Annotated in this window: 43 protein-coding genes and 1 tRNA gene (1 of these 44 cut by a window edge); 11 read left to right on the plus strand and 33 right to left on the minus strand. The window is 62.1% G+C overall.

Going from position 1 to position 57,671, the window contains the following annotated elements; genetic code table 11:
- The 18 genes from CD932_RS23890 to CD932_RS23975 all read right to left on the minus strand — a co-directional run.
- The coding region (locus tag CD932_RS23890) for a lipopolysaccharide biosynthesis protein (protein WP_094445406.1) at nucleotides 1-1,252 on the minus strand (1,252 nt) is incomplete at its 3' end.
- Nucleotides 1,253-1,298: 46 nt separating this feature from the next.
- Nucleotides 1,299-1,985, minus strand: coding sequence for an exosortase-associated protein EpsI, B-type (gene epsI, locus CD932_RS23895; RefSeq protein WP_094445835.1), 687 nt, complete (start codon nucleotides 1,983-1,985; stop codon nucleotides 1,299-1,301).
- The gene (gene xrtB / locus CD932_RS23900; protein ID WP_217907359.1) at nucleotides 1,982-2,890 is read right to left on the minus strand and encodes an exosortase B; all 909 of its coding nucleotides are present in this window, start codon (nucleotides 2,888-2,890) and stop codon (nucleotides 1,982-1,984) included. The genes epsI and xrtB overlap by 4 nt, the downstream gene beginning before the upstream one ends.
- The gene (gene epsG / locus CD932_RS23905) at nucleotides 2,890-3,765 is read right to left on the minus strand and encodes a chain length determinant protein tyrosine kinase EpsG (protein ID WP_094445836.1); all 876 of its coding nucleotides are present in this window, start codon (nucleotides 3,763-3,765) and stop codon (nucleotides 2,890-2,892) included. Before epsG ends, xrtB begins: the two co-directional genes overlap by 1 nt.
- A 13-nt stretch (nucleotides 3,766-3,778) precedes the next feature.
- Nucleotides 3,779-5,185 (minus strand): chain length determinant protein EpsF, encoded by a 1,407-nt coding sequence (epsF, locus tag CD932_RS23910; protein ID WP_094445408.1) that lies wholly within the window; start codon nucleotides 5,183-5,185, stop codon nucleotides 3,779-3,781.
- Between the two features lie 42 nt (nucleotides 5,186-5,227).
- Complete coding sequence (gene epsE, locus CD932_RS23915; protein WP_094445409.1) at nucleotides 5,228-6,016, minus strand: polysaccharide export protein EpsE; 789 nt, start codon at nucleotides 6,014-6,016, stop codon at nucleotides 5,228-5,230.
- A gap of 64 nt (nucleotides 6,017-6,080) precedes the next feature.
- A complete protein-coding gene (locus CD932_RS23920; RefSeq protein WP_254926748.1) occupies nucleotides 6,081-7,052 on the minus strand; it encodes an EpsD family peptidyl-prolyl cis-trans isomerase in 972 nt (323 codons plus the stop codon).
- A gap of 347 nt (nucleotides 7,053-7,399) precedes the next feature.
- A complete protein-coding gene (locus CD932_RS23925) occupies nucleotides 7,400-8,782 on the minus strand; it encodes an undecaprenyl-phosphate glucose phosphotransferase (RefSeq protein ID WP_094445838.1) in 1,383 nt (460 codons plus the stop codon).
- A 9-nt stretch (nucleotides 8,783-8,791) separates the two neighbouring features.
- A complete protein-coding gene (gene epsL, locus CD932_RS23930) occupies nucleotides 8,792-10,030 on the minus strand; it encodes an XrtB/PEP-CTERM-associated polysaccharide biosynthesis outer membrane protein EpsL (protein ID WP_094445410.1) in 1,239 nt (412 codons plus the stop codon).
- A gap of 482 nt (nucleotides 10,031-10,512) precedes the next feature.
- Nucleotides 10,513-12,402: an ATP-binding cassette domain-containing protein gene (locus CD932_RS23935; RefSeq protein ID WP_094445411.1), complete on the minus strand. Its 1,890-nt coding sequence runs from the start codon at nucleotides 12,400-12,402 to the stop codon at nucleotides 10,513-10,515.
- Nucleotides 12,403-12,571: 169 nt separating this feature from the next.
- Nucleotides 12,572-12,646: transfer RNA gene (locus CD932_RS23940), tRNA-Arg, on the minus strand.
- Between the two features lie 248 nt (nucleotides 12,647-12,894).
- The gene (locus CD932_RS23945) at nucleotides 12,895-14,472 is read right to left on the minus strand and encodes an acyl-CoA synthetase (protein WP_094445412.1); all 1,578 of its coding nucleotides are present in this window, start codon (nucleotides 14,470-14,472) and stop codon (nucleotides 12,895-12,897) included.
- A gap of 22 nt (nucleotides 14,473-14,494) precedes the next feature.
- The gene (locus CD932_RS23950) at nucleotides 14,495-16,660 is read right to left on the minus strand and encodes a 3-hydroxyacyl-CoA dehydrogenase NAD-binding domain-containing protein (protein WP_094445413.1); all 2,166 of its coding nucleotides are present in this window, start codon (nucleotides 16,658-16,660) and stop codon (nucleotides 14,495-14,497) included.
- Nucleotides 16,661-16,694: 34 nt separating this feature from the next.
- Nucleotides 16,695-17,903, minus strand: coding sequence for an acetyl-CoA C-acetyltransferase (locus CD932_RS23955; protein WP_094445414.1), 1,209 nt, complete (start codon nucleotides 17,901-17,903; stop codon nucleotides 16,695-16,697).
- Nucleotides 17,904-18,127: 224 nt separating this feature from the next.
- Nucleotides 18,128-19,264, minus strand: coding sequence for an acyl-CoA dehydrogenase family protein (locus CD932_RS23960; RefSeq protein WP_094445415.1), 1,137 nt, complete (start codon nucleotides 19,262-19,264; stop codon nucleotides 18,128-18,130).
- 104 nt (nucleotides 19,265-19,368) lie between these two features.
- Nucleotides 19,369-20,160, minus strand: coding sequence for an enoyl-CoA hydratase-related protein (locus tag CD932_RS23965; RefSeq protein WP_217907360.1), 792 nt, complete (start codon nucleotides 20,158-20,160; stop codon nucleotides 19,369-19,371).
- The gene (locus CD932_RS23970) at nucleotides 20,157-20,846 is read right to left on the minus strand and encodes a nitroreductase (protein ID WP_094445840.1); all 690 of its coding nucleotides are present in this window, start codon (nucleotides 20,844-20,846) and stop codon (nucleotides 20,157-20,159) included. The genes CD932_RS23965 and CD932_RS23970 overlap by 4 nt, the downstream gene beginning before the upstream one ends.
- Nucleotides 20,847-20,916: 70 nt before the next feature.
- A complete protein-coding gene (locus tag CD932_RS23975; protein WP_254926749.1) occupies nucleotides 20,917-22,017 on the minus strand; it encodes an NADPH:quinone oxidoreductase family protein in 1,101 nt (366 codons plus the stop codon).
- Between the two features lie 117 nt (nucleotides 22,018-22,134).
- Here CD932_RS23975 and CD932_RS23980 point away from each other — a divergent pair, with 117 nt between their 5' ends.
- The 3 genes from CD932_RS23980 (at nucleotide 22,135) to CD932_RS23990 (ending at nucleotide 27,636) form a co-directional block, all read left to right on the plus strand.
- On the plus strand, nucleotides 22,135-24,852 hold the full coding sequence (locus CD932_RS23980; RefSeq protein ID WP_094445416.1) for a LuxR C-terminal-related transcriptional regulator: 2,718 nt from the start codon (nucleotides 22,135-22,137) through the stop codon (nucleotides 24,850-24,852).
- Between the two features lie 259 nt (nucleotides 24,853-25,111).
- Nucleotides 25,112-26,665, plus strand: coding sequence for an AMP-binding protein (locus CD932_RS23985; RefSeq protein WP_094445417.1), 1,554 nt, complete (start codon nucleotides 25,112-25,114; stop codon nucleotides 26,663-26,665).
- Nucleotides 26,662-27,636: a nitronate monooxygenase family protein gene (locus CD932_RS23990; RefSeq protein ID WP_094445418.1), complete on the plus strand. Its 975-nt coding sequence runs from the start codon at nucleotides 26,662-26,664 to the stop codon at nucleotides 27,634-27,636. The genes CD932_RS23985 and CD932_RS23990 overlap by 4 nt, the downstream gene beginning before the upstream one ends.
- Before the next feature lie 58 nt (nucleotides 27,637-27,694).
- Here the strand turns inward: CD932_RS23990 and CD932_RS23995 are convergent, their stop codons facing one another.
- The gene (locus CD932_RS23995) at nucleotides 27,695-29,725 is read right to left on the minus strand and encodes an FAD-dependent oxidoreductase (protein WP_094445419.1); all 2,031 of its coding nucleotides are present in this window, start codon (nucleotides 29,723-29,725) and stop codon (nucleotides 27,695-27,697) included.
- A 356-nt stretch (nucleotides 29,726-30,081) separates the two neighbouring features.
- Between CD932_RS23995 and CD932_RS29705 the strand changes: the two genes are divergently transcribed.
- Both CD932_RS29705 and CD932_RS24005 read left to right on the plus strand, forming a co-directional pair.
- A complete protein-coding gene (locus CD932_RS29705) occupies nucleotides 30,082-31,746 on the plus strand; it encodes a methyl-accepting chemotaxis protein (RefSeq protein WP_303396102.1) in 1,665 nt (554 codons plus the stop codon).
- Between the two features lie 49 nt (nucleotides 31,747-31,795).
- Complete coding sequence (locus CD932_RS24005; protein WP_094445420.1) at nucleotides 31,796-32,527, plus strand: NAD(P)H-dependent oxidoreductase; 732 nt, start codon at nucleotides 31,796-31,798, stop codon at nucleotides 32,525-32,527.
- 86 nt (nucleotides 32,528-32,613) lie between these two features.
- Here CD932_RS24005 and CD932_RS24010 read toward each other — a convergent pair whose 3' ends face one another.
- The 3 genes from CD932_RS24010 to CD932_RS24020 all read right to left on the minus strand — a co-directional run bounded on the left by CD932_RS24010 (nucleotide 32,614) and on the right by CD932_RS24020 (nucleotide 35,439).
- Entirely contained in the window at nucleotides 32,614-33,543 is a 930-nt protein-coding gene (locus tag CD932_RS24010) for an electron transfer flavoprotein subunit alpha/FixB family protein (protein WP_094445421.1), read from the minus strand.
- 241 nt (nucleotides 33,544-33,784) lie between these two features.
- The gene (locus CD932_RS24015) at nucleotides 33,785-34,534 is read right to left on the minus strand and encodes an electron transfer flavoprotein subunit beta/FixA family protein (protein WP_094445422.1); all 750 of its coding nucleotides are present in this window, start codon (nucleotides 34,532-34,534) and stop codon (nucleotides 33,785-33,787) included.
- 314 nt (nucleotides 34,535-34,848) lie between these two features.
- Nucleotides 34,849-35,439 (minus strand): TetR/AcrR family transcriptional regulator, encoded by a 591-nt coding sequence (locus CD932_RS24020; protein WP_094445423.1) that lies wholly within the window; start codon nucleotides 35,437-35,439, stop codon nucleotides 34,849-34,851.
- A gap of 285 nt (nucleotides 35,440-35,724) precedes the next feature.
- On the opposite strand from CD932_RS24020, the gene CD932_RS24025 reads away from it, so the two are divergent.
- From CD932_RS24025 to CD932_RS24050, 6 genes are all read left to right on the plus strand, one after another.
- Nucleotides 35,725-37,011, plus strand: a complete 1,287-nt coding sequence (locus CD932_RS24025; protein WP_254926750.1) for a cytochrome P450 — start codon at nucleotides 35,725-35,727, stop codon at nucleotides 37,009-37,011.
- The gene (gene bioF / locus CD932_RS24030) at nucleotides 37,004-38,173 is read left to right on the plus strand and encodes an 8-amino-7-oxononanoate synthase (protein WP_094445424.1); all 1,170 of its coding nucleotides are present in this window, start codon (nucleotides 37,004-37,006) and stop codon (nucleotides 38,171-38,173) included. The genes CD932_RS24025 and bioF overlap by 8 nt, the downstream gene beginning before the upstream one ends.
- A 245-nt stretch (nucleotides 38,174-38,418) precedes the next feature.
- Nucleotides 38,419-39,624 carry an acetyl-CoA C-acetyltransferase gene (locus tag CD932_RS24035; protein ID WP_094445425.1) on the plus strand — a complete coding sequence of 402 codons (1,206 nt, stop codon included), beginning with the start codon at nucleotides 38,419-38,421 and terminating at the stop codon, nucleotides 39,622-39,624.
- A 50-nt stretch (nucleotides 39,625-39,674) separates the two neighbouring features.
- Complete coding sequence (locus CD932_RS24040) at nucleotides 39,675-41,810, plus strand: 3-hydroxyacyl-CoA dehydrogenase NAD-binding domain-containing protein (RefSeq protein WP_094445426.1); 2,136 nt, start codon at nucleotides 39,675-39,677, stop codon at nucleotides 41,808-41,810.
- 22 nt (nucleotides 41,811-41,832) lie between these two features.
- Nucleotides 41,833-42,999 (plus strand): CaiB/BaiF CoA-transferase family protein, encoded by a 1,167-nt coding sequence (locus CD932_RS24045; RefSeq protein ID WP_094445427.1) that lies wholly within the window; start codon nucleotides 41,833-41,835, stop codon nucleotides 42,997-42,999.
- Nucleotides 43,000-43,069: 70 nt separating this feature from the next.
- On the plus strand, nucleotides 43,070-43,648 hold the full coding sequence (locus CD932_RS24050; RefSeq protein ID WP_176461121.1) for a DUF2889 domain-containing protein: 579 nt from the start codon (nucleotides 43,070-43,072) through the stop codon (nucleotides 43,646-43,648).
- Between the two features lie 41 nt (nucleotides 43,649-43,689).
- On the opposite strand, the gene CD932_RS24055 is transcribed toward CD932_RS24050, so the two are convergent.
- The 11 genes from CD932_RS24055 to CD932_RS24105 form a co-directional block, all read right to left on the minus strand.
- The gene (locus CD932_RS24055) at nucleotides 43,690-44,373 is read right to left on the minus strand and encodes a transglutaminase domain-containing protein (RefSeq protein ID WP_094445429.1); all 684 of its coding nucleotides are present in this window, start codon (nucleotides 44,371-44,373) and stop codon (nucleotides 43,690-43,692) included.
- Nucleotides 44,374-44,384: 11 nt separating this feature from the next.
- Entirely contained in the window at nucleotides 44,385-45,467 is a 1,083-nt protein-coding gene (bioB, locus tag CD932_RS24060; RefSeq protein WP_094445430.1) for a biotin synthase BioB, read from the minus strand.
- Nucleotides 45,468-45,692: 225 nt separating this feature from the next.
- A complete protein-coding gene (locus CD932_RS24065; RefSeq protein WP_176461122.1) occupies nucleotides 45,693-46,472 on the minus strand; it encodes an enoyl-CoA hydratase in 780 nt (259 codons plus the stop codon).
- Nucleotides 46,473-46,552: 80 nt separating this feature from the next.
- Nucleotides 46,553-47,713 carry an acyl-CoA dehydrogenase family protein gene (locus CD932_RS24070; RefSeq protein WP_094445432.1) on the minus strand — a complete coding sequence of 387 codons (1,161 nt, stop codon included), beginning with the start codon at nucleotides 47,711-47,713 and terminating at the stop codon, nucleotides 46,553-46,555.
- 104 nt (nucleotides 47,714-47,817) lie between these two features.
- Entirely contained in the window at nucleotides 47,818-50,265 is a 2,448-nt protein-coding gene (locus CD932_RS24075; protein ID WP_254926751.1) for an RND family transporter, read from the minus strand.
- Nucleotides 50,266-50,322: 57 nt separating this feature from the next.
- The gene (locus CD932_RS24080; protein ID WP_217907361.1) at nucleotides 50,323-51,489 is read right to left on the minus strand and encodes a YCF48-related protein; all 1,167 of its coding nucleotides are present in this window, start codon (nucleotides 51,487-51,489) and stop codon (nucleotides 50,323-50,325) included.
- A gap of 179 nt (nucleotides 51,490-51,668) precedes the next feature.
- Nucleotides 51,669-52,442, minus strand: a complete 774-nt coding sequence (locus CD932_RS24085) for an enoyl-CoA hydratase/isomerase family protein (RefSeq protein WP_094445435.1) — start codon at nucleotides 52,440-52,442, stop codon at nucleotides 51,669-51,671.
- A 77-nt stretch (nucleotides 52,443-52,519) separates the two neighbouring features.
- A complete protein-coding gene (locus tag CD932_RS24090; RefSeq protein ID WP_369679850.1) occupies nucleotides 52,520-54,067 on the minus strand; it encodes a class I adenylate-forming enzyme family protein in 1,548 nt (515 codons plus the stop codon).
- A 165-nt stretch (nucleotides 54,068-54,232) separates the two neighbouring features.
- The gene (locus tag CD932_RS24095) at nucleotides 54,233-55,585 is read right to left on the minus strand and encodes a DUF1329 domain-containing protein (RefSeq protein WP_094445436.1); all 1,353 of its coding nucleotides are present in this window, start codon (nucleotides 55,583-55,585) and stop codon (nucleotides 54,233-54,235) included.
- Nucleotides 55,586-55,604: 19 nt separating this feature from the next.
- Complete coding sequence (locus CD932_RS24100; protein WP_094445437.1) at nucleotides 55,605-57,347, minus strand: DUF1302 domain-containing protein; 1,743 nt, start codon at nucleotides 57,345-57,347, stop codon at nucleotides 55,605-55,607.
- Between the two features lie 281 nt (nucleotides 57,348-57,628).
- Nucleotides 57,629-57,671: the 3' portion of a long-chain fatty acid--CoA ligase gene (locus CD932_RS24105; RefSeq protein ID WP_094445438.1), read on the minus strand. 1,517 nt of this gene lie beyond the right edge of the window; 43 of the gene's 1,560 nt are visible here — the last part of the coding sequence; the start codon falls outside the window, past its right edge — the gene reads right to left on this strand; it ends in the stop codon at nucleotides 57,629-57,631.

Below are 57,671 nucleotides of genomic sequence, written 5' to 3' on the forward strand. Positions count from 1 at the left end.
CGGCCAGCGGCGCCAGCTCGCGCCGGCCCACCCGCAGGCGCCGGCAGGCGGCCGTGCCCACCACCAGCGCGCGCGCCAGCAAGGTACAAGCGGCGATCAGCGCCACCGTGGCCGCGCCCTGCCGCGCAAACAACAACAGCATGGCGCCGGCCAGCACAATCAAGGGCAGCTGCAGCAGGCTTTCCAGATGCTTGCCGCCGGTATTCCACAGGATAGGCGTCGACATGCCCCAGCTGATATAGGCCGGCATGGCCAGCGCCAGGATCGCCAGCACGATGCCGGACTCTTGCCAGACCTTGCCGTACAGCACGCCGATCAGGGCCGGCGCCGTGACCGCCAGCAGCACGAACAGCGGCGCGATGACGATCCAGATCGTCGCCAGCACCGACAGATACATGTCGCGCAGGCGCGGCAAGTCGTCCTGCAGCTTGGCGCCGGTGGCGAGAAACGCCGGCTGCAAGGCGCTCAGGAACAATCCGTTGGGCGTATTGGCCAGGTTGTAGCCGACCGCATACACGCCGACCGCGTGGGCGGCCAGGAAACGACCGAGGAAGACCCGGTCCAGATTGTTCAGGAACCAGTTGCACAGATTGGTCACGAACACCGTCAGGCCCACATGGGTGGAGCGGCGCGCGCCCTCGTACCACAGCAGCGGACGCAGCGAAAAGCGCGTGCGCGCATAGGTCAGCAGCAACGCCGTGGCGGCCTGGCCCAGCCAGGCCGCCACCAGGGTCCACACGCCGGCCCCGGCATACGCCATCGACAGGCCGATCAGCAGGTAGCCGACGATGTAACTGCTCAATTGGATGATGTTGAGGGAGCGGAAATCGAGCTGGCGGCGCAGCAGGCCGCTGCCGGTAGCGGTCAGCGCATTGAGCACGCAGGTCAGGCTCATCCAGGCGATCACGGGCCCGATGCGCGGCTCCCTGAAGTAGACGGCCACCCACGGCCCGACAAGGTACAGCAGCAGCATGGCCGCCAGCCCCGTCAGCGCCTGCCAGGTGACGGTAAAGCGCACGTCTTCCTCGCTCAGGGTCTGGTTTTGCACCAGCCCCCAGGAAAAGCCGAAATCGGCAAGAAAATTGCTGAACGTCATGACGAGCAAGCCCATCGCGAACAGGCCGTAGCTTTCCGGACCCAGCAGGCGCGCCAGCAGCACTTGCGTGACCAGTTGCAGGCCAAACATGAGGGCCGTGCCCATCGCCGCCCATTTGACGGCGCTGACGCTTTTTTGATTGATATCGCTGCCCATGATTCTCACTGTCTGCCCCGGGCGCGCGCGGCGCACCCTGGGCGCCTCAACCCGGCGGCGTGCCAATCAGGCGGCTGCGCTGTGCTTGCGGCATGCTGCCCAGCAGGCTGTTGACGAAGTTGGCCTGCAACTGATACGCGTGCGGCAAGTCGGTATCGATATTGGAAACACGAAACAGCATGGCGTCGGCGATGGTGCCCGTCAGCCCGTAGCGCAATTGCTCGAGCCGCTGCTGCAGGCCGACCTTGCTGATCTTGTTGCCAACCGTAATCCAGTACGTGATCGGTTCGCTGCGGTTGCCCGTCACCGCCAGCAGGCGCTTGACCGGCAACGGGCCATACGGCGTGGCAAGCGCGCCGTATTCGTCGCGCTCGACCTGGAAGCCTTGCGCCGCGTAACACACTTCCGGCTTGTGCACGCTCATGTTGTCGCTCTGGTCGCCGCCATAGGCGATCGACAGCATCACCCGTTCGCCGCGCGGATTGACATACGTGCGTGACAAAGTCTGGTTGTAGATCTTGTTCAGCCGCGACTGGGTTTCCGGATCGACCTGCAAGGGCACCATGGTGGTGTCGAGACGCCACTCGCCAAACGCCTGCGGTATCGCCGTTTCCAGCGAAAAGACGGGGCGCTGGTCCGACATTTTCACACTGGGCGCCACGGCGCGGCTGAGGACGGCTGCTGCCAGCAGCAAGGCGCCCAGCAGCAGGTTCATGCGTAACGAGGCATTCATGGCGATACTCCCGCAGCCGGCGCGCGCGGCGCGGCGCGCTTCCTGACGATCCATTGCAGCAAGGAATCAACGGCGAGGATCAACAGCAGGGCGCTGATGAACAGCACCATGCCGGCAAAGCCATGCAGGAAGCCCTGGCCGGCGGCGTCGCCGACGTGATAGGTGATCAGCGTCAGCACCATCACGCGGATGACGTTGGCGGTAAACGAAATCGGCACGATCAGCAGCGCCAGCACGATATTGCGAAACGGCGAGGTATGGCGCACCAGGTTCAGGTAAAACAGGCCCAGCGCCTCAAGCGTCAGCAGGGTCTGCAGGCCGGCGCAGGCGTCGGCCACCAGCAACTGGTACTGGCCGATCTGCAGGATCACGCCGGTGCGCGCGATCGGATAGCCGGCCAGGAAAAGGATGTGTTCGGTGACATAGGAGACGGCCATCTTCATCGGCATGGTCAGGGTGGTCACCAGCGGCAGCGGCAGCGGCACCATGAACAGCATGAAAAAGAAGGGGAACCACAGCACGCGGGCAGCGGCGCCGCCGCGCTTGCTCAGCAGCAGCGCCAGACCGGTGCCGATCAGGGCCAGCAGTTCCAGCGACAGGATCTGCTGCGAACGGCCCAGCACATACAGCAGCAAGAAGGCCACCAGCAGCGGCCAGCCGGCGCGGCTGCCGGACGCGCCTTCGCTCCCGGCCAGCATCTCGGGCCACTTGCGGTAGATCAGCCACAGCGACAGCGCCAGGATGATCGGGCCATGGGCCTGCTCTTCGGTGGACCAGATGCCGCGAAACAGGCCGAGCAGACTGGGTAACAGCATGGCCAGAAAGCCGGCCGCCAGCGGCAGCCAGTCGGGCAGCCGCTGGCGGCTGGCGCGGGCCGGCGGCATGGCGTGACCGGGGGCAACCATCAAAAATCGACCATCACGGAACCGACCACCTGGGCGCCGCTTTGCGTCATCTGCTCGGACATGGCGGCCACTTCGGCCATCGGCGTCTTGTTCTTGCGCGCCACCAGCAGCACGCCGCCGGCGCGCGCGGCCACCGCGATGGCGTCGGAACCGGTGGCGTAAGCCGGCACGTCGTAGAGCACCGCGTCATAGCGGCTTTCGAGCTGCTTGTTGAGCGTGACAAAGGAGCTACGGCTGAGCAACTCCTGAGGATTCGGCGGCAAGGTGCCCGCCGCCAGCACCGACAGGGCGACAAACGATTCCACCTTGGCGATGATGTCGAGCTCGGCACGCCCGGCCAGTACGTCCGACAGGCCCTGGCGCGTTTTCAGGTCGAAGATTTCATGCTGGCGCGGCTTGCGCAGGTTGGCGTCGACCAGCAATGTATGCTCGCCCAACTGGGAAAACACCACCGCCAGGTTGGCCGCGAACAGGCTGGCGCCGTCGCCCGGCTCCATGCCCAGCACCACCAGCGACTTGCTGCCGCGGGCAAACCAGCGCAGCATCAGCTGGCTGCGCACGGCGCGCAGGGTTTCCACTTGTGAACTGAACGGCTGGTAGGCGGCCACCAGTTCGGCCGGATACTTGCCGGCGCCCGGCTGCAGGTAGGGATAGTCGAACTGGCGCGCCAGCACCTGCTGGATATCCGCTTCCGTGATCAGACCCAGGCGCTGCGCCGCTTCGCCGAAACGGATGCCCAGTTCCTTTTGCATGCGCAGCACGCGCTCGGCATTTTCCGGCGTGATCTTGCCTGATTCGAGCAGCAGGCCGCCGATACTGGAGCCGGCGCCGCTGCTCTGGGGCGTACTGTTCAATACATGTGCACTTGATGTCATCTCGGTTTCCATCTCAATTGAGGCGCAGGCGGCGCGGCAGCATGCCACGCAAGCCCCGCATGCGGTGCCGCTTCGGTTTCCAGTCGATCACACCGAAGACGGGAATCTGCAACACGTCACTCAAGTCCTGGTCCGAACGGATGCGGCGGTCCAGCAGTTCGGCCAGCATGGCCAGGCCGCAGCCGAGCATGATGCCGAGGAAAATCGACAGCAGCACATTGCGCGGGATATTCGGGCTGTCCGGCTGGATCGGCGCGACGGCGGGATTGAGCATGGCGATATCGGACTGCTCGGCCTGGCCTTCGATGCGCGTCTGCGACAGGCGCTGCGAGGTCACGTCGAAGGCGCGCTGGGCGCTTTCCACATCCTTGCTCATCACGCCCATTTCATCGCGCGTGCGGTTCAGTTCCAGCACCTTGGCCTTTTGCGCGGCCAGGGCGGCGCGGATCGACGCTTCGCGCTGCTGCAGGATTTGCGCATTGTTGCCCACGCTCTGGGAGGTGGCGCGGGTCTGTTCGGCCAGGTCGCGGCGCAGCTTGTCCACTTCGGCCTTGGCGCTCTGGTATTGCGGGTGATTGCGGTCCAGGCGCTGGCCCAGTTCGGCCAGCTTGCCTTCGGCATTGCCCAGGCCCAGCTTGAGGCTCTGGATCAGCGGATTCGAGGCCACGTCGGGCGATTCGGAGGTGTTGCTGCCCGACGCCATGCGCTGGCGCGAGGTCGCTTCTATCGCCTGCGACTGGGCCACGACCAGCTGCGCCGACAAGTCGTTCAGACGGTTCGATTCGACGTCGAGACGGTTGTCGAGGCTGACGATGCCATTGTCCTGCTGGTATTTCGACAAGCGGCTTTGCGCCTGTTCGACGTTGTCGCGCAGCAACTTGGTCTGGTCGTCGAAATAGGTGGTCGCCTTGCGCATCGGATCGACCTTCAGCTGGATGCTGACCTTCTGGTATTGCTCGGCAAACGCATTCGACACGGCCGCCACGAATTGCGGATCGGCGCCCTTGAAGCTGATGTCGACCACGCTGCTTTCACGCGAGGGCATCACCTCGAGCTTTCTCAGCAGCAAATCGGCCAGCCAGTCGCGCACCGTGCCCCTGCCTTTTGCCGCCTCATTGAACTGGGCAATGACGGCCGGGCTGCGCGCCAGTTCGAGCTGGTCGACCACGCGCAAGGCCACGTTCTTGCTGCCGATAATGTCCACCTGGGTGGCCATGTAGCCCGGCAGCAGCTGCCCGGGCAAGGTCACGCCGGTCAGCGGATCGATACCCTTGTAGTTCATCAGCAAGGTGCTGGTGGCCTTGTAGGTCTTGGGCAAGACCAGGCTGACACCGAGCGCCAGCGCGACGGTGATCAACAGGGTCAGCAGTACAATTTTCTTGCGTGCCCGCAGGATCAGCAACAGTTGGGAGAGATTCATTTCAATGCTTTCAATACGGGCAAATACGGCGCAAAGGCGCGCTTAAAACAGGCTTTCCTGGACATACACGACATCGTCGACCAGCAGCAGATCGTCGTGCCTGGCCTCGATCACTTCGACCTGGCCGGCCGCATTGCGGCGCTTGATGCGCACGCCGCGTTCGGTGCCGCGCTGGGTCAGGCCGCCGCCGGCGGCCAGCGCCTGCAGCACCGTCATGTTGCGTTCCAGGCGAAAGGCGCCCGGACGCTGGACTTCGCCGTAGATATAGAAGCGCGGCGCGCGTTCGACGTAGATGATATCGTTGCCCGTCACGTCGACATCGCCCTTCAGGTCGCCACTGCGCACGATGTCGAGGATATCGATCACTTCACGCGAGGGCTTGCCTGCGCGCTTGCGGATCAGGCTGACCTGGTCGGCGCCTTCCGGATTCATGCCGCCGGCCATGGCCAGCATGTCCATCACGGTACGCTTGCCTTCCAGCGGATAGCGGCCGGGGCGGTTGACCTGACCCAGTACCGAAGCCTGCTGGCTTTGCAGGCTGGTGACGATGATGTTGACCTGTGCCTTGCGCAGGTAGCCACCGCTCTCCAACAGGCCGCCGAGTTTCTTTTCCGCCGCCGACGCCGACAGGCCGCCGACATCGACCGCGCCCACCAGAGGAAAGGTAATCTGGCCCGCCTCGCTCACGCGCGTCTCCAGGCCCAGGTCAGGGTTGCCGTAGACGGAGATTTTCAGGACATCGCCCGCACCGAGCGGCACATCGGCGGCCGATGCAAAACTTGCGGCCAGTGCCAGGAAGGCCGCCATCATCCAGTGTGCGAGTTGTTTCATGATTGCTGATACCCATTGGTAAGTACTGCTATTGAAGTAAGGAATGTCGAATCGCCTGGCGCGCCTATTTCAAGCCGGCCACGCCACGCTCATTGGATTCGCTGGTGCTGCCCGACGGAGCGGCCGGGACCGGGACCGGGACCGGGACCGGGGCCGGGGCCGGGGCAGCTGGCGCCGGCGCTGCCGCCGTGGCAGACGCATCCTTGTTGAAGTACTCGATCCTGGCGCTGGCGCGCAGGCGCTTCAACTCGGCGTCGGCGGCATCCTTGCTTTTCTTATTGACGAGAAATTGCTCGATTTGCGGCGCGGCCGCGTCCAGGCCCACCGGCGTGTCCTTCACATCGGACAGCGACACGAGCAGGCTGCGCTCGCCTTCGCGCACGATGAACAACTGCCCTTTCGACATCGCCGCCAGCTTGCGGCTCAGTTCCGGCGCCAGGTCGGCGCTGGTGCGCGACACCTGGCTGGGGGCATAGGCGACCTTGTGGCTGTCGAGCCATTGCGCCACGTCCCCGAGCGACCTGGCGCCGTCGATCACGGCCTTCAACTCGTCGTTGAGCGCGCTGGTCGGCAGGATCAGCTGGCGCATGTCGAACTGCTTGCGCTGGGTGAAAAACTGCGGATTTTGCGTGAAATACGCTTCCACTTCGGCCTTGCTCGGGCGCACGGCGGCGCCGATACGCTTTTGCATGTAGGCCTGGGCCAGGATCAGGGACTTGGCCCGCTCGATCGCCTGCATGACTTTCGGATCGCGATCAACCTTTTCCTTCTCCGCTTCATTTTGCAGCAGTTGGCGATCGATCAGCGACTCGAGCAACTGCTTGCTGGCCACCGCCTGCTGGGCCGACTGCACGCCGGCGCGCTGCAATTCTTCATTGAGCTGCAAGATGGTGATTTCCTTGCCATTGACGCTGGCCAGCGACTGGCCAGGTTTCTTGTCCTTGTCGCCACAGGCGGACAAGCCGGCGGCGGCCAGCAGGACGAGCGCGGCGCACAGCAGGCGTGGCGCGGGACGGGCGTAGATAGAGTGATTCAAGCATGCTCCTTGGCAAACGGGCCAGAAAATGGATACCTCAGTGACGAAATCAACTGGCAACCCGGCGCTGGTGCGCGGCACGGTGAGCGCCAGATGTTCTCCTCAGGACATGGATATACATCAAACAATTAACAATATTGTAAATATAATGCATCCAGCATAACTCAACAAGCAGAATATTTGCAAAAACAACTACTAACAAGATAAAAAAACAACTTTTTCCACCGTCTTTTTGATTGCAAATGATTATGCATCATATGCAGCGCGAGTGCGGCTGGACGATGACTCATCTTGCATTGCAAGCAATGCATAAGGCAACGCAAGCCCGGCAGGAGCAAGGCAGGCAATCAATGGGCATTATCGCGCGCCAGCACTACTTTCACGGTACGGATGATAATCCACAAATCGAGCCAGAGTGACCAGTTGCGCAGGTAATCGAGGTCGAAATGGATGCGCGCTTCCATCTTGTCGAGCGTTTCGGTTTCGCCACGCAGGCCGTTGACCTGGGCCCAGCCCGTGATGCCGGGCTTGACCTTGTGGCGCAGCATGTAGCCTTTGATCAGCTTGCGATACTGCTCGTTGTGCACCACAGCATGCGGACGCGGGCCGACGATGCTCATGCTCCCCTGCAAGACGTTGAAAAACTGCGGCAATTCATCGAGCGAGCTGCGGCGCAGGAAAGCGCCGAGGCGGGTCACCCGCAGGTCATTCCTGGTCGCCTGCACCACCTGGTCGCCATCCTCGTCCACCGTCATCGTGCGGAACTTGTAGACGACGATTTCTTCGCCATACAGCCCATAGCGGCGCTGGCGGAAAATCACCGGGCCTTTCGAGCTGAGCTTGACGGCAAGGGCGATCAGCAGCATCAGCGGCAGCAACAGGATCTGGATCAGCAAGCCCAGCAAGATATCACTGCCGCGCTTGATCATGCTGTTGTACCCGGTAAACGGCGACTCGCGTATGGCGATCACGGGCATGCCGCCCACATTGTCGAAACGCGCCTGCATCAGGTCGAAGATATAAATATCGGGCAGGAAATAAACCGAAGCCGTCGTGTCCGCGAGGTCGTCGAGCAATTTGCGGATGCGCGGCTGCGCCGAAATCGGCTGGCTGATGAAGATCATCTTGATATGCTGTTCGCGCACATAGGTGGCGATATCATTCATGCGCCCCAGCATCGGTTCGCGCATTGTTTCCGGCCAGCGGTCATCGGTACGGTCGTCGAAAAAGCCGCGCACGTTCATGAACAGGTTGGGATTGCGCGCCACGGTGGCGGCAAATTTCAGGCTGGCGTCATTGGCGCCGATGATCACCACCGAGCGCACTTCGCTATCGCCATCGGGGCGCAGGCTGAACTTGCGCGCCGCGAGGTGTGCAGCCAGCAAAACGAAGGGAGTCAGGATAAACCAGGCCATGACCACCTCGGTCTCGAAATGATAGGCCAGACCGGTGGCCGATCCGAGAAAGGCGAGGATCAGGGCAGTGATGGTCCAGCCGATCAGGATGTCGCGCGCATACGCCAGCATGCGTCCGCTGCGCCAGGTACGGTAGGGATCGATATGCGTAAACACGGTCGAGGAAATGAAAATGGCCAGTATCATCAGTACCAGCATGTAGCCGTTGAACGGTGAACCTGAAGCCAGCGTCAGCAAGTACAGCAGCCCCATGATGAGCAGGGGGTCGAGCACCCGTTGAAAGAAGGAAATCAAGGGAATATCGTTGACCGTCATGTTCATTGCTTAAAACTGTACATTGCCATTGAAGGAAAGTCCTTTGGCGCGGTAGTTGCCGCTGTCGACGATGGACACGCCGGTGCGCCGCTCGCGGAACAGGCGCACGCCCAGCCGTACCTTGGGATGGGGCGCATAGGTCAGGCCCAGCGAGGCGGTGCTGGTGCTGTCGCGGCCGTCGCCCGGCAAGACCAGGCCGCTGACGGCGGAAAAATCGCGCCGCACGCGGCGCAGTTGCGCTTCGGCGCTCACCTTGGACGTGACCGTCCAGACTGCGCCCAGGCTGGCGCCCGTATTGAGGCTGCTGGTGACGAGGGAATTGTCGACCGAGCCAAATTCGCGCCAGGCCATGCCCGTGACGCGCAGCTTGCCCAGCGGCTGCCAGTACACGCTGAGGCGGCCGTTATTGCCGCTGCTGTCGCGGCCGGACAGCACCTTGTTGCGGTGGCGTACCCAGCCGCCAAGAAACTCGATCTGCGTGATGCCGCTCAGCGCCCAGAAGATATTGGCCTTGATTTCATCCTGGCGATAGCCATTGCCAAACACGGCAGCGGTGTCGCCAGTGCGGTTCGGATAGCTGCCGTCGAGTTTGCGCAACTGCAGGCCGAGGCGGCTGCCGCTGGGCGCCAGGTAGTCCAGCCCCAGTTCGGCCGCCTCTTCGGTCCAGTTGGAAAACGCCTGCACCGGCAGATCGTAGGTATAGCGGTCGCTCGTGAGGCCGCTGCGCACGCGCCAGCTGGGATGGAAGCGCCAGGCGCCATCGACATATGCGCGCCGCTCGGTGCGCAGGTTGCGCACATTGCTCTGGAAATCGCTGAACGGCGTCAGGGTTTGCGCATAACTGGCGCCCGCATGGCCTTCCAGGTGATTGCCGAGATGCCATTCGAGATCGGCCAGGAAATCCTTGCCATCGTAATCGAACTGCTTGAAACGGTTGAAGCTGACCTTGGACCACTTGGCCTGGCCCGTCAGGATCTGGCGGCCGATGGGACGGTTGAACAGCAGACCGGCCTGCAGCAGACGCGAGGTATCGGAGCGCGGCGCGTCGAGACCCGTCATGTCGTCGGGCAAGCGCATCAGGTTGTCGTCGTAGGAATAGGTGGTGGCCACGAAAGGCTTGATCGTATCGCTGATATCGGCCCATGCGCAGGGGCTGGCCAGCGCGCCGAACAGCAGCGCCACGCCACTCAGGCCCGGCGCGGCCGTGATAGCGCTGGTAATTGCTTTTTTTTGCAAAAAGTTCAACATAGATTTAATCTTTGACAAGTAATCAGTTGACAAACAATACTACCAGTAATTTCAATGCCGACCAGAAATTCTCCAGAATGCCCCACTGCGCCAGCCATCAACAAGGCGCGATGCGGCCATCGTTACGCGGATTACCATCGCCTGCCTTGCCGATGCTCATCAAGCCTGCGCCGACAACGTTCCACAGCAAAAAAACAACAGCCTGCCCTGCAATGCGTGTGGCGCAGGGCCGCAGCGGCCTGGCACAGCGACGGAAAAGAGGAGGAACAGACAACCCGGGCATGGCGCTATCGGTGGCGGGGGCGCGCGCGGTCATGCCGGTGCGCAGGAGGGGAGCGTTGCCCGCGCCCGGCGCACTGGCCCGGGTCGCGCTTTCTTAATAGCAAACATACATCCCTTGATATAAAAAACATAATTATATCAAGCGCGATGGTTGGGCGGTAAACAATCGTGCTTCTAATTATAACAAGGGATAAAAACTGTTAACTGTTGCCGCGCGCCTCGATCTGCTCCCATTTTTCCAGCGCATCGAGCAATTCGCCTTCGATTTCGGCCACGCGCGCATTCAGGCGCTTGCCTTCGGCCGGCGTCTTCTTGTAAAAATCCGGATGCGACAGCTCGGCCGCCAGCACCGATTGCTCGTCTTCCAGTCTGGCGATCAGCTTGGGCAATTCCTCGAGTTCGCGCTGCTCTTTATAGCTGAGTTTTTTCCTGGCAGCCGGTGCGGCGGCCTCGGCCTTGACGACCGGCTTGCTGGCCGGCGCGGTGGCCACCGGCAAGCTACGCACGCGCTCCCAGTCCGTATAGCCGCCGACGAATTCGCGCCACTTGCCGGCGCCTTCGGCGACGATCACCTGCGTGACCACGTTATCGAGGAAGGTGCGGTCATGGCTGACCAGAAACACGGTGCCCTTGTACTCTTCCAGCAACTCTTCGAGCAATTCCAGGGTGTCGATGTCGAGGTCATTGGTCGGCTCGTCGAGCACCAGCACGTTGGCCGGCTTGGCGAACAGGCGCGCCAGCAGCAGGCGGTTGCGCTCGCCACCGGACAGCGACTTGACGGGCGAACGGGCGCGTTCCGGCGCAAACAGGAAGTCGTTCAGATACGTCATCACGTGACGGCGCTGGCCGTTGATCTCGACCCAGTCGCTGCCCGGCGCGATGGTTTCCATCAGGTTCGCCTCTTCGTTGAGCTGGGTGCGCATCTGGTCGAAATACGCCACCTGCAGCTTGGTGCCCAGGCGGATCGAACCGGTGTCCGAGGTCTCCTCGCCGAGGATCATTTTCAGCAAGGTGGTCTTGCCGGCACCGTTCGCGCCGATCAGGCCGACCTTGTCGCCGCGCAGGATGGTGGCGCTGAAGTCCTTGACGATCACCTTGTCGCCATAGATCTTCGAGACGTTTTCCAGCTCCGCCACGATCTTGCCCGAGCGCTCGCCGGCCGACACGTCCAGCTTGACCTGTCCCTGCTGGTCGCGGCGCGCATTGCGCGTCAGGCGCAGCGCCTCGAGGCGGCGCACGCGGCCTTCGTCGCGCACGCGGCGCGCCTTGACGCCCTTGCGTATCCATACTTCTTCCTGCGCCAGGAATTTGTCGAACTTGGCGTTTTCCACTTCCTCGATTTCCAGCTGCTCGGCCTTGCGCACCTGGTAGGCGGTGAAGTTGCCCGGATACGACAGCAAGCGGCCGCGATCGAGCTCGATGATGCGCGTGGCGACATTGTCGAGGAAGGAGCGATCGTGGGTAATGAACAGCACGCTGCCCTTGAAGTCGCGCAGCAGGCCTTCGAGCCACAGGATCGAGGTGAAATCGAGATGGTTGGTTGGCTCATCGAGCAACAGCACGTCGGGCGCCGAGACCAGCGCGCGCGCCAGCGCCACGCGCTTTTGCATGCCGCCGGACAAAGTTTTCATCAGCATGTCGCCGGTCAGGTTCAAACGGTCGAGCACGGTTTCCACCTTGTTCGGCAAGCTCCACGCATCGGCCGCATCGAGCTTGACCTGGATGTCGTGCATGCGTTCCATCAATTCATCGTCATTGCCCTGGCCAAACTGGCCCGTCAGCTCGTCGTATTCCTTCAGCCAGGCCTGCGACTCGCCCATGCCGGAAGCGACCGCATTGAACACCGACATGTCCGGGTCAAACTGCGGTTCCTGCTCGACATACGCGATCTTGATGCCTTGTTGCATGACCAGCAAGCCATCGTCGAGCTTGAACTTGCCGGAAATAACTTTCAGCAGCGACGATTTGCCGGTGCCGTTGCGGCCGATCAGGCCGACCCGTTCCGTGGTTTCCAGTGAAAATTCCGCGTGATCGAGCAGCGCGACGTGACCGAACGCAAGTTGCGCCGATGAAAGAGAAATGACAGCCATAATGAGTAAAGGTGCTCGGGCGCTGCGCATTGCGAACGCCTGGGCGTGCAAGACAGCTGCCGATTGAATGAATGAAGCACGCATTGTACCGATAACCGGGACCCGTATCACAGGCGATCGGAAATTTGCCGCTGGCAAGGAACAGGCTGAGGAGGTCCGTTGCGTGAATTGGTGTCGCCAGCAGGAATCGAACCTGCATTTAAGTCTTAGGAGGACCTTGTACTATCCATTGTACGATGGCGACACGCGAACCGGCATTATACAGCCTGCCGACCTGGATTGACAGTGCGCAGCCGGTGCCGGCGCGGCCGGTGCGTGGAGCCCCGGATAACCATGCCGTTTTTTGGGCAAAATGGCACGTCAGCATGGTGACGCCGATGAGCGGCCAGGAAGTGCCGAGATCCGAGACGCCAACTGATGACGCAGTTGCTTGAGGGCAAGCTGAGCCGAAAGGAGGCGTCAGAGCGGCTCGGCGTCAAGCGCCGCCGCCTCTCAGCATGAGTACGCGTCCGTTTTCGTCGATTGCTGAAGGCGACGCTGCTCTTCCTTGACGACGCGATGCAGCAATTTCCCCGTCAGCGTCCGGGGCAGCGTCCCGAACGAGACACGCCTGGGGCATTTGAAGTGGCTGAGGTGCTCTCGGCAATAGCTGATGAGCTCAGCCGCCAGCGCCTCATTGCCTTCGTATCCAGGCTTGAGTTCGACCACGGCAACGACATCTTCGCCAAATTCGGCACTTGGCACGCCGACCACCGCGACGTCCAGCACCGCCAGGTGTTGCTGCAAGACGTCTTCGGTTTCACGCGGATAGATATTTACGCCCCCAGAGATAATCAGGTCGGTTCTACGGTCCGACAGGAAGAGGTAGCCTTCGGCGTCAACGTAGCCATAGTCCCCCAGGGTGCTCCACCCCTTCCCGTTACGTACTGCAAGCGTTTTCTCCGCGTCATTGTGGTACTCGAACGCTGGCGTACCGCCGAAATAGACGGTGCCAATTTCGCCGGCAGGCAATTGCTCACCCGCATCGTCCAGGATATGAATTTGCCCGAAAATTGCCTTGCCGACGGTGCCGGGACGCGCCAGCCATTCTTGCGGACCGACTGCACAGAAGCCGTTTCCTTCGCTTCCCGCATAGTATTCATGAATGACCGGCCCGAACCATTCGAACATCCGGTGCTTGACGGCGACCGGACACGGCGCCGCAGCATGGGCGACCAATTTCAGGCTTGACAGGTCATAGCCGTTTCTGACTTCCTCCGGCAGGTTCAGCATCCGTACGAACATGGTCGGCACAAAATGCCCGTGGGTGACGCGGTAGCACTCGACCAGACGCAGCACCTCGACCGGTTCATATTTTTCCATGACCACCACGCAGGCGCCCAGGCGCAGGGCGCCCATGGCCCACACCAGCGGCGCGCCATGATAAAGCGGTGCCGGGCAAAGCAATACCACCGACGCATCGAACTGGTAGAGACCACCGACGATGCGGTCCGATGCACCGAGGGTTCCCATTGGCGCGCCAGAGAGCGGCCGCTTGATGCCCTTGGGCCTGCCCGTGGTGCCGGACGAATACATCATGCTCATGCCTTCGCACTGCGCCAGCGGCGCGACCGGCGCCGCAGCGCCATACACTGCCGCCAGGCTCTGATAGTTCGGTCGCGCAGCGCCTGACACCAGACGCAGCGTGACCTTTGGAAACCTGGCCTCACAGGCGTCGAGGACCGTAGCCAGGGTGGGCGAGGCAATCACGCATTTCGCATCGCAGTCCTCGATGATATACGCGATCTCATCGGCAGCCAGGTGCCAGTTGACGGGCGTAAAATAGAGTCCGGAGCGCTGCGCGGCCCAACACGCGATCAGGTAGTCCGCAGAATTTTCCATGACGATTGCAATATGATCGCCAGGTGCGTAGCCTTGGTCGCTCAGGAACGCGGCGAGTTTGTAAGAGCGCTCATCGAGCTGGCCATACGTTATGGTTTCACCAGAGGCGCCCATAATGATTGCCGGCCGCTCCGGGTCACGCTGCGCATGCGTGCCGACGTGCTGCAACGCGTTAAGGTCAATTGCCATCACTTGTCTCCTGTTGATTGTATTATTTGGCGTGGGCGGACATCGAACCGAGCAGACGTTTGCCGCCCGCGGCACGCTCCTTCAGCCATGGCGACGGCTGGAAGCGCGGACCATATAACAGCGCCAGGCGTTCCGCTTCGGCGACAAACGCCGTCAGGCCGACCGTCTCGATGAACGAGATTGTGCCGCCGGTCCAGGCCGGATAGCCAATGCCGAGAATGGAACCGATGTCGGCATCTTCTGCGCTGACGATGCCCTCTTCGACGCAGCGGGCCGCTTCCATCGCCTGCACATACAGGACGCGTTGCTTGACTTCGTCGACGTCGGGTTGGGTCGCCACTATCGGAAAATGCTGTCCGAGTTGCGGCCATAGAAACTTTTTCCCCTCTTTCGGGTAATCGTAAAAGCCGGCTCCCGATGCCCGCCCTTTGCGGTCGAAACTGTGCACCATGGTCTTGATCGCATTGACCGACAGCGCCGGCTCGAACGGCGGTGGCGTGCCATCACTTACCCATTGATCGTAGACCTTGAGCGTGATATCGAGCGACACTTCGTCGAGCACCGCCAATGGCCCGATCGGCATGCCGGCCTGGCGCGCGCCGTTTTCTATGAGCGCCGGCAAGATGCCCTCTTGCATCATCGCGACGCCCTCCTTGATATAGGTACCAAAGACCCGGCTCGTAAAGAAGCCACGGCTATCCTTGACGACAATCGGCGTCTTGCGCAATTGCTCGACAAAGTCCAATGTTCTCGCCAGCGCCACGTCGCTGGTTGCGGCCCCCGTGATAATCTCGATCAGTGGCATGCGCTCTACCGGCGAGAAAAAATGGATGCCAATGAAATTGCCAGGCCGCGCGGAGGTCTCGGCCAGCCCGGTGATCGGCAGCGTCGAGGTATTGCTGCCAAACACAGCATCAGCCCCGATGACAGCCTCTGCCTTCCGGGTTGCCTCAGCCTTGATGGCGCGGTTTTCAAATACAGCCTCGACGACATAGTCGCAGCCGGCAAGATCACTGTAATCGATGGTGGGCGCGATGCGCGCGAGGATGGCGTCCGCCTTGTCGCGGGTGATCCTGTTTTTGCCCAGGTCCTTTTCCAGCAATTTGGCGGAATACTGTTTACCTCGTTCGGCCGCCTCGATTGTGGTGTCGAGCAAGACGGTGTGTATACCGGCCTTGGCCGCGCTATAGGCGATGCCCGCGCCCATCATGCCGGCGCCAAGAACGCCGAGTTTTCTCACCGCCGACTTTGGCACGTGTGGCGGGCGCTTGACCAGCCTGTCGGCCTCTCCCTTGTTGACAAACATCGTGCGCATCAAATTGCGCGCCACCGGCCCGGCAAGCAACTGCCCGAAATAATTGGCCTCGATGCGCAGCCCCGTCCCGAGCGGTACCTGGGTCCCTTCAAACAGCGCGGAGGCAATCGCCAGCGGCGCAGGATAATTGCGCTGTGTTTGCTGGGCCAGAAGCGAGGTGCCGGCGGTGAACGTACGCGGCGCATGGCTGGCCAGCGGCCCGACGCCGCCGGGAATGCGAAATCCCTTCACGTCCCACGGCTGCGCGGCAGACGGGCGCCCGCGCAGCCAGGCCGCTGCGGTCTCGACCGTGTCAGACTCGCTGGCCAAGGCGTTGACGATGCCAAGCTTGAGTGCTTCCTGCGGCCCGATCTGCTTGCCCGTCAGCAGCAGGCCGGCCGCCTTTTCAATGCCGATCATGCGCGGCAGCCGCTGTGTGCCTCCGCCGCCAGGCAGCAAGCCGAGCCCGACCTCAGGGAGCCCGACAACTGCTTTCGGATGATCGGCAAGCACCCGATAATGGCAGGCCAGTGCCAGTTCAAGCCCGCCACCGAGCGCCAGCCCATTGATGGCCGCCGCAAACGGCTTGCCGCAGGTTTCCATCCGGCGCATCAGCCCCGACAGTTTGTCGCCTATCCTGGAGGCGTCGACGGCGCTGATGCCCTTCTCGAAGATATCGAGCAGGTGCGTGATATCCGCGCCGGCCACAAAACTGCCGACTTTTCCTGAAGTCACCACCGCTCCCAGCACCGTGGTATCGGTCGCAACCTGTTCCACTACCGTAATGAGTTCGTCGATGAGTTGCGGCGTCAGGACATTCATCGACCGATTTGGCAAATCGATCACGATGCTTGCTATGCCATCTTCCGCAATAGAAAATTTCAAGGTTTCCATTTTTTTCCTTCTCTATTTTTCGCCAACGCCAGCGTTAGACGCGTTCGATGATGGTGGCCGTCGCTTGGCCAATTGCTGCGCACAGGGTGATGACGGCAGTGTTGCGATCGCGGCGCTCGAGCTCATCGAGTACCGTCCCGAGTATCATTGCACCGGTGGCCCCAAGCGGATGCCCCATCGCGATCGCGCCGCCATTGACATTGACGCGGTCATGCGGCAGATCCAGCGCCCGCATATAGCGCAATACGACGGAAGAAAACGCCTCGTTGATTTCGAACAGGTCGATGTCATTGATCGACATGCCCGCGTTCCTGAGCGCCTTCAGCGTGGCCGGCGCGGGGCCCGTCAGCATCACCGTCGGATCACTGCCGATAGAGGCAAACGAGACAATTCTGGCGCGTGGCTTGAGGCCCGCCATCTGGCCGAATTCTTTGGACCCCACCAGGATCGCGGCGGCACCATCGACGATGCCGCTCGAAGAACCCGGCGTATGCCAGTGCCTGACCGCTTCGATCTGTGGATACCGTTGCAGGGCGACTGCGTCAAAGCCGCCCTGCTCGCCCATCACGTCGAAGGCGGGCTTGAGCGCCGCCAGACTCTCCGCAGTGGCGTCCGGACGAGGATACTCGTCGCGCGCCAGCACCACCTGTCCCAGCATGTCACGCACCGGCAACACGGACCGGTCGAAGCGCCCTTGCGCCCAGGCGAGCGCAGTGCGTTGCTGGCTGGCCAGGGCGTAGCCATCGAGCTGCGCACGCGTGTAGCCGTCCAGCGTGGCCAGCAGATCGGCTGACACCCCGGTCGGATTGAAATATGACTTCCAGATCGCCTGCGGATCGTTGGTCCACGCGCCCCCGCCCGACATCGGCGGCACCCTGGACATCGACTCCACGCCGCCAGCGACGATCGCCTGCGCCTGCCCCATGGCGATTTGGGCCGCCGCGAGATTGACCGCTTCGAGACCGGACGCGCAAAACCGGTCGATCTGCAAGCCCGTAACGCGTTCGTCGAAATTGGCCATGATCGCGGCCATGCGCGCAATATCGGCGCCTTGCTCGCCCACCGGACTGACGCAGCCGAGGATCACGTCGTCAACCAGCCCGGTATCGAACCGGTTGCGGTCGCGGATTGCGGCCAGTGTTTGCGCCGCCAATTGAACCGGCGTGATCTGGTGCAAGGCACCGTCCGGCCGGCCCTTCCCGCGTGGCGTGCGCACGTGATCGTAAATGAATGCTTCCTTCACTATTTCCTCCCTTTAGCAACGTCTCGGTTACTGTCTATGTGATGCGGAATGGATCGAATGCCGATTCACATCCGCCATCAATCCACCTTTTATTATACCGACGCGTCGGACTATTTATAAGTTACACCAACATCCGTGCCGCGTCAATCAACTCCTCAGGGCATCCGCCTCAGGCCGATTCCACCCGAGCCGGAATCGTGCTCGGCTTGCGACCGGACCCGGACTTACAGGCTGCGGCCAATCAGCTCTTTCATGATTTCGCTGCTGCCGCCATACACGCGCTGCACGCGCGCATCGGCCCAGGCGCGCGTGATCGGGTATTCCCACATATATCCATATCCGCCATGCAACTGCACACACCGGTCGAGGGCGCGGAACTGCATCTCGGTAGTCCAGTATTTGGCCATCGATGCCGTCGCCGCATCGAGTTTTTTCTCGAGCAGCAATTCGATGCAGCGATCGACGAACACCCGGCCCAGCTGCAACTCGGTCTTGATATCGGCCAGTGCATGGCTGACGGTCTGAAATTCGGCGATCGGACGCTGGAACGCCTTGCGCTCGCGCGTGTAGCGCAAGGTCCAATCAAGGGCCGCCTCGACGGACGCGATCGCCAGGATCGAGATCTGCAGGCGTTCCCACGGCAGATCCTGCATCAGATACTGGAAGCCGCGTCCTTCTTCGCCCAGCAGATTGGCAGCGGGAACGCGCACGTTGTCAAAGAACAGTTCGGACGTGTCCTGGGCTTTCATCCCGGCTTTCTTGAGACGCTTGCCTTTTGTAAATCCAGGCATCGAGGTATCGACCACGAACAGGCTGATGCCTTTCGAGCCCGCAGCCGGATCGGTCTTGGCGACCACGATCACCAGATCGGCATGCCAGCCGTTGGTGATGAAGGTCTTGGAACCATTCAAGATATAGCTGTCGCCGTCGCGTACTGCGGACGTGGTCACACCCTGCAGGTCGGAACCGGTGCCGGGCTCGCTCATCGCGATCGCACTGATCATTTCGCCGGTTGCCATTTTCGGCAAATAGGTCGATTTGAGGTGCTCATTGCCATAATGAAGGAGATAAGGCGCGACGATTTCCGAATGCAAGGGGAAACCGAGGCCGGAGGCGCCGATCCGCGATTGCTCTTCCATCAGCACCACGCTGTGGAGGATATCGCCGCCGGCGCCACCGTATTGCTCCGGCATGCTGGCGCAAAGAAATCCCGCCGCGCCCGCCTTCAACCAGATGTCGCGATCGACATAACCCTGTTCCTCCCAGCGCTCGTGGTGTGGCGCGACTTCGGCTTGCATGAAGTGGCGTGCGGTTTCACGCAGCATGTTGTGTTCTTCAGTAAATATCGTGCGTGGAATCATGTATCAGCTCCAGGTTTAACAATCGAACAAGCGTTCACGCCATCGAACGGGGCAGGCAGCGCTGCGGCCGATGGATGCCGGCACCATCATTGCAAATGACGACTTCAGCGTCCCATCCAGACCGGCGCCCTCTTTTCGAGAAAGGCGCGCAGACCTTCCTGGACATCGTCACTTGCGGCGATGGCGGCGAGTGCGGCCGCCGTGACGTCCCAGCCATGGGCGTCGTTGACGGCAAGCAGGCCGTTCATCGCTCCCAGGCACGCCTGTACCGACAGCGGTGCGTTTGCCGCGATGCGGTGCGCCATCGCCAGGGCGCCGGCCAGCGAGTCGCCGGGTGGCGCCAGCACGTTGACCAGGCCGAGCGCGTGGGCGCGCACGGCATCCATCGGCTCGCCGGTGAGCACCAGTTCGCGGGCGATATTGGGCGGCAAGGCATGCAAGGCGCGAAACAGCGCGCCGCAGGTCGGCAGCACACCGCGCACCACCTCGGGCAAGCCGAAGCGGGCGTTGTCCGCAGCAACGAGCAAATCGCACGCCAACACGATCTCCATGCCGCCGCCCAGCGCCGCACCCTCCACGGCCGCGATCAGCGGCTTGCGCCGGCGGCGCCGGATGATGCCGTACTCGCCGCCGCGCTCGGTAACGTAATCGCCACCCGAGGTGAGATCGCTGCCGGCACAGAATATCTTGTCGCCCCCCGTCAGCACGCCGACGAAGAGCTCGGGATCGTCCTCCAGGGTGTTGAAAGCGACGTCGAGTGCGTCGGCCAGCGCCCGGTCCACCGCGTTTCGCTTGTGTTCGCGCTGCATCGTGATCAGCAACACCCGGCCCTCGCGCCGCACCTGCACCAGGGCCTGCGGCGCCATGTCCGCGCCGCGCTCAACGAGCGGCTTCACGCGTCCACCCATCGAACGCTCTGTTCCAGGGTGGCGCGGGTCGTACGGAAACGATTGGCGGGATGCGCCGGATCTTCGTAGCCGAACGAGATGCCGCACACGATCTGGCGGTCCTCCGGAATCTCGAACCACTGGTGCAGGAACGGCGAGCGCATCGCGATCGCCGCCTGCGCGATACTGGCCACGCCAACGCTGCGCGCGGCCAGCATGAAGTTGTTGACATAGGCGCCGCAATCGACCGCGCCATAGGTGCCGAGCAAGGCCTCCGTGGTGATGAGCGCCATGTGCGGAGCGCCGAAGAACTTGAAGTTCTCCATGGTCTGCCGCATGGATGAGGCGCGGTCGTCCGCCGCGATGCCCAGACTGTCGTAGAGCTGCTTGCCGCATTCGCGCCGGCGCTCGCGATACACGCCGCGGTACTCGAGCGGCGGCGCAATATCCGAGCTGGCCTCGGCCTGCTCCAATTGCAGCGCCTGGCGCAGACGTTCGGTCGCTGTGGCGCCGGTCACGATGACCTGCCATGGCTGCGAGTTACACCAGGAAGGGGTGCGTTGGGCCAAGCCCAAAATCGCCTCGATGGTGCCGCGTTCCACCGGCCGGTCAAGGTAGCCGCGGCAGCTGTAACGTGCGTCCAGCACGGCTTCGAAAGTGAGCAAGGACGTTGGGGAGGAAGGTCTGTGTGTCATGGGCATCATCCGTAGCAGGAAAAGAAAACTGTCCGCGCAGGCGCGTTGCCGCAAGCGCGGACGGAGTGGTTCATGGGCACAGCAGAATCCGGCCGATGGTGTTGCGGTCCCGCACCCTGGCGGTCGCCTCGGCAAACTGCGCCAGCGGCAGCGCCGCAGCGACGCGCGGCCGGATCCTGGCGTCCCCGTGGAGCGCGGCGACTTCCTCCATCAGTGCGCTGGCCCGTGCCGGTTCGCGTGCTCCGAACTGCCGGATGTCCACCCCGACCAGGGACGCGCCTTTCATGATCGCGAGGTTGCTGCGCAGCGCGCCGATCTGGCCCCCAGCGAAGCCGACCATCAAATGCCGGCCACCCCAGCCAAGAGTGCGAAAGGCAGCATCGGTCATGTCGCCGCCGACGGTGTCGAAGACGACATCCACGCCGCCCGCAGCCAGCAACTTGACCTGATTCTTCCATTCAGGATCACCGGCGTCGACCACTTCATCGGCGCCGGATTCGAGCGCCGCCGTGCGCTTGAGCTCGCCAGACACGGCAGCGATCACCCGCGCGCCCAGCAGCTTGCCCAGCTGAACGGCTGCATGGCCGACACTGCCGGTGGCGCCCAGTACGAGCAGCGTCTCGCCGCGCTGCAGGTGGCCGCGCTCGCGCAGTCCATACAGGGCAGTGGCATACGGCACGTTGAGCACGGCGGCCTCCTCGATCGGCACGCTGGCGGCGACGCTGGTGAGCCCGGTTGGCGGCACGCAGGCATACTGCGTCCACGCACCGATGGCGCCCGAACCGCTGACCCGGTCACCGACGGCGAACCTGCTGCCGACGCCGTCGCCCAGGGCGTCCACCACACCGGCAAATTCACTGCCCGCAACAAACGGCAATGGCGGACGCAACTGATAGCCGCCGCCCGCCACCAGAAGGTCGACAAACGACACGCCACAGGCCTGCACCCGAACCCGGATCTCGCCAGGACCGGGGCTGAGCAGCGGCATCGTGTCGAGCCGTATGCCTTCATCGTAGTCATGAATTCGCAGTGCTTGCATTTCTGATTCTCTCTCGTTGGTTGTGATGTTGTTGCGCAGCGTCTGAACATTTCCCGACCGATTGTGCTCCGGCATCGGCGCACTCGCATCGTCAAAATTGATGATTCGTCTTTCCTGGCGGTCGAAGATCATGCCGTCCGATATGTGCTGCCCCGGCTTTGCATGTGCAAGGTGTCTCAGTATTGCAGCGCTTTGCGTGTATCCTGTCAGGCATCGCGAATGCATTACTTGTTACTGTCAACCTGACCGATGACTACTTCTTCCTGGAATTCCGCGCGCAAGGTTCTCGGCGCAAAACTGGCACCCCCGCCCGTCAACCCCGCGCAGGTCCTGCGCCAGGCGCTGATCAATCGCGTCTGCACCTCGCACACCACCAAGCTGGTGCTCATTCGTGCCCCCGCCGGCTTCGGCAAGACGACGCTGATGGAACAATGCCGGCACAGCTTCGCCGCCATGGGCGTGGCGACCTCCTGGCTCAACCTCGACGGCTCGGACAACGACCCGCCACGCTTCCTGAATTGCTTGCGGGCCGCGATCGGCCAGTTGACGGGCGATGAACCGCTGCCCGATGCCACTGACGGAGCATCGGAACGCGCCGTGGGCGAAACCGCGCTCTCGGTGCTCGACAGCTTGACCAGCGGCGGCCATCCCTATGCGCTGTTTCTCGACGAATTCGAGCTGATACAGGATCCGACCGTGCTTGGGCTGGTACGCCAATTGATCGATCAGTTGCCCCCCCAGGGCCGGCTGGTGATCGGCTCGCGCATGAACCCGGATCTGCCGCTCAGCCGCTTGCGCGCACGAGGACAACTGTTCGAAATCGATGCCCAGCACTTGCGCTTTTCCCTTGAAGAAACCGCCGCCTTCTTTACCGGCAACCGGCAACTGGCGCTCAGTGCCGAGGATCTCGCACTGCTGCACCGGCGCACCGAAGGCTGGGTCGCCGCGCTCTGGCTCGCATCACTGGCATTGGAGCGGCAGCAGGACCGGCACGGCTTTATCGTTCGCTTCTCCGGCTCGCACGACACCATCGATGCTTACCTGACTGACAGCGTGCTGGCGCACCAGGCACCGCAGATCCGGCACTTCCTGTTGCGTACCAGCATACTCAAGCAGCTCAGTGTGCCGCTTTGCCAAGCCCTGGTACCGGAGGCCGACGCCGAAAGCCTGCTGGCTGAACTCCAGTCGGCCGACATCTTGTTGACACCGGTGGAAGGCGAGGAACGCTGGTACCGTTACCACAGCCTGTTCTCGGGCTTTCTGCAGGCGCACCTGAAGCGCGAGGCGCCGGAAGAACTGCCCCACCTGCATCGGGTCGCGTCGGCGTGGTACGCCGAGCAGCAGCGGCCGGTCCCTGCGATCGACCATGCCATGGCAGGGGAGGATTTCGCGCGCGCGTCCGAACTGCTCGAAGGCCATGCGCCACGCTTGTTGGCGGAAGGCCGCATGCGGCTGCTGGCACGCTGGTTCGTCGACATGCCGCCTGAACTGCTGCGGCTGCAGCCGCGACTGCAAGCCATCCAGCTGTGGGCGGTGGCCTACACGCGCGGCGCGCAGGAGGCCACTGCGCTGATGAGCAGTACCGGCCTTGAACACACCAGGGATCCAGCGCTGCAGTCTTATGTGTTGCCGCTGCGGATACTATTGCCGGCGATGATGGACCGGGTGGAAGATGCGCTGGCGGTTGGCCGGCAGTGCATTACCGAATTGCCCACCGGGTCGGCGTTCACCGACGCGGTGCTGCTCAGCACCGTGGCCAGCATCTATGCCAACACGGGCGATTTCGACAACGCCCGCGCGTTGCTCGAAGTGGCACGCCGCACGCACTGGGACAAGCTGACGGGGTTCACGGAAATGTATTCCGAATCGGTCGAAGGCGTGATCGACATGCAGCAAGGCCGCTTGCGCCAGGCGCGGGCACGCATGAAGATGGCTCTGGCGGCCAGCCTCAGGGCTGGCCGCAGCGAATCGAACGGCAATGCGTGGGCCGGCGTGCTGTATGCCTGCACCCTGTACGAAGGCAATGAGCTCGATACCGTCGAACAGCTGCTACGCGCTTACGTGCCGCTGGTGTGTGATCTGGGCCTGGCCGATCTGGTGATTGTCGTCCACGTCATGCAGGCACGCATTGCCTTCCAGCGCGGCGACGTGGACCGGGCATTTCAGACGCTCACCGATCTGGAATATCTGGGGCGCCGGCGCAAGCTGACGCGTATCGTGGCCTGCGCCAAGCTGGAACGTTCCCGCGTGTTGTTGCTGCAAGGCCATGCGCAGGCGGCGCGTGAGGAACTCGACCGCGCCGAGGATGCGGCCTTGTGGGAACGCGTGGCCGGCAAGCGCATGTTCGCCAATGAGCTGGAGGACATGGCGATCGGGCGGCTGCGCTGGGAGGTCGCGGCCGGCGACGCCGCGAAGTGCCTGCCGCAGCTTGAGCACGCAATTGGCGAGGCCACCGCGACGTCGCACCATTTGCGCGGCCTGAAACTGCGCCTGCTGCAGGCTATGGCCCTGGTGCGCTCGGGCCAGCAACGGGCCAGCCACGCCGTGCTCGGCACGCTGCTCAGGCAGACCTGCAATGAAGGGTTCGTGCGCCTGATCGTCGACGAAGGTCCCGATGCCGGCTTGCTACTGAGCAACTTCATGTCAGCGATGCGGAAAGACGACATTCGCCGCACCTCGCCCATTTTTTCCGAGTATCTGCAGCGCCTGCTGCAGGCCTTTGGCAGTCTGTCGCACCTTGAAACGGCCGCCGCTGAGGATACCCTGCCCCCGCAGGGACAGCTCTCGCGCAAGGAAATCAGCGTGCTGCAGCTCGTCGCCGATGGCTACTCCGACACCGCGATGGCGGAAAAGCTGTTCGTGTCGGCCAGCACCGTGCGTACGCACTTGCGCAGTATCTACGCCAAGCTGGCGGTCCACAGCCGCATGCAGGCGGTGCTGGAAGCGCGCCGCATCGGCGCCATCTGACTTGCCGCCCCCTCGCGGGCAAAAAAAACCTTCTGAAAAACCGTCCGAAACGTCGACTAATGTGTATTATATATTTAGACCGTCGTGACGGTTTATAAATTAAATACGCACAATGCATGATTACTTCGAAGCAGTCACGGCGGAGAAATGCTCAAGGTGGGATTGCTGGCGCCCTGGCATGCCTGACCTTGGGTTTGCAAACACATCATGGAGGAGATATGTCGAATACCAGTCAAAGCCAGGTACAAGGAGCAAGCAGATGACAACCAACCATGTGCACGCCTCGCCGACCGTCGGCGCCTGGACGCTGCGGGTGCTGGCACGGCACCCGGCGGCGACCGCATTCGCCTGGGACGGGGGAACGCTCAGTTACGCTGCCGCAGCCCAGCTCATCGGCCGCATGCAAGCCGTGTTGAGCGGCGCCGGCCTCTGTCGGCCTGATCGGGTGGCGCTGCTGTCGGCCAATCGCGCCGATGTCTGGTGCGCCGGCGTCGCGGTGCAGGCGCTCGGCATGAGCACGGTCTGGCTGCATCCGCTGGGCGCATTGCCGGATCAACTCGGGCAGCTCGATCAAGTTGAAGCCGACGCGCTGATCGTCGATATCGCAAGCTTCGGTGCGCGTGGCGCTGAAATTGCCGCCCGCACGGCGCGCTTGCGCCACGTATTCACGCTCGGCCCGAGCGACTTCGGCATCGATCTGCTGGCCGCTGCGGAACAGATGGGCGACTGCCCTGCGCGCGATCTCGCGCAGCCGGATGACATCGCGACCCTCACCTTCACCGGCGGCACGACGGGCAAGTCCAAGGCAGGCGTGCGCGACCATGGTTCGATGGCCGCAATCTTCACCACGGTGCTGTCCGATTTCGACTTGCCGGCGACGCCGCGCTTTCTCGTCAACGCCCCGATCAGCCATGTCGCGGGCAGCATGGTCTTGCCGGTGCTGGCACGCGGCGGCACGGTGCATCTTGCCAGGGGCTTCGAGCCGGAACGGGAACTGGCTTACATACAGCGCGAGCGCATCAACGCCATGCTGCTGGTGCCGACCATGATCTATGCCCTGCTCGATCACCCTGCCCTCGACCAGACCGACCTCTCTTGCCTGGAGATACTGTACTACGGCGCCTCGCCCATGGCGCCGGCGCGGCTGCTCGAAGGCATCGAACGCATCGGTCCGGTATTCGCGCAGTTCTATGGCCAGACCGAATGCTATCCGATCACTGTCCTGCCCAGGCGCGACCATGATCCGCAGCGCCCGGAGTTGTTCCATGCCTGCGGCTTTCCTGCTACCGGCGTCGATGTGCGGCTGGTCGACGCCGACGACCGGCCGGTGGGCACGGGCGAGGCGGGGGAAATCTGCGTGCGCGCCCCCAGCGTGATCCGTGAGTACTGGGGCCAACCGGAGCTGACCGCCACGGCGATGCGCGATGGCTGGCTGCATACAGGCGACGTCGCACGAATGGATGCGGAAGGACGCCTGTACATCGTCGACCGGCGCTCGGACCTGATCATTACCGGCGGCTTCAATGTGTATCCGCGCGAGGTCGAGGATGCGCTCGCCACGCATTGCGCCGTCGCCATGTCTGCGGTGTTCGGCGTGCCGCACGAACGCTGGGGCGAAGCGGTGACAGCCTTCGTCGTACGACGCCCGGAGAGCGAGGTCTCCGAAGAGGACCTGATCGACTGGGTCCGGCAAATGAAAGGGAAAGTATATGCGCCCAAGCGCCTGGTTTTCGTTGCCGAGCTGCCGCTGACGTCGGTCGGCAAGATCGACAAGAAGCAGCTGCGCGCGGCCGCGCTGGGCACTGTGTCATGAGCGCCTTGCCACCCTCGATTGCGCGGCGGCTGCGGCTGCCGCTGATCGCCGCCCCGATGTTCCTGGTGTCGGGTCCGGATCTGGTCATCGCCGCTTGCAGGGCCGGCGTGATCGGCTCCTTTCCGACGGCAAACTGCCGCACCGTCGACGAGCTCGAACACTGGCTCGATCGCATCAACACCGCGCTGACGCCGCAGGACGCCCCCTTTTGCCCGAATCTGATCATGCGCCGCGAAGATCTGCGCCAGCATCTCGATTGTCTGCTGCGCCACAAGGTGGAAATGGTCATCACCAGCGTCGGCTCTCCGCAAGCGGTGGTCGGCCCGCTGCACGACATCGGCTGCCTGGTATTCGCCGATGTCGCCTCGGTACAGCATGCCAGGAAAGCGATCGCGGCGGGGGTCGATGGCCTGATCCTGCTCACCGCCGGCGCCGGCGGCCAGACAGGGTGGGCAAACGGCTTCGCGTTCGCGCGCGCGGTCCGTGAATTCTTCTCCGGTCCCATGGTGCTCGCCGGCGGCATTGCCGATGGCCAGGCGCTGTGGGCCGCGCAAGTGCTCGGCTGCGACCTGGCCTATATGGGCACCAAGTTCATCGCCACGCGCGAGAGCCTTGCCACCACTGCCTATCGCGAGATGCTGGTGCGCAGCAGTGTCGATGACATCCTGCTCACGACGGCCGTGACGGGGCTCGAAACCAATATGCTGCGTCCCTCGCTCGAGGCCGCCGGCCTCGACCCGGCGCAGCTATCAGGCGCCATCGGCCAGGAGCCTGCGGCCATGCTGTTTGCCAGCAAGCCCGAGGGGCCGTCGGGCGCCTCGCGCTGGCGCGATATCTGGAGCGCCGGGCACTCCGTATCCGGGGTGCGAGCCATCGGCGACGTGTCGGAACTGGTCAATTGCACGCGCGCCGAATACGAGGCCGCACGCGCCGCCACGCAACAACTGATGACCTTCGGAGAGGACGCCTGATCGCAGCAGCGACCGCACTGCGGCCGGTGTCGCCACCGCGCCGCATGCCGAAACTGTCTTATACCACCGCCGCAAGCCTGGATGCATGGTCGATTGCCCGCTTTGCATCGAGTTCACCGGCCTCGAAGGCGCCGCCTATCACCGTTGCGTGTATGTCCAGCGCCAGCAATTGCTCGTAGACGTCGCGCCGCGACAATTGACCGGCGCACACGATGACCGTGTCGACCTCAAGCAACCTGGCTTCGCCATGAACACGGACGTGCAGGCCAGCATCATCTATCTTCAGGTACTCCACCCCATTGAGCATCTTCACGCCGCGGCGGGTCAGTGCCAGCCGGTGCGCCCAGCCCGTCGTGCGTCCCAGGCCATTGCCCACCTTGTCTGTCTTGCGCTGCATGAGATAGATCGTGCGGTCCGTGCTCGCAAGCTGCGGTTGTATGCCGGCCACACCGCCGCGCGGGTGGCCACTGAAGTCGATGCCCCATTCCCTGGCAAACACTTGCACGTCGAGCGCGCCGGAAGGCCCGGCGTGCGAGATCATCTGTGCCACGTCAAACCCGATGCCGCCGGCCCCCATGATCGCCACGCGCTTGCCGATCGGCGCTCTGCCAAGGATGGCGTCGATGTAGCCGACCACCTTGGGATGGTCGATGCCATCGAGTACCGGCATGCGCGGTTCAATACCGGTGGCCACGATGACTTCATCGAACGCCATGGCCTTGACCGCTGCAGCGCTGACCGCAGTGTTCAGGCGCAGATCAATTCCATGGACATCGATCATCTTGCGGAAATAGCGCAAGGTTTCATGGAATTCCTCCTTGCCGGGAATGCGTTTGGCCAGGTTGAACTGTCCGCCAATTTCGTTGGAAGCCTCGAACAACGTCACTTTGTGACCACGCTGCGCTGCTACCGTTGCAAAAGCCAGGCCCGATGGGCCGGCGCCGATCACCGCGAGATTCTTGGGCGCTTTTGACGGCAGGTAATTGAGCGTGGTCTCGTGGCAGGCGCGCGGATTGACCAGACAGCTTACCTGGCGTAAGCCGTCGAACCCGTGATCGAGGCAGGCCTGGTTACAGGCAATGCAGGTGTTGATTTCGTCTTCGCGCCCCTGCTGTGCCTTGAGCATGATTTCCGGGTCGGCCAGCATGGGGCGGGCCATGGAAATGAGATCGGCGTCTCCGCGCGCCAGCACGGCTTCTGCCACATCGGGCATGTTGATGCGGTTGCTGGTAATCAGGGGAACCGACAGCAATTGGCGAAGCTTGCCGGTTACCTGGGTAAAAGCCGCGCGCGGCACCATCGTTGCGATGGTTGGCACCGGCGCTTCATGCCAGCAGAAGTGCGTGCTGACGATATTCACGCCGGCCGCTTCGACTGCTTTGGAAAGCTGGACCACTTCATCCCATGACAGGCCATCTTCCAGCATATCCATTGCGGGAACGCGATAGATCACAATAAAGCTGGGGCCGACCGCGGCGCGCACACGCCGCACGACTTCGACGGGGAAGCGCATCCTGTTGTCGAAGCTTCCGCCCCATTGATCGGTGCGCTGATTGGTCCTTTCAAGCAGGAACGTGGACAGCAGGTAACCCGCCGAGCCGATGATTTCCACCCCGTCGTAGCCGGCCTCTTGTGCCAATAACGCACAGTTTGCGAAATCGTTCAATTGCTTGTCGATTCCCGCCTCGTCCAGCGCGCGCGGGGAAAAGGCCCCGATCCGTGATTTGATCGCGGATGGCGCCACACAGTCCGGCGTATGGGCAAGCGAACCCATGTGCAGAATTTGCAGGCAAATTTTGACGTCGGGCGCTGCCGCGTGGACAGCCTCGGTCACGAGGCGGTGCCGGGAGGCGTTCACGTCCTTGTGCAGACCCATGCCGCCCTCGGCGTTGGGTGACATGCCGCCCGTAATAATCATGCCTACCCCGCCCCGTGCACGTTCCGCATAGTAGGCCGCCATGCGCGCGAAGCCGTCCTCGGCTTCTTCGAGCCCGGTGTGCATCGAGCCCATGATCGCGCGATTTTTCAATCGGGTGAAACCGAGGTCGAGTGGCGAGAAAAGTAGCGGGTAGGAAGTGGGTTTGTTCATTGATGCTCCTTGAGAATGCGTCGATTCCATTCCGAGTATGTGGCCACGACGCCCCCCGGGAGGAAGCCATCGCGATCGAGCGGACACTCGCCCGCAAGCAATATTAGACCGACGCGTCGGTTAATGTCAATAACTGCTCAGAATCTGACCGGCGCCGCAGTTGCGCCACATTGTCCTTGACTTTGACTTGCCACCCGATTAAGTTATAGTCCGACCAGTCGGTCTTATTATAAAATCAGATGGCGCCCCGCCAGACTGGCACGACCTGTCGTGATAATGAACAGATCAGTTCCGCCCGATCCTATCGAAGGGAATGAATATATATGCGCAATCTTTCCATCAAGCTGAAGCTGACCATGTTCGCCGGCGCAACGCTCGCGTTACTCTTGCTGGTGGCCATTTCCGGCCGGCTCGCCACGCTCGCGATCGGCGACAAGCTCAATGCGCTAAGCGAGCAAACACTGCCTGCGGTCACCAACCTGATGCACATGAGGACCTGGCAACTGACCTCCATCGCCGAAGGCAAGGCGTCCATGACCTGGGATGGCGCAGAATTCGACGCGCCGAATAGTCAGTCCGACGGCATCGAGGAGGGCCACGCCTATTTTGCCGAAGTGCTGAAGGCAAAGCTGGCTGCGGATCAACTGGCGCAACGGTACTTCGACAGCTACGCCAAATTGCCCAAGACGCCGGAAGAGGCAAAGACCTGGACATTGCTGCAGCACGCGTGGCAAGGCTATCTGACGTCGAACGCGGAACAGGTGGAGAACCTCAAGCGTGTCAGCGAAGAAGCGGACTGGAATCGCATGGCCACCGAAATCAAGGGCTTCTGGCGCGCGGACTATCAATTGCAGCGCTCGAGCAAACAGATCCAGACCTTGCTCGACACGCTGATCACACTCAACCTGACCTACGCCGAGCACGCCACGAGCGACGGCCGCGACACCCGGCAGCGCGCCGGCTGGCTGACGCTCCTGGTCGGCGGCGCCGCCTTGCTGATCTGCGCCGGCGGCTCATGGTGGGTCACGCGCAGCATCACGGTACCATTGGGACATGCCGTCAGAATCGCCCGCATTGTCGCCGATGGCGATCTCAGCACGACCGTCGAGGTCCTGTCAACGGACGAAACTGGAAGACTGATGCTTGCCTTGCGCGACATGAACGGCAGCCTGGAACGTATCGTCGCGGACGTGCGCTCCGATACCGAATCGATCGCGAGCGCCTCGCGTCAAATTGCCGCTGGCAACCTCGATCTGTCCGCACGCACCGAGCAACAAAGCGCAACCCTGGAAGAAACCTCGGCCGCCTTGCAAGATCTCACCGTCACGGTCAAACACAATGCCGATAGCGCGCACCACGCAAACGCGCTGGCGCGCTCGGCCACCGACGTGGCCAGCAGAGGCGGCGCCGTCGTCGCCCAAGTCGTCGACACCATGAACTCGATCCACGCCTCCGCCCAAAAAATCGTCAACATCATCGCCGTGATCGATGGCATCGCGTTCCAGACCAATATTCTGGCCTTGAACGCGGCAGTGGAAGCGGCGCGCGCTGGCGAGCAAGGACGGGGCTTTGCCGTGGTGGCAGCGGAAGTGCGCAGTCTTGCGCAGCGCTCGGCCAGCGCGGCAAAGGAAATCAAAGATCTCATTGGCGATTCCAGCGACAAGGTTGAGGCCGGCAGGAAACTGGTGGGCCAGGCCGGCATGACCATGACCGACATCGTCGACAGCGTCAAACAGGTCACGGACATCGTCAACGACATCGCGGTGGCGAGTGCCGCGCAAACGGACGGACTTGAGCAGATCAACCTGGCCATTCAAGGCATGGACGAAGTCACTCAGCAAAACGCGGCTTTGGTCGAAGAGGCGGCGGCCGCATCGAGTTCGATGCAGCAATTGGCGCAAAGGCTGACGCAAGGGGTGAGCCTGTTCAAATTAAAGCCAACACTGGCACTCGATTCTGTTCCCGCACTTGGGCTGCCAGGCGACCCAACCCGGTCGCATCTGGTGCGCGCGCTGGTATGACAGCAATGTGCATTCTTGCGCCATTAGTATTGTTTCGGAGAAAACATCAATGAAAATCCTGATTGTCCATGCCCATCATGAGCCCCAGTCATTCAACGCGGCACTGCTCCATCGCGCGCTCGACACGCTCCCGGCACTAGGACACGAAGTCAAGGTATCGGACCTCCATGCAATGGATTTCAATCCTGTCGCGACCGCCGCCGACTTTCATGCACGGCGCTTTCCCGAAGCGCTCCAATACGACCGCGAGCAAAAATACGCCCATCAGCACAACGGCTTTTCCGCCGACATACAAGACGAGATCGACAAAGTGATCTGGTGCGATTTTTTGATCCTTCAATTTCCACTTTGGTGGTATTCGGTCCCCGCCATCATGAAGGGCTGGATCGACCGGGTTTTCGTCAACGGCGTCGCCTACGGCAAAGGCATGCGCATGGATAGTGGTGGTCTGAAGGGGCGGCGCGCCATGCTGACGATGACTACCGGCTGTTACCCGGAGATGGTGGCACCGGGCGGATTGCTCGGCAGTCTGGATGTCCTTCTGTGGCATCTGCAGGCCGGCACGCTCGCCTACGCCGGATTTGAAGTCTTGCCGCCATTTGCTGCCTGGTCGATCCACTATACTGACCAGGAACAACGCGCCCAATATCTCGAACAGTACACGGCCCGCTTGTCCACACTCGCAACGACGGAATCGATGTACTTCCACCCGCTCGCTGACTTTGGCACGGATTGGCAGCTCAAACCGGGAATCGCGCCGCGCGCGGCAGGACAAAAATAGAGGCATTGCGGCGGCGCTTGCGGCAGCCGCCGCCCCGCTCCCGATAGAGAGTCGACGACGGCGCCAGCGCCGGGCAAGGGGAACCGTCAGGCAAGCTGCGCGGTCATCTGCGGCACGATATCAAACAAGTCACCGACGAGACCGTAGTCGGCAACCGCGAAGATGGGCGCCTCCGGGTCCTTGTTCACGGCGACAATGACTTTCGACTCCTTCATGCCGGCCAGATGCTGGATCGCGCCGGAAATGCCAACCGCGATATACAGCTGGGGAGCGACGATCTTGCCGGTCTGCCCTATTTGCCAGTCATTCGGCACATAGCCCGCATCGACCGCTGCGCGTGAGGCGCCTACCGCAGCGCCGAGCCGCCCTGCCAGGGCCTCGATGAGCGCGAAATTCTCCCCGCTCCCCATGCCGCGCCCGCCTGAAACAATCACCTTGGCGGCAGTCAGCTCCGGCCGGTCCGAGGTGGCCAGCGCATGGCTGACGAATGCCGACCTGGCAAAATCGGCCACCGCCGCGACCGATGCAATGGGTGCGGCGCCACCCGGGGCGGCGGCGGCGAAGGCCGTGCCGCGCACCGTGAGCACCTTGACCGTATCATCCGATTGCACGGTTGCGACGGCGTTGCCGGCATAGATGGGGCGCTCGAATGTGTCGGGCGCCACGACCCTGGTGATTTCCGAAATCTGATCAACGCCCAGCAGTGCGGCGACGCGCGGCATGAAGTTCTTGCCGAACGCCGTCGCCGGCGCCAGGACATGGCTATACCCGCTGGCCATCGCCAGCACCTGTCCGGCAAGATTTTCGGCCAGGCCATGGGCCAGGTGTGTGTCGTCTGCCACAAACACCCTGGCAACGCCGCTGATCGACGCGGCAGCTGTGGCTGCCAAAGCGCACTGGTGCCCGACGATGAGGACATGGACCTCGCCACCGCAGGCGAGCGCGGCGGTCAAGGTAGGGAGCGTACTTCCTTTAATGGAGACGTTATCGTGTTCAGCAATGACGAGAGCGGTCATGATTTCCTGGATTGGTGGGCTTGCAATGGAAGGGAACGGGTGGTTTACCCGTCAATAATTGAACGAATTGGCAGGCCGCGTTGCCTGGCGCCGACACGCCAGCACTGGGCGCCCTGATCTGCATTTGGAGTTGCGCCAAATCCGGCAAGGGCGCTCGCTGGGCCTGGCGCCGCATGAGCCATGCGCGCACTTCTTCCTTGGTCGGTTGCCGGTTCATGGCACACTCCTTTCATCACAGCGGTCAGATGACCTTGGCTTCGTTCCGCAACTTGTCCAACAGCGTGGCGACATCTTTCACGATCACGCCGGCAGGCCGCGTGGACGGCGCCGCGACCTTCAGCGTGCTGACGCGCGAGGCGACATCGACACCAAGCTCGTCTGGTGTCAGCACGGCCAGCGGTTTCTTCTTCGCCTTCATGATGTTCGGCAAGGTCACATAGCGCGGCACGTTCAGGCGCAAATCCGTCGTGACAATCGCCGGCAGGCGCAGGTTCAATGTTTCAAGGCCACCGTCCACTTCACGGGTGACGATGGCGGCGCCATCGGCCAGGGCAAGCTGCGACGCAAACGTCGCTTGCGGCCAACCGAGCAGCGCGGCGAGCATCTGGCCGGTCTGGTTGCAGTCGTCGTCGATGGCCTGCTTGCCAAGCAAAATCAGCGCCGGCTGCTCGCGCATGGCAATTGCCGCAAGCAAACGCGCCACCGCCAATGGGCGCAACTGGGCGTCGGTCTCGACCAGAATCGCGCGGTCCGCGCCCGCCGCCATTGCGGCGCGCAAGGTTTCCTGGCACGCGCTGGCGCCACACGACACGGCGACAAGTTCGCTCACCGCACCGGCCTCCTTGAGACGCAGCGCTTCTTCCAGCGCGATTTCATCGAACGGATTCATGGACATCTTGACATTGGCCGTCTCGACGCCGCTGCCGTCCGCCTTGACATGCACGCGGATGGCGGAATCGACGACACGTTTAACTGCGATCAATACTTTCATTTTTTAACCGTTCCAGATTGTTGATTCAAGAAGGCCGCCGAGCCACCGCCGGCCGTGCCCGCCAAGACGAGTTGGTGTCTCGCATGCCGTATTATAAATAGTCCGACGCGTCTGTCAATTAAAAGATAGTGATTGACTGCTGACATGCCACCGCTGGCGGCGCATGAGCAGCCGCTGCCGCCCCTTCAGGCGAATACAAGCATTGCATTTGCCTGCCACACGTCATACAATAAACCGACAGGGCGGTCTATAAATTAGATTGAAAAAAGCCCGGCCGCGCGCAGCGCAGCCGGGCTGGTGGCGGACCAAGCCGATTATTTCTCGGCAAGGAACCCGCGCAGAAACAAGCGCGATATCCGCTCAACGAGCTCTTGCGGCTTGATGGCTCCGGTGGGCTTATACCAGGTATCGGTCCAGTTCATCATGCCTATCAGGAGCATCCCGTAGGGCTTGTACAAGGAATCGTCCAGAGTGGGATTCACGGCGCGCAAATACTCCGTGACCAGATCGAGCACTTTGGTTTCCAATTTCTGAATCGGGTCGAGCATCGCTTTTGGCAGGAATTTTACATCGTTCATTGCAACAACATGTCGCCGGCGCGTCTGTGCCGACTTTTGGGTGAAGGTCTGCACCATTGCCAGGAAGCGTACTTGCGGATCGGATCCGCTCGTTTCGATGCTCATGATGGCGGAAATGACGGAATCGAGATGATCTTTGAGAATGGCAAACAAAATCTCGTCTTTGGTGGGGAAGTAATGGTACAACATCGATTTCGACGCTTTGCAGTTCTTGGCAATCTGCTCCATTTTCACGCCAGGATAGCCGGTCTTGGCGAACAAGGCAGCTGCCGCATCCATGATTTGCTTCATCTTGAGATCGTAATCATCAGCACGAACGCGTGACATATTCTAATTTCCTAACTTAAATTACAGAGTGGTATGCCGGTGCTCGACCGGGTAAATGTGCAAGGAAGATGGCTTCGCCATAGGCTGCGGTAACAGCGGACCGGCTCGGCGACAACGCGTAACGGCGGCCCATTCATAAACCGTCGCGGCGGTAGTTTATCATGAATTGCTTGACTTTCGCCCCGATTCTTGCATCGGATTCGCCAGCATGTCCGAATGCGCGCTACCGCCCTCTCCTTTTCATGCGGCCATACACATCGACTCAAGCTCTTTACGGAGAAACTCATGCAAACATTCGTTCCGACCAGCGCTGCTCCGGCTTCGGCCATGGTCACCGATCAATTCTACGCCGATCCCTATCCTGCCTATCAGGCTTTGCGGGTGGCGGGGCCACTGCACTGGAGCACGCAATTTTGCGGCGGCGCGTGGCTGTTGCCAAACTACTCAGACGTCGCTTCGGTGCTGCGCGATGCGCGCTTCTCGGTACGCCGCGCCGGCGGCTGGGCCAACAGCAGCGGGCCCGATGCCCTTGCCGAATTACGTGAATTCAAGCGTATTTTTTCGCGCTCCCTACTGTTTGTCGATGCCCCCCAACATACCCGCTTGCGTCAAGCCATGAACGGTGGCTTCAAGCCGGCGGCCATACAGGCGTTGGCGCCGCAGATTCAAGTCATCGTCGATGACCTGCTCGACAAGATACTTGCCACGCCGTCGGGCCGGTTCGACTTTATGCGGGACTTTGCCCGCCCCCTGCCGGCGCTGGTGATTGCGACGATGCTCGACATCGACGGCAACGACCGGGCCGCATTTGTCGCGTGGTCAGACGACATCGCCGCCTTCATTGGCAGCCCGACCCCCACCATCGAGATTGCCCGCCGCGCCCAAACCAGCTTGTTGGCAATGAATGACTATTTTCGCGCCCTGCTGCCGGCGCGCCGCGCGCGTCCGGGCCATGACCTTGTCAGCCAACTGATCCTTGCAGAAGCGCAAGGCGGCATCGTCACCACCAAGCAATTGCTGGCGCAATGCTGCACCCTTTTGTTTGCCGGGCATGAGACCACCCGCAACCTGCTCGGCAATGGCATGCTGGCGCTACTGCAGCATCCGCAACAGTGGCATGCGCTGCGGCACAATCCGTCGCTGCTGCCAAACGCGATCAAGGAGCTATTGCGTTTCGACAGCCCGGTGCAATACAGCGGCCGGCGCCTCGCCACGGACGTCTGCCTGCATGGGCAGACGATGAAGAAGGGACAGCTGGTGATTGCGCTGATCGGCGCGGCCAACCGCGACCCCGCAAAGTTCGCCGTTCCCGACGCCTTGAATATTGTGCGCAATGAGGGCAGCCACCTGTCATTCGGCCACGGCCCGCATGTCTGCATCGGCGCAACGCTGACCTATATGGAAGCGGAAATTGCGTTGCGCACTATCATGCGGCGCATGCCCCAACTGGCGTTGCACGGCGCCGTACCGGCGTGGGGGAACAATGCGGTTTATCGCAGCCTGCAGGCGCTGCCGCTGTGTTTTGCCGCAGCGCCTGCAATGGCGCAGCCGGAGTGCATGCTCCATGAGTAAGCTGACCCATGACATCGGCGCCCAGTTACAGCAGTTAAAGGAACAGGCGCTGTTGCGCCAGAGGCGCATCGTCGACGGTCCGCAAGGCCCCCTCTTGAGCATCGACGGCCGGCAGTATCTGGCGTTCAGCAGCAACGACTATCTCGGCTTGGCCAACCACCCGGCGCTGGTTGCCGCCGCCCACGAGGGCCTGCGGCGGTTTGGCGTTGGCGCCGCCTCGTCGGCGCTTATTAGCGGCCACAGCAGCATTTATGAGACGCTCGAAGTTGCCCTGGCAAACTTTGTCGGCATGCCAAGGGCCTTGCATTTTTCCAATGGCTATATGGCCAACCTGGGCATCCTTCCCGCCCTGGCCGGTCCCGGCGACACCATTTTTTCCGACCGTCTGAACCATGCATGTCTGATCGATGGCGCGCGCCTTTCCAGAGCCGAGTTTCGCGTCTATCCCCACAACGATGTCGGGCGCCTGGCGCAACAGCTCGGCAAGAGCCGCAGCGGCCGCAAGCTGATCGTGACCGACGGCGTGTTCAGCATGGACGGCGATCTTGCACCACTGGCCGAGCTGGTGGCACTGTGCGAGCGCCACGACGCCTGGCTGCTGGTCGACGACGCGCACGGCTTCGGCGTGCTCGGTCCGCAGGGACGCGGAAGCCTTGCGCACCTCGGGCTAAGCTCGCCGCGAGTGCTCTACATGGGAACGCTCGGCAAGGCCGCTGGCGTTGCCGGCGCCTTTGTCGCCGGGGATGCGGTGCTGATCGAATGGTTGCTGCAGCGCGCCCGCACCTATGTCTTCACCACGGCCAGTCCACCATTGCTGGCCAGTGCGCTGCTGGCGACACTGACGCTGCTGCAAACCGAAACATGGCGCCAGCAGCATCTGCGCCAGCTGATCGCGCAATTGCAAAACGGCCTGGCCGGTCTGCCATGGACCCTGCTTGACTCCGAGACAGCAATCCAGGCTCTGGTGGTGGGCAACAATCAATTGGCGCTCGATCTGATGGCGCGCCTGCGCGAGGCCGGCATTTGGGTTCCCGCCATCCGCCCCCCCACTGTACCGAAGGGAACTGCCCGCCTGCGCATTTCGCTGTCTGCGGCCCACAGCACCGACCAGGTGGCGCAACTCATCGCCGCCATCTGCGCGGCGGCCGCCGCCATGGCATGAGTCGCCAGCCGTGTTGCCTGGGCACCCAATGACCATGCCAGGCCGTGCCAGGCAATCGAGACAAGCCATTGACTTTGACCGACGCGTCGGTTTATTATAAATACGTCGCCGGATTGAACTCACGGCAGCGCCAGACGCCCCGCTACGACGTGCGGGGCGGCACCGTAGCGCCATGGACAGCAGCATGCCGGGCCGCCATACGCGCTGGCGTATCTTTACATTGTGGATTGAGAAAAGGTAGAAAAATGACTGAAGCCTACATTTTTGACGCAGTACGCACGCCCCGAGGACGCGGTCGCGCTTCCGGTGCCCTGCATGAAGTCCCGTCGGCCCGGCTGGCGGCGAACGTGTTGCGCGAAATACGTGATCGCAACAATCTCGACACATCGCAACTCAATGATGTCATCCTGGGCTGCGTCGAAGCGGTCAACGAACAGGCATCCAACATTGCCAAGGCCGCCGTGTTCGCCTCCGGCTTCGATCCCAAGGTCCCCGGCCTTCAGCTTAACCGCTTCTGCGGCTCCGGTCTGGAAGCCTGCAACTTCGCCGCTGCCATGGTGAAGGCCGGCCAGGCCGAGCTGATCATCGGTGGCGGCGTGGAAAGCATGTCGCGGGTACCGATGTTCACCTCGGGCGCGCCATGGGTGACCGATCCGCAGATTACCCTCGGCCATCGCATGATCCCGCAAGGTATTTCGGCCGATCTCATCGCCACCCTGTATGGGCACAGCCGGCGTGACGTCGATGCCTACGCCGTCGAAAGCCAGCGGCGCGCCGCTGCCGCGTGGGCCAACGGCTACTTCACATCGGTCGTGCCGGTACGCGACGTCAATGGCATCGTGATCCTGGACCGGGACGAACATTTCCGGGCCGATACGACGCTCGAGACGCTGGCGGCCCTCGCTCCCTCTTTCCTGACCCTGGGCGAAAAGCTCGGCTTCGACGGGGTCGCCCTGCAGCGTTATCCACACCTGGCGGGCATCGAGCATGTGCACCACGCCGGCAATTCCTCAGGCATCGTCGATGGGGCGGCGGCGGTGCTGATTGGCAGCGCAGAGGCGGGCAAGGCTCAGGGCTTGAAGCCGCGCGCACGCATCGTCTCGTTCGGCACGGTCGGCTCGGAACACACGATCATGCTGACCGGCCCCGCTCCCGCTGCGGAAATGGCGCTGCGCCGCGCCGGCATGAACGCCAGCGATGTCGACCTGTTCGAATGCAACGAAGCATTCGCTTCGGTGGTCCTGCGCTTCATGGACGCGCTTGGCGTCCCCCACGACAAGGTCAACGTCAACGGTGGCGCGATCGCCCTGGGCCATCCGCTTGGCGCGACCGGCGCCATGCTGATCGGCACCGTTCTCGATGAACTCGAACGGCGCGATCTCGCCACCGGCCTGATCACCATGTGCGTGGGCGGTGGCATGGGTTCGGTGATGGTGATCGAGCGCCTGTAAGGCGCACGCATCGCCCCCACTGACGAACATAATTTATTGAAGGAACAGGCATGATTGATTACCGAGTAGATGAGGATGGCATCGCGACCCTGGCATGGAACGTTGCCGATCGCCCCATGAACGTATTGAACGCCGCATCGATCCTGGCCTTTGGCGAGGCCGTGCAACGCGCGATCGCCGATGCCGCGGTCAAGGGTGTGATCGTCACGTCGAGCCGCCCGGAATTCGTGGCCGGCGGCGATCTGGCCCTGCTGGGCGCCATCAAGACGGCGCAAGAGTCGATGGCGACAAGCGGCCCGATCAGCCGCATTTTGCGCGATCTGGAGCGCTGCGGCAAACCGTTTGTCGCGGCCATCAATGGCACCGCACTGGGCGGTGGTTTCGAACTCTGCCTGGCCTGCCACCGGCGCATCGCGGCGGACAATCCCAAAGCACAGTTCGGTTTGCCGGAAGTGTCGCTGGGCCTGCTGCCGGCCGCCGGCGGCACGCAACGGCTGCCGCGCATGATCGGCATTCAACAGGCGTTGCCATTTTTGACGGAAGGACGCAAGGTGGCGCCGGCCGCCGCGCTGGCCGCCGGACTGGTCGATGAAGTGGTGCCGGCCGACCAGCTGCTGGTCCGCGCCAAGCAATGGCTGCTCGCCGAAGGTCCGCGCAGCGCCATCCGGCCGTGGGACGCCAAGGGATTCAAGTTTCCCGGCGGCACAGTCCAGACGCCCGCAGTGCAACAGCTGTTCGCCGCCATCGGCGGGGGCGTGCTCAACAAGACCCAGGGGCTTTACCCGGCGATCGAGGCGATCCTCGCCAGCGTCCATGATGGCTGCCAGGTCGATCTGGACACCGGCCTGAAGATCGAGCAGCGCCAGTTCGCGCGACTGTCCACGTCCGCCACCACCAAGAACATGATACGCACCCTGTTCTATTCGATCGGCGCCGCCAACGCTCTGGCCGAGCGTCCGCGCGACGTGCCTTCCATGCGCTACAGCAAGATTGCGGTGATTGGAGCGGGCATGATGGGTGCCGGCCTGGCGTACGTCGCCGCGCGCGCCGGTCTGCCCGTCGTCTTGCTCGACGTCTCGCTCGACGCTGCGGAAAAGGGCAAATCCTACGCCGCCAAATCCATGGACGCCCAAGTGGCGAAGGGCCGGCTGACCGCGCAGGCCCGTGACCAGACCTTGTCGCTCATCACCGCAAGCGCCGACTTCAGCACGCTCAAGGATTGCGAACTGGTGATCGAAGCGGTCTTTGAAAGCCGTGAGGTCAAGGTGGAAGTGATCCGCAAGGCCGAGCAATTTTTATCCGACAGCGCCATCTTTGCGACGAACACCTCCACCCTTCCCATCAGTAGCCTGGCCGAATTTTCATCGCGTCCACAGCAATATGTCGGCATGCACTTTTTCTCGCCGGTCGAGCGCATGCCGCTGGTGGAAGTCATCCGTGGCAAGCAGACCAGCGACCGCACCATCGCCCTGGCGATGGACCTCGTGAAACAGCTGCGCATGACGCCGATCATCGTCAATGACTGCCGCTCGTTCTACTGCAACCGGGCCTTTGCGCTGTTCCCCTACGAAGCCATGGCCATGCTCGACGAAGGGGTCAATCCCATCCTGATCGAAAACGCGGCGCGGATGGCTGGCATGCCCATGTCGCCACTGGCCCTGGTCGATGAATTCTCCATCGAGCTGATGTACAAGACCCTGCAGGCCGCGAAGGCCGACCTTGGCGAGAGCTACGTCCGGCAGCCGCAGGACCCGGTACTTGAAAAAATGATCGAGCAGTTCGACCGTGTCGGCAAGAAGAGCGGGCGCGGCTTTTACGATCACCCGGCCGGCGGCAAGAAGCAATTGTGGCCCGGCCTGGCCCAACATTTTCCGGTCGCCGATGAACAACCCGATGTCGACGAGGTGCGCAAGCGCATGATGTACGTGCAATCGGTGGAAGCGGCGCGCTGCGTGGCCGAAGGCATCGTCAGCGCCCGCAACGCGGACGTCGGCTCGATCCTGGCCTGGGGCTTCCCGGCGGCGCTGGGCGGCGCCATCAGCCAGATCGACACTATCGGCGCGGCCCGCTTCGTGGCCGAGTGCGATCGCCTGGCCGCCTTGCATGGCCCGCGCTTTGCGGTGCCGCCCCAGTTGCGCGAGATGGCGGCGCGCGGCGCGCGCTATCTCGACGACATTCCATCGTGATCTCATCAGAAAAGGACATACCATGGCTGGACCACTGACAGGAGTGACAGTAGTCGAATTGGCCGGCATCGGCCCTGGCCCCTTTGCCGGCATGATCCTGGCCGATATGGGCGCGACGGTGATCCGCATCGACCGCAGACCATCGAGCCAGCCGGGAGCGCTGGACGAGATGATGATCAATGACGGCATCGTCGACCGCGGCCGCGCCTCCATTGCCCTGGACTTGAAGGACCCGCGCGCCATCGATGTGGTGCTGCGCCTGGTCGAACGGGCCGACATCCTCATCGAAGGCTATCGCCCGGGCGTTACCGAGAAACTCGGACTCGGTCCCGAGCGCTGCCTGGAACGCAATCCCAAACTGGTGTACGGGCGCATGACAGGATGGGGCCAGTCCGGTCCGCTGGCGCAAGCGGCCGGACATGACATCAACTACATCGCCTTGTCCGGCGCACTGCATGCGATGGGCCCGGCCGACCGTCCGCCCGCCCCGCCCCTCAACCTGGTCGGCGACTATGGCGGCGGCGGCATGTTGCTGGCGCTTGGCGTGCTTGCTGCGGTGCTTGAATCCGGGCGCTCCGGGCAAGGGCAAGTAGTGGATGCGGCGATGACCGATGGCGCGGCTTTGCTGATGGCCACGCTCTATGGACTGAAAGCGAAAGGGCAGTGGCACACCGAACGCTCCAGCAACTTCCTCGACGGCACGGCGCATTTCTACGGCGTCTATGAATGCGCCGACGCCAAATTCGTGTCGATAGGCCCGATCGAGCCGCAATTCTACAAGCTCTTGCTACAGAAATGCGGCATCGACGATCCGCAATTCCGGCATCAATGGAATCCGGCCGAATGGGAGGCCTTGAAGGTCAAACTGGCCCTGCTGTTCAAATCGCGCACACGGCAAGCCTGGTGTGAGCTGCTCGAGGGCAGCGATGTCTGTTTCGCCCCGGTGCTCGATATGGACGAAGCGCCGCACCACCCGCACAATGTGGCGCGCGCGACCTTTGTTCCCTACCAGGACACCATGCAGCCGGCGCCGGCGCCGCGCTTCGGACGGACCCCGAGCGACGTGCCCGCGCCGGCGCCGGCGACCGGACGGGACACCGTGCGCCTATTGGAAACCTGCGGCTACTCGCCAGAGGAAATTGCCGCATTGCTGCTGGCCAATGTGGCGCACGCGGCGCAAGGCACGTAGCGGCACTGGCGCCGCATGCGACGCGGCGCCAGCGCGTACGCGGGCCGACACAACACGAAAGGCATCGAAGATGAATAGCACCGACCATAGCCCGGAACGCCGCGTATTGCACGTTCGACGTATCACCTGCATCGCCTATGCGCGCGACGATGACTGCATCGACGTCGAAGGCACACTGATCGACACCAAGCCCTACGGCGTCAGATTGCCCGAACGCGGCGAACTGCAGCCTGATGAAAAAATCCACGAAATGACGCTGCGCCTGACGATCGACAAGAACATGACGATCCGCGACGCGGTGGCATTGACCACGCACAGCCCGTACAAGATCTGCGGCGCCATCGCCGCCAACTACCGGCAACTCATCGGCATACGCATTGAACCGGGCTTCGTGCAGCGTATCAAGCGCCTGTTCCGGGGCACGGCCGGTTGCTCGCACATGACTGAATTGCTGCCGCCCATCGCGACCACCATGTTCCAGGCGCTCTGGGGCGACTCGACGCAGTTCGATCCCGACGCGCCAGGCGATGCGGGCCGCGGTCTGTCTCCGCTCAACGGCTGCCACGCTTTGCGCACTGACGGCGAGATCGTCAGGCAGTATTTCCCGAACAGTTACCGCCCCCTCGACAAGGCCCCGGACGAGGCTTGAGCACCGGCGATGGCGGCGCACCTGGCGCCGCGCGCGGCCGGTCAGGGCACGAAATCATGAGCGGCATCGCCATTGGCCACGGCCAAATTCGGGTAAGCGGCCAGCATTTCCGCTGAAAATTTCTCAAAGGGAAGGTCCGACCAGACACCGTGATCGGCGACATAGCTCATATGCTGCCGATGGTGCTGGTCGAACTCCTGCAAAATGGCGTCGGCGCGGCCATCAAATTCGGTCGGCATCACGCCAAAGCGCTGGCACAATTGGATGTTGAAGGCGGGAGCGGCCTTGCGCCACCTGCCGGCGATATGCAGCAAGGCATAACCATGATTGATGAACAAGGTCGAGCCGCCCATCCACTGCTTCAACTTCTCGCTCGTCAAGTGATTCGTCACGTCCGCCAGGCCGATGGCACTGGGAATGCCTGCGGCGCGCGCCGCCGCGCACAACAGCAGCGCTTTCGAGACACAGTAGCCGCGATCCCCAGCCAGCACCTGGCTGGCGACATGCGCGTCGGCGCTCATCGTCACGCCAAAGGGATCATAGCGCCAACCGTCGCGCACCCAGTAGAACAGGCGTACCGCGCGCTCGGTATCGTCGAGCGCTCCCGCGCAAACGGTGCTGACCGCCGTGCGCAGCGCCACATCATCGATATCAAAAAATCGCGTCGCGGCCAGATAACGGGGGCCAGGCTGCGGAAAAGCGCCAGACGGTGTATGAATCATCATATTTTCCTTGATTAATATTGTCGTGCATTGGGCCGCATCGGGTTTGCCTCGCTGCGCTCCTGGCCCCCACAATCGGACTTGCGCACTTCGCCCGGCACCGTGGCGCGGGTGTGCAGGCCGAGCTTTCCAAGCAGCGCACGGTCGTCATGCGCCTCCGGGTTGTCGGTGGTCAAGAGCTTGTCGCCATAGAAAATCGAGTTGGCGCCGGCCAGGAAGCACATCGCCTGCACCGCTTCGCCCATCTGGCGGCGGCCGGCCGACAGGCGCACGCGCGCCTGCGGCATGGTGATGCGGGCGACCGCAATGGTGCGCACGAATTCAAACGGATCGAGCGGCTCCAGACCGTGCAGCGGCGTGCCTTCGACCTGCACCAGATGGTTGACGGGCACCGATTCAGGATACGGATTGAGGTTGGCCAACTGGGCGATCAGGCCGGCGCGCTGCAGGCGCGTCTCGCCCATGCCGACGATGCCGCCGCAGCAGACCTTCAGGCCGGCACCGCGCACGCGCCCCAGGGTATCCAGGCGGTCCTGGTAGGCGCGGGTCGAGATCACGTTGTCGTAGAACTCGGGCGCCGTATCGAGGTTATGGTTGTAGAAATCGAGGCCGGCGTTTTTCAGGCGGTCGGCCTGGCCTTCTTCCAGCATGCCCAGGGTGGCGCAGGTTTCCAGGCCGAGAGCCTTGACCTGACTGACCATTTCTTCGACTTTTTCCATGTCGCGCTCCTTCGGGCTGCGCCACGCCGCGCCCATGCAAAAGCGCGTCGCGCCGTTGGCCTTGGCCTGGCGCGCCGCGTCGAGCACCGCTTCAATGCCCAGGATCTTGCTCGCTTCGACCCCGGTGTCGTAGCGCGCGGCCTGCGGGCAGTAGCCGCAATCCTCCTCGCAGCCGCCGGTCTTGATCGACAGCAGCGTCGCCAGCTCGACGTCGCCCGCCGGGAAATTGGCGCGGTGCGATTGCTGGGCCCGGAACATCAGCTCATTGAAGGGCAGCTCGAACAGGGCCAGCACCTCGGCCAGCGGCCACGTCGCCGCCTCCGGCAAGGTGACCGGTGCGACGCGCGGGTGAAAGGAGACAGCGTGGGATGGAGTCATGTGGGTTCCTTATGCAATCAAGTTTGAACGTGCGGCCGCAGCCGACCGCAATGTCGTCGGGCATCAAGTGGCGCTGGCAGCGGCCGCGCGGCCGCGCGTACCAGCGTCAGGTACAGCTGATCATGCACATTGCACCAGCGGCTCGATGACGATGGCGCCGAGCCGCTGTGCTAGACAGTTCTTGGTACTTACTTGGTACTTACTTGGTACTTACTTGGTACTTACTTAGACAGGTCCCTCCGGCACGATCTGATCCCTGCCGCGGCTGATCACGGACCGGCGGGTGGCGCCAAATCGGGCCGCGTCAAACCGGCGCACGGATTGCTTGGCCAGCTCGGCTTCGAGCAGCAAGCCTTGACAAACAGTCTGGTGCAGGCCAACGCGCATCGCGGCACGGACATCGCGCACCGTCCTCGGGTCGCAGCCGATGATGTCCCTGGCGAGCTTGCGGCAGTACGGCATCAACTCGCCGGGCGCCAGAACGTCGAGCACCATGCCCCAGTCCTTGGCCGTCGCGGCATCCAGATAATTTCCCGTAAAGCTCAAATAGCGGGCGCGCACCGGACCGATCAGCATGGCCAGGTATTGCGTCAGGCCCCAGGCGGGCACAACGCCAACGCGCGCATGGGTGTCGGCGAAGCTTGCGTTCGTCGAGGCCACCAGGATATCGCAATTGACCGCCAGCTCGAAGCCGCCGGTCACGGCATAGCCATTGATGGCCGCGATCGTGGGCTTGCGCAGCTTCTCGAATGCCTGCATGATCGGGCAGTCGACCCCCATCTCTTCCGGCTGCAGCGGCGCCACCTCAAACTCCTTCAGGTCGGCGCCGACCGAGAACGCCTTGTCGCCGGCGCCGGTAAAAATGATCACGGCGACGTCGTCGTCGTCATCGAGTGCCTGCAATGCAATGAGAAGATTGCCGCGCAGCTCGCGCGACAGCGCATTGTGTTGACATGGCCTGTTCAGGGTGACCGTTGCGATCTTGTCAAAAACATCGATCAGCAAGCTGTCGCCGGCCAGCGGGTAACGTTTCATAGTAGAACTTCCTTCAACGATTCCAGTTTATCCACGCTGGCGCAGTCTTTTCACATCCGCTTGGCGACCTCTTCAAGCATCACCTCGGTCGCTCCGCCGCCGAAGGTCAGAATGCGCGCATCGCGCGTCATGCGCTCGATCGGTGTGCCGATGATAAAGCCGGTGCCGCCATGCAGCTGCAGGCAACCATGCACGACTTCTTGCAGCGTTTCGCACGCATACGCCTTGAGCATCGACACTTCGCGCACCGTATCTTTTCCCTCGTCTATCATCTGCGCGCAGGAATAGACCAGCGCGCGCGCGGCCGCAGCCTTGGCCGCCAGCCAGGCAAGCTTGTTGCGCACGACGGGCTGATCCCATAGCGTCTTGCCAAACGCCTGCCGGGTCTTCATGTAGTCCGCAGTCAATTCGATTGCCTTCGCACATTGCCCCACGCTCATTGCGCCAGCGACCAGGCGCTCGTTCTGGAAGGTGCTCATGATGTAGTAGAAGCCCTTGCCTTCTTCGCCGAGCAGATTTTCCGCAGGCAAACGCAGATCGTCGAAGAACAACTCCGCCGTGTCCGATGCGCGCCAGCCATGCTTGTCAAATTTCGTCCCGACCGTGAAGCCCGGCATGCCCTTTTCGACGATGAACAGCGAAATGCCGCGACTGCCCTTGGCCTCGATGTCCGTCTTGGCGGCCACCACGTAGATGTCGCCATAGACGCCATTGGTGATAAACGTCTTGCCACCGTTGAGGATCCAACCATCGCCATCCCGAACCGCCCGCGTCTTGATCCCCGCCACATCGGACCCGGCATGCGGTTCTGTCACACAAATCGCGCCGATCTTGTCGCCTGCGCACGCCGCCGGCAAAAAGCGCTCCTTTTGCTCGGGCGTGCCACGGTGGGCAATGTGGGCTATCGACATGTCGCTGTGCACGGTGATGGCTGCGGCAACGCCGCCGTAGCTGCAACGCGCCAGCTCCTCGCCGAGGATGACCGACGCCATTGAGCCCATATCGCCACCACCGTATTGGCTCGCATGGCGCATTCCCAGAAACCCGAGCGCGCCGAGTTCCTGGAACAGTTCGCGCGGAATATGGCCGCTTTGCTCCCATGCATCGGCGCGCGGCGTAATGCGCTCGTCGACGAAGCGGCGAATCTGGGCCCGTATCATGAGCAATTCCTCGCTGAGAATATTCGGTTCGTTAAATTCAAAGATGTTCATATGATGGATCCTATTTTGAATGGAGCAGCGCAAGCCAATTCCCGCAATGTCGAAACGATTCCAGCTGGACGCCGGCCATCTTTATTATATACCGACACGTCGGTTTATGTAATGCGAATTTCAGCGCCTGCGGCAGCCTGTGATGACTTCGGGTTGAGCAAAAAATGGGACAGGGCCGGTATCAGCACCAGGGCGCCGAGCATATTCCAAAGGAACATAAAGGTGAGCAAGATACCCATATCTGCCTGAAACTTGATCGGCGACCATACCCAGATGATGACGGCGGTGCCCAGCGTGCATCCCACCAGCGCCACCACCCGACCGGTGAACTGGACCGCCTGCTTGTAAGCTGCAGCCAGCGGCCACCCTTTGCGCTGATAGGCCAGTTGCACCGATAGCAGATACAGGGCGTAGTCGACACCGATACCGACCCCGAGCGCGACCACCGGCAGCGTCGCCACCTTGACGCCCAAGCCCAGTGCGACCATCAGCGCCTCGCACAGCACGGAGGTGATCGCCAGTGGCAAAACGGCGACGACGACCGCGCGCCAGCTGCGAAACGTCAAAAAGCACAAAGCGATGACGGCGGCATACACATACAGCAGCATGGTGCGGTTTGCCTCCTTGACCACAATATTGGTCGCCGCTTCGATGCCGGCGTTGCCGGCCGCCAGCAGGAACTGGCGCTCGCCGGTGCCATGTTTTTTCGCGAAGTCGGCGGCGACGCTGGTGACCCGAGCGAGCGTATCGGCCTTGTGATCGGTCAGGTAGGCGATGACCGGCAGCACGGAACAATCGCGGTTGGTCAGGTCCGGATTATTCATCAGCGCCTGGTTACCGGCGAAATTGATCGTTTCCCGATTGCGCGGGATGGTCTGCCACTTCGGATTTCCCTCGTAGCCGCCGGCGGTCGTCAGGCGCACGGCGTCGGCCAGCGATACCGTCGCCTGCACGCCTGGCACTTGCTGCAGCGCCCATCCAAGCCGGTCCGCCTCGACCAGTGTCTTGAAATCGAGGCAGCCATCGCGCGGCGTCTTGACGATCACCGCGAATTGATCGCTCGATAGCGCGAAATGATCGGTAATAAAGGCATTGTCGCGGTTATAGCGCGATTCGGGACGCAGTTCGGGCGCCCCGGCATCGAGATCGCCGATCTGCAGATGCAGACTGACAGCAAAGCCGGCCGCAGTCGCCACTGCGGCGCCGGCGAGCACCACGCTCGCCCATTTGCGCTCCGTCAGGTGGTCGAGCGACGCCCACAGCCGGCCCATGCCCTTGCCTGCGGATTCGGCCTGTTCCGCCCGCAGGCTGCGCGCGGCGGCCCGGGGGCTGACACCGGTATAGGACAGGACCACAGGCAACAGGATCAGGTTGGTGAAAATGAGGACCCCCACGCCTATGCTCGCCGTCAAGGCGAGGTACCTGATGACCGGAATGTCGATCACCATCAACACGGCGAAGCCGACGGCGTCGGCCAGCAAGGCCGTCATGCCCGCCAGGAACAGGCGGCGGAAGGTATAGCGGGCGGCCACCAGGCGATGGGTGCCGCGTCCCACGTCCTGCATGATGCCATTCATTTTTTGGGCGCCATGCGACACGCCAATGGCGAAGATCAGGAAGGGCACCAGGACCGAATAGGGATCGATCTCGAATCCCAATGCCGAGATGCATCCCAATTCCCACAGGACGGCAATGATGGAACAGGCAATCACCAGTAGCGTACTGCGAAGGCAACGCGTATAAAAGAAAATGAACGCCATCGAAATGAGGACAGCGGCGCCAAAATAGGCCGCCACTTTGACCACCCCTTCGATCAAATCCCCCATCAGTTTGGCAAAGCCGATAATGTGGATACGGACCTCGCCGGCGGGCTTGCCCGCCCCCGCCCCTGTCTCGTATTTGGCGCGTATATCGCGTTCGAGGCCAAGCGAAAACGCCCGGTAGTCGAGACGCTCGGTAGCGCGGGCGCCCTTCTCGAGCAACGGGACCACGATCATGCTCGAGCGTTGATCGGCGGCGATCAAATTCTGCGCGGTCGCCGATTTGGCTATATTTGTCCGCAACAGGTCGATACTCTGCGGCGAGCCATTGTAACTCTCCGCGACCACCGGCCCGCCCTGGAATCCTTCCTCCGTCACCTCGGTCCAGCGTACCGACGGCATCCACAGCGACTTTACCCATGCGCGGTCCACGCCCGGCATCAGCGTCAGATCATCGGTGATGCGCCTGAGCGTGTCGAGATAGCGGGCATCGTAAATCATGCCGTCCGGATTTTCAACGACGACCCGCACGGCATTGCCCAAGCCCGCCAGTTCGCTCCGGTTATCCAGGTAATTCTGAATATACGGGTGCCCCTGGGGCAGCATTTTCTCGAAACTGGCGTTCAGTACCAGTCTGGTTGCCATGAAATACGCCGCGACAGCCGTCACGGCCACGCAGGCGAGAATCACCACCAGTCGGTTGTTGAATATTATGCGTTCGAGCCAGGAACCGGAGTTTGCATCAAAATCGTGCAATTGCGCCACGACCGGCATATCATCGAATTCAGTCATCGCATGCGCCATGATTGTGTCTCCCCAATTAAATTGCTAACAGTGCGCACAGTTTGCTCAGCGCTTCAGGCGTTCGGTGCGTACGCCGCCGGCGCCGACCACCACCAGTTCGTTGGCGCCGGTGGCGACCAGTGCGCTGGTCGGCAGACTGGCGGGCGTCACCAGGCGCTCAAACTGGCGGCCATCGGACGACACCAGCATCTCGCCCCGTTGACTGACGACCACAATGCGTCCGTCGGCAGTCGCGGTGGCGCCGACCAGGGCGCCGACGACATTGCTCGGCACCGCCTCCCAGCGTTCGCCGCCATCCTGACTCCTTAACAAGGTCCCGCGCAGCCCAAATGCCAGCAACACCTTGCCGGTTCCGGCAAGGCCGAAGAGTGTCCCTTTGTAGTCAACAGCAAGACGACGAAAGCGCCGCGCCGCCGGATCGAAACGCAGCACCATGCCTTGTTCTCCGCCGAGAAACAATTGACCGCCAATCCGGCGCACCGCATAAAAATTGAGTGCCTGCGGATTGTCCGTACTGTGCATCCACGGGCTCCAGTGCAGGCCGCCATCGCTGGTATGGAAGATCTGATTGAACAAGCCCACCGCATACCCGGTCTGCGCGTCATCGAACCAGACATCGAGAAACGATTTGTCGGCGCCGTCACTGACAAAATGCTCGGCATCGGCGCGCTGCCGTTGCCAGGCCTGGGCATCGACGCCCAATTGCGCCTGTGACGCAGCTGCGTAGTAGGCCGTCACGCTGGCCATCGCCATGCGCGCGTCGAATTGCCTGGTCCACGTCGCCCCACTGTCCTTGCTCACCAGGATCACGCCGTCGTGGCCCACCGCCCAACCCTGGGTGGGTGTCGGAAAACACACCGCAGTCAGATCGACACTGACTGGCACCTTGGCCTGCAGCCAATGCACGCCGCCGTCATCGGACAGCAGAATATGGCCACGCTGTCCGACAGCGACCAGGCGCGTCCCCGCCAGGACGATGGCGTTCAACTGTTTTTTAGGGGCGAGCGCGCTGGCGGCGGCGGGGACATCGAGCCGGTCTTCGAACGCCGCGCACGGACCTGCAACGCACAACATAACGCCGCCTGCGATCCACACCGCGCAAGATCGCCGCAGCGCCGCAAGCAACAAACGCAGACCCGTTCGCCACCGGGCCAGCGAGCCGGCGGCGCGGCCGCCGTGCCGCAGCTGCCAACACAGATTTATCATTCGCATAACTATCTCCTTTTATCAGGCGGCCACGCGCTGTCGCCGCCTGTGCAGTCCCGTGTATCGTCCACTTCCGGTCACAATGATGATCGGGGGAAAAACCGGGCTGCTTGTTTATTATATTAACTTATATTCCGTCGCGTCGGTCTATTTAATAAACCGGATAGTGGCACTTCCGATACCGCCTAACGACCGGTAAATGCCGGTTTTTGTTTTTTCAGGAACGCCCGAATGCCTTCGGCGGCATCGGCCGTCGCAAACGCCTGTGTCTGCGCATCGGCTTCGGCACGCATCATGGCGTGGAAGCTGCCGCCGGCCTGCAGCACCTGCTTGGACAAGCGAAATGCCGCCGTCGGGCCGCTGGCGATGCCATGGGCCAGTTTCAGCGCTTCGGCCACCACCGATCCGGTTGGCACCGCTTGATTGATCAAGCCAATTGCCGCCGCTTCCGAGCCTTTGAGAATTTTTCCGGTGTAGATCAATTCGAGCGCCTTGTTCAGACCTAGCCGCTCCAGAAAGTAATAATGCGCCCCGGTGTCGGGCACCAGGCCGATATGACGGAATGGACTGCCGAAACTGGCGTCGTCATCGGCAATGCATATGTCGCACGACAACGCCAGCCCGAGACCGAAACCGAGCGCCGGACCGGCGACGGCCGAGATGGTCGGAACAGGCAATTCGCGCAACAGCTGGCAAAATGGCGCCACGACATTGGTGATGACCTCGAAAGGATTGTCATCGGCCACGCTGACCGAGGCGAGATCCCATCCGGCCGAGAAGACGCTGGCGGCGCCGCGAATGACGATACAGCGCGCGCCATCGCGCATCGCCGCCTCCAGCTGCGCCGCAACCAGATCGACGTACTGGGCTTGAAAACAATTCATGCTCGTCGGCAGGTTCAGGACAATCTCGCTCACGCCATCGCGTTGCAGGCGTGCTACCGCATTTTTTTCTGTCATGGGACTGGTTCCTTTTCGATTACAAATTAAGCGCCCGCGCCGACGGCCGGCATGGCGTGTGCGGCGCGGCGATTTCTTTACTTCCGAGCACTTCCCTGGTACGCCGCCCGCAATTGCGCCTTGAGCAATTTACCCGTGGATGAAACCGGTAACGCGGACCTGAATTCGACACTGCGGGGGCACTTGTAAGCGGCAATCTGCGCCCTGCAATGCATCTGCAGCTCGCCGGCGCTGACCAGCGCTCCCGCCTTCAGCACCACCACCGCGTGCACCGCCTCACCCCACTTGTCGTCGGCGATGCCGATCACGGCGCACTGTGCGACGCCTGGATGGGTGACAAGACAATTTTCCACCTCGCAGGAATACACATTCTCGCCGCCCGTGATGATCATATCCTTGATACGATCAACCACATAGACGAAGCCGTTTTCTTCCATATAGCCAAAATCGCCGGTATGCATCCAGCCATCGACCACGGCCATATTGGTCTCGTCAGGCCGATTCCAGTAACCCGACATGACGGACGGGCCACGCACCACCAGCTCGCCCGGCTGCCCCCATGCGCACTCCATCCCATCCTGGTCCACCACTTTGAGCTCGGCGGCCGGGGTGACCAGTCCGGCAGCCTTGCGCACCGCGCGCCCATGCGGCCCCGGCTTGTGATAGCGCGCCGGCAGCATCACCGTCAACGCTGTTTCAGTCATGCCATAACCCTGCACGAAATCAGTCGTCGGCAGCGCCGCCATGGCCTGTTCGAGCAAGGCGTCGGTGATCGGCGCCGCACCGTAAAATATCGTTCGCAGGCTCGACAGATCACGTTGTGCGAGACCCGGTTGATCAAGCAATAGCCGCAGCATGGTCGGCACCAGCACGACGTCCGTGACCCGGTCGCGCTCAATCGCATCGGCGACCCCGCCCGGACTGAATCCGGGAATGAAGGCATGGGTACCCGCATGCAGGAAATGGCAGAATGCGAGCTGCAGATCCGCCATATGGAACATCGGCGCCGCGTGCAAGAAGATATCGGCGGTCGAACAGCCCGCCGCCGCCATGCCCAGTGCGGCCGCACAGAGATTGGCGTGGCTCAGCATGACCCCCTTCGGCAATCCCGTGGTGCCGCCGGTGTAGAGCACCATCGCCAGCTGCGCTCCGCTGCGCAGCGCGTCCTTGACCGGCGCGCACTCCTTGATGAGCTGCTCGATGGAACGCGCTTCGGCTGGAGCATTGCCTTCACCGGCATACAAGACGTGTCGAACGGAAGCCGCTTGCGCCAGGATCGCGGGCAGCCGCGCCACAAAATGTTCGTCAACCACCAGGATCGATGGTGCGCAGTCGGCTAGCGCATGGGAAATTTCGGCATCGCTCCAACGGGTATTGATGGGCATGACCGCCGCACCGCCCCAGAACGATGCCATCACGACTTCCAGATAGCGGTCCGAATTCATCGCCAGTATCGCCACGCGATCGCCCGGCGCGATCCCCGTCGCCAGGATGGCGCCAGCCAGGCGCGCCACACGATCAATAAAGGTCCGGTAGGTGTGTCGTCTTCCCTGAAAAATTGTTGCAATCCTTTCCGGGGCAGCCCGCAATGCCCGGTGCAAACTTTGAGTCAAATACAAGTCCATCACGCCTCCCCATCCCATCATCGGTCGCATCGCCGACCAGTTCTTCCGTGAACGACCCCGCCCGCGCCACGGCCAACACGTCCTCGCTGCCGAGAGACGCGTCGAGCCTGCATGCTGGTCTATCATACGCCGCCCGGCCATCACGGCCGAGCGGCAAATGGCGAATCAGCGCACCCCGCCACCGGCCAGTCCGTCAGCCGACCATGCACTTTCCGGCAAGCCATCGTTGAAACGGAAGCCCCCCGTCTCGGCGGTGTACATATTGAGGGTGTACACGCCAGAAATCAGATCGTAATGTCCGTGCAGATCCGCCGTCGGCGCCGGCACTTCATAGCTGGGCGTCATGTAGGCAAAGCCGGCGCGATACAGTTTCCCCTGCCCATCGTATTGATCGCTGGCCAAGGCCGCCCATGAATCCTCGTCAACATAGAAGATGCGTTTGCTATAGAGGTGGCGTTTGCCTTCCGCCAATGTCGCCTCCACCACCCACACGCGATGCAATTCCCAGCGCACATAATCGGGATTTAAATGATTGGGCTTGAACAGGTCCACCGCCTTCGAGCCATACGCCATCTTGTAGTCGTTATAGGGCACCAGCATCTCTTTCTTTCCCACCAACTTGAAGTCGAAGCGCTCCATTGATCCCAGGAAAATATAGATATCGTCGTACGTGGATGCGCCACCGGTCGATGCATTGGGCGTATCGAATGCCAGGCTGGGCGCCAGACGAACGCGGCGCTGGCCAGGCAAATAAATCCACGCGCGCCGCCCGGCCTCACCGTAGTTCAGCGGATCGTTCAGCATCATGATCTCGCCCGAACGGCGCGCCGGCCCCGTGTAGCTCGCCTTGGCCCGGTAAAACACATCGGACCCCGCCTTTTGGGGATCCCAGTAAGGGTAATTATTGTTCGCTATGCCTTGTGTCGACAGAATGTATTTCCCGGCGGCGTCAACGTAAGCGCCCTTGTATTCCTCTGTATTGTTCACGGAATTGAAGCGCGTGGTGTGATTCCACATGACCTCGAAGCCGGTCTTGGGAATCGGAAACGGAACGCCTGCGTGGCATCCCTCCAGCGAGCGCCCGCCATGCGTGGTCTTGGCGGCGAGCGCGCACTTGCGCGTATTGTCCTGCACATATTTCGGAAAGGCGACCGTGCGATGGGCCGGGTACACATCCATCCGGTACGACGGATATTTTTTCAGCAAGGCCTTGGCGCCTTCGGTCAGCTTGTCCGCATATTGACCGGCATTTTTCGCATCAACCGTAAACAACGGCTTTTCATCGGCAAACGGATCGGGCCGGATACCATCGCCCTTCTTGTAGGCGGCCGGCGCCTTCGTCAAGCCACCCGTGTATTCGGGTATCGTGCCTTCCTTGTTGCCGGCCTTTTCGGCGCCTGTCGCCGTCAGCGTGGTCCCCAGTTTTGCCGCCTCTTCATTCGTGACGGCGGCGTGCAGCGTGCCGGCCCAGCCAAGGGCGAGCGCCATCGCGCCGATTGCAAATTTATTGTGGTTCATATCTGTGCTTCCTCTCAAATCAGAAGGTGGTCTTGACGGTCATGGCGATGAAACCCCGGTCCTTTAACAGCGTACTGAGGCCGTTGACCGACGTCACCTGAGTCGTTCCCGGCACCACGCCCGGACCTTCCGTGACATGGCCAAAATAATCGACATACTTGATATCGATGCGATACTTCGCGTCAATATCGAATGCCAGACCGACGCTGTAGCTGCCATTGTCCTCGTTGCCCCCCAATTGCACCGGAGCGTTGCCACGCAAGGTACGCGAATAGGACAAGGGCGCGAAGACATCGACGCCCGGGAACACTTGCAGCCAGCTTGGTGTGAAATTGATCGCCAGCCCGGTCGAGTCGCGATTGGCGCAGCCATCCGACTTGTCCTTGAAGCGGGTGCCAAGCGCCGCCTTGCGGTCCGCATTGCACACACCGTAGCCCAGGCCAAAATACATATCCTGGTTGGCCGTGAGCTTGTTGAGGCGCACATAGGTGACCTCAGCGGCCCAGCTGGCAGCGTCGAACAACGGCGTATTGCCGATGACACCGACGGCGTTGATCAATGCATGAAAGGTGTTGCCGCGGGCTTGGTAGGTATTGCCGATCAAGCTCGGCTCCCCATGCGGGAACAGCAATGGAGTCAAGGCGGGCGCGCCGCCGGCAAAGCCCAGCGTCTGCGCGACCAGCGGCATATTGGTGCGGTAAGAAGCTTCCATGCCGACGCTGAGATCGCCAATTTGCTTGGCCAGGCTCAGGCCATACAGGTTGATCCCCTCCCCGAAGTAATCACCATAGCGGGTGCCGCCGGTCACCAGCATCCCCGGGATCTTGTCCGTCACCCTGCGATAGTAGAGGCCTGCCGTACCATCGAGCCAGGCCGGCGACCAGCGCGCATTCACCCCCCAGTCGCCCGCCTTCTTCGGTTCCCTGGCGTGGGTGTTAATCAGGGTCGCGCTGGCGCGGTCGCTACCGTACAGGAAAAAGTCGGCCGGCCCCAGATAGGTGCCGCCCTCGGGCATGCGCGTTGCGCCCCAATCAAAGAAATACTGGGCGCCAAGTGTCAACTCGTTCGATGCGACCAGCTGGGCAGAGAGCTGGTTCAAGGGGCGAAACAGCTCCTTGGCCTCAACGCCGGGGGTGGCGAATCCTTTAGCCAAATCGAGTGGCGCCTGGGAATAGTTAATGCCGTGCACTGCCGAGAACAGTGACTCGCCCCAGTAGACGGTGTGACGCCCCAGCTTGAGCGCCAGCGGACTGCCGCCGATGTCAAAGGTGCCGAAAATGAAGGCGTCGAGCCATTCGCCCGAAGGACCGCGGTAATAGCGCTTCGTATAGTTGCTGTATTGGTCGCCAATATAGCTGCCCGCAATGCTCGCGGGCAAATCCGGATTGCGCTTCGAACTGGTGTTCGAATATGCATTGTCATACCACCCTGCCGCGCTGACCCGAAAGCCATACCGCTGGCGCCATGTGAAATCAAATTCACTCAGAAGATCAACACGATTGGTAACGATGTCACCGCGATTGAATTTGTACTCACTCTCATCGAAATTGGGATTGTTGCCAATTGCGGTGCGCTGGTCGGCACGCACACCGAGGTTGTAGCGCACCGTGTTATCCCACCGCATCGAGATATCAGGATTGTCGGACGGGATTTCCACGGCCTGCGCCGCCCCACCGATCCCCGCTCCCGCCGCCAATGCCAGCAGCAAACGGCGCATATCCAGGGCGCCGGACGTATTGCAGCCCAAAGAATTATTTGACATGTCTCCTCCAGTTTTTATTAATTTTCATTTTCAGTGCCATTTGAATGGCATCTGCCCTCCCGCTGGCGCATTGCGCTGACCATCGACCGACAGTCGCCGCACGGCGCCTCCCAGCAATAGACCGTCGCGTCGGTCTATGTGAAGAATAGCAGACAAACCGACTCGACAGACTATCTTTAGTACAAATTAATTCCTTGCTTTTTTCGCCGCGCCATCCTGTCGTCAAGCGGCATCGCCCGTTGGTACGATGACAGCAGCACGCGTCATGCAATCGGGCCGGATTAATTGACCTTGCGCACGTGTTGCTTCCAGAACTGTTCCCGC

The sequence above is a fragment of the Janthinobacterium sp. PC23-8 genome (genome assembly GCF_002250505.1).
Classification (GTDB): domain Bacteria; phylum Pseudomonadota; class Gammaproteobacteria; order Burkholderiales; family Burkholderiaceae_D; genus Janthinobacterium.

Coding starts and splice junctions, on each gene's coding strand:
- CD932_RS24020 (WP_094445423.1), bottom strand. CDS start 35,439: ATGTCACGCGTTCGTGCTGATGATTACGATCTCAAGATGAAGCAAATC.
- CD932_RS24045 (WP_094445427.1), top strand. CDS start 41,833: ATGGCTGGACCACTGACAGGAGTGACAGTAGTCGAATTGGCCGGCATC.
- epsL (WP_094445410.1), bottom strand. CDS start 10,030: ATGTTGAACTTTTTGCAAAAAAAAGCAATTACCAGCGCTATCACGGCC.
- CD932_RS24070 (WP_094445432.1), bottom strand. CDS start 47,713: ATGAACATCTTTGAATTTAACGAACCGAATATTCTCAGCGAGGAATTG.
- CD932_RS23980 (WP_094445416.1), top strand. CDS start 22,135: ATGACTACTTCTTCCTGGAATTCCGCGCGCAAGGTTCTCGGCGCAAAA.
- CD932_RS24055 (WP_094445429.1), bottom strand. CDS start 44,373: ATGATGATTCATACACCGTCTGGCGCTTTTCCGCAGCCTGGCCCCCGT.
- epsE (WP_094445409.1), bottom strand. CDS start 6,016: ATGAAACAACTCGCACACTGGATGATGGCGGCCTTCCTGGCACTGGCC.
- CD932_RS24100 (WP_094445437.1), bottom strand. CDS start 57,347: ATGTCAAATAATTCTTTGGGCTGCAATACGTCCGGCGCCCTGGATATG.
- CD932_RS24015 (WP_094445422.1), bottom strand. CDS start 34,534: ATGAAAGTATTGATCGCAGTTAAACGTGTCGTCGATTCCGCCATCCGC.
- CD932_RS24085 (WP_094445435.1), bottom strand. CDS start 52,442: ATGACAGAAAAAAATGCGGTAGCACGCCTGCAACGCGATGGCGTGAGC.
- CD932_RS23960 (WP_094445415.1), bottom strand. CDS start 19,264: ATGATTCCACGCACGATATTTACTGAAGAACACAACATGCTGCGTGAA.
- CD932_RS23990 (WP_094445418.1), top strand. CDS start 26,662: ATGAGCGCCTTGCCACCCTCGATTGCGCGGCGGCTGCGGCTGCCGCTG.
- CD932_RS24005 (WP_094445420.1), top strand. CDS start 31,796: ATGAAAATCCTGATTGTCCATGCCCATCATGAGCCCCAGTCATTCAAC.
- CD932_RS23950 (WP_094445413.1), bottom strand. CDS start 16,660: ATGGAAACCTTGAAATTTTCTATTGCGGAAGATGGCATAGCAAGCATC.
- bioB (WP_094445430.1), bottom strand. CDS start 45,467: ATGACTCCATCCCACGCTGTCTCCTTTCACCCGCGCGTCGCACCGGTC.
- CD932_RS24010 (WP_094445421.1), bottom strand. CDS start 33,543: ATGACCGCTCTCGTCATTGCTGAACACGATAACGTCTCCATTAAAGGA.
- CD932_RS29705 (WP_303396102.1), top strand. CDS start 30,082: ATGTTCGCCGGCGCAACGCTCGCGTTACTCTTGCTGGTGGCCATTTCC.
- CD932_RS24040 (WP_094445426.1), top strand. CDS start 39,675: ATGATTGATTACCGAGTAGATGAGGATGGCATCGCGACCCTGGCATGG.
- CD932_RS23985 (WP_094445417.1), top strand. CDS start 25,112: ATGACAACCAACCATGTGCACGCCTCGCCGACCGTCGGCGCCTGGACG.
- CD932_RS24080 (WP_217907361.1), bottom strand. CDS start 51,489: ATGCGAATGATAAATCTGTGTTGGCAGCTGCGGCACGGCGGCCGCGCC.
- epsF (WP_094445408.1), bottom strand. CDS start 5,185: ATGAATCTCTCCCAACTGTTGCTGATCCTGCGGGCACGCAAGAAAATT.
- CD932_RS24050 (WP_176461121.1), top strand. CDS start 43,070: ATGAATAGCACCGACCATAGCCCGGAACGCCGCGTATTGCACGTTCGA.
- CD932_RS24025 (WP_254926750.1), top strand. CDS start 35,725: ATGCAAACATTCGTTCCGACCAGCGCTGCTCCGGCTTCGGCCATGGTC.
- epsG (WP_094445836.1), bottom strand. CDS start 3,765: ATGACATCAAGTGCACATGTATTGAACAGTACGCCCCAGAGCAGCGGC.
- CD932_RS24035 (WP_094445425.1), top strand. CDS start 38,419: ATGACTGAAGCCTACATTTTTGACGCAGTACGCACGCCCCGAGGACGC.
- CD932_RS23975 (WP_254926749.1), bottom strand. CDS start 22,017: ATGATCTTCGACCGCCAGGAAAGACGAATCATCAATTTTGACGATGCG.
- epsI (WP_094445835.1), bottom strand. CDS start 1,985: ATGAATGCCTCGTTACGCATGAACCTGCTGCTGGGCGCCTTGCTGCTG.
- CD932_RS24095 (WP_094445436.1), bottom strand. CDS start 55,585: ATGAACCACAATAAATTTGCAATCGGCGCGATGGCGCTCGCCCTTGGC.
- CD932_RS24090 (WP_369679850.1), bottom strand. CDS start 54,067: ATGGACTTGTATTTGACTCAAAGTTTGCACCGGGCATTGCGGGCTGCC.
- CD932_RS23970 (WP_094445840.1), bottom strand. CDS start 20,846: ATGACACACAGACCTTCCTCCCCAACGTCCTTGCTCACTTTCGAAGCC.
- CD932_RS23945 (WP_094445412.1), bottom strand. CDS start 14,472: ATGGCAATTGACCTTAACGCGTTGCAGCACGTCGGCACGCATGCGCAG.
- CD932_RS23925 (WP_094445838.1), bottom strand. CDS start 8,782: ATGACGGTCAACGATATTCCCTTGATTTCCTTCTTTCAACGGGTGCTC.
- CD932_RS23935 (WP_094445411.1), bottom strand. CDS start 12,402: ATGGCTGTCATTTCTCTTTCATCGGCGCAACTTGCGTTCGGTCACGTC.
- CD932_RS23995 (WP_094445419.1), bottom strand. CDS start 29,725: ATGAACAAACCCACTTCCTACCCGCTACTTTTCTCGCCACTCGACCTC.
- xrtB (WP_217907359.1), bottom strand. CDS start 2,890: ATGGTTGCCCCCGGTCACGCCATGCCGCCGGCCCGCGCCAGCCGCCAG.
- CD932_RS24075 (WP_254926751.1), bottom strand. CDS start 50,265: ATGACTGAATTCGATGATATGCCGGTCGTGGCGCAATTGCACGATTTT.
- bioF (WP_094445424.1), top strand. CDS start 37,004: ATGAGTAAGCTGACCCATGACATCGGCGCCCAGTTACAGCAGTTAAAG.